The sequence below is a fragment of the Candidatus Thermoplasmatota archaeon genome, from assembly GCA_035540375.1.
Taxonomy (GTDB): domain Archaea; phylum Thermoplasmatota; class SW-10-69-26; order JACQPN01; family JAJPHT01; genus DATLGO01.
This window is the reverse complement of sequence record DATLGO010000102.1, coordinates 1-56427: the sequence shown is the minus strand read 5'-3', so window position 1 is coordinate 56427 and position 56427 is coordinate 1. Positions and strand designations below refer to the sequence as shown.

The following is a 56427-nucleotide window of genomic DNA, read 5'->3' as shown; positions in this document are numbered from 1 at the left end:
TTCCTCTGCGTTCCCGGGTCCGGATGCCAGGTGGACGTCGACCGCTACGCGGCGTCCGCGTCCGGCCCCGTGGGCGAACTCTACGCCGCGACCGCGGCGCCGTTCGTGAACGCGATGCCCGCGCCGAACCTCGGCCTCGCGCGCACCGTGCGCGCGCCCGACGCGCTCGCGCCCGCGACGGGTCCCGCGCGCGGCGCGCTCCAGCCGGGCTACGCGCTCGAGTACCTCGAGCCCGGGTCGAGCGCGCACGCGATCGGCCTCGACGCGTACCAGCGCGAATACCGCGCGTGGGTGGATCTCAAGGGGTCGTGGGCCGTGCCGTCCATCATCGCCTCGTTCCCCGGCGCGTTCGGCGCGGGCGCCGAGGCGTCGGCGTTCCCGGGCTTCTGGGGCTACACGCTCCACACGGGCATCTGGAAGGACCTGAACGAGGACGGCGTCATCGGCGTCGCGCGCGACGCGGCGGACCCGTACGACGGCGGCAACCTCCAGGATCCGAACGACTACGGCGACCCGACGGGCGAGTGGAAGGGCTGGCATCCCCCAGGCGACTGCACGGACGACGAGCGCCTGTGGGCGCGCGCCGTCGCGCGGCCCCTCGCGGCGGGCGGCTGGGGCGAGGCCGGCGTCCTCGTCACGGACTCGGCGCTCTTCCGCCCGCAGACGTGGACGCACGTCACGGGGACGCAGGCGATCGAGATCAAGGCGCGCTGCTACGCGCCCGACCCGAGCCTCGGCCTCTGGTTCTCGCGCTCCGTGCTCTTCTTCCCGCACGGGAACGTCGGCATTCCCTTCACGGTGGAACTCGTCCCGATCACGGTCTCGTTCGCGGCCGACGCCATCACGCTCGCGGAGGACGTGTACGATCGGGATGAGATCGCGCCCCTCGGGCCTCCGATCGAGTGAGACGACGCCGGGGCCGAACCCTTATGGGGTGCCGGCCTCCCTCCCGCTTGGAGAAATTCGCGATGCGCTGGGTCGCGTCCGCTCTCGTCTTGCTTCTCGTCGCCGGATCCGCGGCGGGCCAGATCGCCTTCGCGTCCGATTACGGCGTCGACGTCTCCTTCGAGGCGAGGGAGTCGGCGCCGGAGGCGATCCAGTTCAACTGCGTCGCGTCGGGCGCCGGCATCGAGGCCGATGCGCGATGTCCCTCGGTCGCGACCGGGGCGCCGATTCCGGTCGAGGGCGTCCGCGTCCTCGACGCGACCGTGGTCGGCGAAGGTCCCGCCGCGCCGGGCGAAGACCTGCAGGCGATGGCGCGGGATCCCGAACGCAACCAGGTCGCGCTCGCGGGCGCGCTCATGCGCGGATCGAATCACCACCGCGCCACGGGCGGCGCCGCCCCCGACGCGATCCTCCCGGGCCGCGCGCAGTTCATCGCGTGGCACGGCCATTGGGGCGACGCCAACGCCGACGCCGCGATCGAGATCCGATGGAAGGGCGGCGCCGCGACGCCGGTGCCGCAGCCCGGAAACGAGTGGTCGCCGGCGACGGGCGCGACCCTTGTCACCTACGTCGAGCCCGGCAGCCACCCCGCGTACCTGAGTTGGGATCGCCCCCACACGACGTCGCCCGACGTCCGCTACGCCTACTCGATGCTCGACCAAGCTTATCGGATGGCCGGGGAGGCGGACCCGCGCATCCTCTTCGTCGACGGCTCCCTCTTCCGATCGTTCGTCTCGACCACCGTGACCGACGCGATCCTCGCGCCGGACCCTGAAGGGGATCTCCCCTTCACGCCCGTCGCGTCGTCGCTCATCGACGTCGACCGATATCCCGCGATCGCGCCGGGCCCCGTCGCGACCGTCTACGGCTCCCTCCTCGGCCCCCCCCTCGAGAGCTTCGGCAGCCCGAGCGTCAGCGCCTGCCCCAATGCGTGTCGCGCAGGCCCCGCGCCCGCGGGAACGCCGTTTGCGTCCGAGGCGAACCGCGCGCTCTGGAGCGAATATCCGCGCGAGTGGGACGTCGATTCCCAGAGCACGAACGCGGGCCGGTGGAACGAGGGTTATCGCGCGGGTTACGAGGGCTGGATCGACCTCCTGCCGCTCAGCGCGCCGTGGGGCGGTCCTCCGGACGACCGCAGCGGTCCTCTTCTCGGCGCGAACGCGGACGGCTCCTTCACGATGGCGCCCGGCACCCTTTCATTCGAGGCGTGGACGGGCGTCTGGAAGGACCTCGACGGCGATGGCTACGTAGGCGCCGGCCCCGACGCCGCCGAGCGCGCCGCGCGATCGAGGCCCATGGGCGACGACTACTGGAACTCGCGCGGCGAATTTTTCGGTCGCTTCCCGGTCGAGCCCAATCCGTATCAGGGGTCGACCTGGATGTTCAAGGTCACGTTGACCCCGATCACCGACTGGGGGACCGGCGTCATCGTCCTCAGCGCGACCGGCGTGCCCAAATGCCCCCCGGGCGCCATCCGGCTTCCCGCCTGCCTCACCGAGCGACCGTGGCACGCCACCGGCGCGACGCCCATCGTCGTCGAACTCTGGCGAGACTCGCCTTCGGGCCGCTACGCGGCGGTCGAAGCCGTGTTCATGCCCGAGGGATCGCCCGGCTTCACCGCCTGCACCGAGACGCTGAAGATCCTCCACCACGCGGGCGGATTCGAGTCTATCGAGTCCCTGCGCGATTGCGACACGATCGAGCCCTATCGCCCCCTTTAGCGTCGCCGTGCCGCGCAAGCGACCACGACCGCCGCAAACGCGAGAAGCGCGAATCCGGGTCCGGGCGTGCTCGAGGCGGGAATGTCGACGCCGTACGCGAGCGCGGCTTCGCGCGAGACGGCCTCGATGTGGAGGGGCGGGCGGTCCTCGTGCTCGAGGCCGAGCGTCGCGGACGCGATCGTCATCTCGTACACGCCCTCGCGGCCGAAGCGCGTCTCGAGGACGAGGCGTCCCGCGCCGTCGCTCTTGAGCGGAACCTCCGCGTGGAAGGCGCGCTCGCCCGTCGCGGGGTCCCAGCGCACGAGGCGCGCGCGAGCGTCCTTCACCTCGGGCGCCGCGCCGCCCTGCCTCCAGTCGCGGATGTCGATCTTCTGGCGGCCCAGGTTGTCGGCGGCGACGAGGCCCGCGCCGCGGCCGGGCGCGATGTCGAACATCCAGCGCGCGGCGCCGTAAACGTCGACGGGGAACTCGAGGCTCGTGTTCTGGGGAAGGAGCGTGACGTTGAGATGCCAGCGGCCCCGGGCGGGGAAGTCCGCGTCGAGGACCCACGTGTCGCGCGCGGCGGGTTCCGCTTCGGCCGTCGCGGTCGCGTTTGCGGGCGAGCGCCACGAGACCCGGATGGCTTCGACGCCCGTCCCGGACGTCGCGAACGGGTCCCGGTTGTAGACCGTGACCTGGAAGCGGAGGTCCGTCTCCGCGGTGAGGATCGGGGGCGCGGGGGCGGGCGTCTGCACGAACACGTAATGCTCGCCCGCTTCGCGGCCCTGGCGGTAGCCGCCGTCGTGGCCGCCGTGCGCGACGACGCCCTGGGAAAGGGCGAGGAGCGCGATCAGGAAGGCGAGCGTGCCGGGGGCCCGTCCGGGGCGCATGGGGACGGAGCCGGCGTCTTTCGTATAGAGCCTTCCGGTGCAGGCGTCGCGCTCAAGGCCCTTCGCGCACGCGGAGGAGGTCGCGCACGCGCGCGAGCGCGTCGGGCGCGCCCGCGAACATGACGCGGTCGCCCGTGCCGAGCCGGATGTCCGGCGCGGGGTCGACGCGGCTGCCGTCCTTGCGGGACAGCCAGGCGACGCGGGCGCCCGTGCGCTCGCGCAGCTTGAGGTCCCCGAGCGCCGCGCCGATCGCGGGCGAGGATCCGGGGATCGCGATCTCCTGCGTCGAGAGCGGAATGCGCGTCGCGCCCTCGCGATGCTCTCCGCCCCGGGCCTGGAGGAGGTCGCGGGCGCGGTTCAGCTGCTCGCGCTTCCCCACAAGGATCACGCGGTCGCCCGGGAGGAGCGCGAGGTCGGGGTGCGGGTTCGGCACCGCGGAGGCCCCGCGCTGGATCGCGAGGACGGTCGCGCCCGACCGCTCGCGCAGGTGCAGGTCGCGCAGGCTCGTGTAGGCGCCCCACGACCATGCGTGGATGGGCACGTCCTCGACGTCGACGCCCCAGGGATACTTCTCGCGCAATCGTCGCACGTGCGGCGTCTCCCAGTCGCCGCCGAGGAGCGTGTCGAGCGTCTCCTCGGTCCAGACGTAGAGCTTCTCGGCGCGCTGCCAGAGGAGGAAGCCCGCGACGCCGACGACCGCGAGGCTCGCGGCGAGGACGATGGGGTTGCGCGGGAGCGGGAACGGGTGCACGGCCCAGGCGAGCCACGCGGAGAGCGCGAGCAGGAGGCCCGCGCCCACGAAGGCGGCGGCGCGCGCCGCGATGCGCGGGAATCGGCTTGCGAGGACGCCGCGCACGATGCGGCGCGGGTTGAACATCTGCGCCCGCGCGAGGTCGCGCGCGAGGGCTTCCGTCGCCTTCGCGAACGCGACGATGATGGGAAGCCCGAGGAGGCCGATGAGGATGATTCCGCCGGCGCGCCGCGCATCCTCGCCGAAGGTCACGGGGCCCGCGACGTCAGGAACGCCCTTGTCGAGCCAGAGCGAAGCGTACCCGCCCGCGATGAAGAGCCCGATGAACCACGCGCTGTAGACGAGCATCCTCGAGGCGCGACGGCTCACGACGCCCGGAAGGAGCTCCGTGCTCGTGGTGGCCCGCTGGGCGGCGCGCGTGTAGGCGTCCCCGGCGTCGGTCACGACGCGGGGCACCCTGGACGAGAGGAAGGAGACGACGCGCGGCGTGCTCGCGATGAGGTACGGCGAGAGGAGCGTCGTCAGGGCGCAGACCGCGACGGCGACCGGGTAGAGGAAGGGCGCCGTCACGCCGAGCGTCAGGCCGAGCGCGGCGATGATGAACGAGAATTCGCCGATCTGGGCCATCGAGAAGCCGACCTTGAGGCTCGTCTCGCCCGGGGAGCCCGCAAGGAAGCTGCCCACGCTGCACGCGATGACCTTTCCGACGATGGTCGCGACGCTGATGAGGAGGATCGGGACCGCGTATTCGACGAGGACGCGGGGATCGATGAGCATGCCCACGGCCACGAAGAAAACGGCCGTGAAAAGGTCCCGCATGGGCACGATCTTGTGCTCGACGCGACGCACGGCGTGGGATTCGGCGATGATCGCGCCGATGAGGAAGGCGCCGAGCGCGAGGCTGAAGCCGAGCTTGACGGCGAGGAGCGCCGCGCCGAAGGCGAGGCCCACGACCGTGATGACGAGGACCTCCTCGACCTGGAACCTTGAGACCCAATCGATGAGCCTCGGCACGAGGACGAGGCCGATCGCGGCCGTGATGAGGACGAAGAGGAGGACGCGGCCGCCGACGTAGCCGAGGGTCGTGATCTCGAGGTTCCCCTCGCCGAAGCCGGAAAGGAGGGCGATGAGGACGATCGCGAGCAGGTCCTCGACGATGAGGATGCCGAAGGCGAGCTCGGCGAACTCCTCGTTCATCTCGCCGCGCTCCATGAGGACCTTCACGATGATGGTCGTCGAGGAGATGCTGAGGATCGCGCCGAGGAAGACGGAGTTCATCATGCCCCAGCCGAGCCACATGCCGATCTGGTAGCCGACGGCGATCATGATGAAGATCTCGAGCGTCGCCGCGACGATCGCGGGGAGGCCGACCTTCTTGAGCTTCCTGAGGTTGAACTCCAACCCCAGCGCGAACATGAGGAAAATGATGCCCAGTTCCGCGAGGGCGTCCACGGACGCGCGGTCCGAGATGAGGGCCATGGGCGAGGCGAGCGGACCGATCACGAATCCCGCGAGGATGTACCCGAGGACGACCGGCTGCTTCAGCCGGTAGAACACGATCGTGGTCGCGGCGGCGACGACCATGACCACGACGAGATCCTGGAGGATCGCTGCACCCATCCGAACCGAAGCAGGGCCGGTCGGCCGATAAAAGCGCTCGCATTTTGATCCCGCGCGGCGGACGCCGCGGGCGAGGCCTTTTCGCCCCGGGACGCCTCCCGGGCGCGTGGCGACGGGACTCGTCCTCGCGGGCGGCGCGAGCCGGCGCATGGGCCGCGACAAGGCCACGCTCGACGCGGACGGCGCGCCGCTCCTCGTCCGCGTCGCGTCGGCCCTCGGCCGCGCGGGCGCGACCGAGGTCCGCGTCGCCCTCGGCGATGCCTCGCGCGAGGCCCGCTACCGCGCGCTCGTTCCCCACGCGCGCTTCGTCGCCGACGCCGTCGCCGACGGTGGACCCGTCGCCGGGCTCGTCGCGGGCCTCGCGGACGCGCCCGCGGGACCCGTCCTCATCGCGCCCGTCGATGCGCCCTTCCTCGCCCCCGCCGCGTATGGGCCGCTCCTTCGCGCCCTCGAGGGGCGCGATGCCGCCGCCTGGACGAGCGCGCGCGGGTCGCGCGGGGGCGTCGCGTGGCTTTTCGGCGTCTTCGACGCGCGCCGCGCCGGCGCCGTCCTTGCGGCGGCCCTCGCGGCCGGCGAGCGCGAGGTGGCGGGCGCCTGCCGCGGCCTTAACGCCGCGTTCCTTCCCGAGCAGGACCTCCTCGCGATCCCGGGCGGCAAGCGGCATCTCGACAACTGGAACGAGCCCGGCGACGTCGTCGCCCCCCGCTGACGTCGCGTGGCGTCAGATAGAAATGGACCGAGGCGTTTCGCGGCCCGGGATTCGACATGACCTACAAGCTCCCCGACCTTCCCTACGCCTTCGACGCGCTCGAGCCCGTCATCGACACGCAGACGATGCAGATCCACCATGGAAAGCACCACAACACGTACGTCACGAACCTGAACAAGGCCATCGAGGGCAAGAGCGACCTCGACGGCAAGAGCGTCGAGGCCCTCATCGCGGACCTGAGCAAGGTTCCGGCGGACATCCGCAACGTGGTCCGCAACAACGGCGGCGGCCACGCGAACCACAGCCTCTTCTGGGAGCTCATGGCCCCGAAGGGCAAGGGCGGCGAGCCCTCCCCCGACCTCAAGGCCGCGATCGACCGCGACCTCGGCGGCCTCGCGAAGCTCAAGGAGTCCTTCGCCGCCGCCGCGACGGGCCGCTTCGGCTCGGGCTGGGCCTGGGTCATCGTGGGCGCCGACGGCAAGCTCCAGATCACCTCGACGCCCAACCAGGACAGCCCGCTCATGGGCGGCGGCGTCGTCGAGAAGACGGGCACGCCGATCCTCGGCCTCGACGTCTGGGAGCACGCGTACTACCTGAAGTACCAGAACCGCCGCGCGGACTACGTCACCGCGTGGTGGGACGTCGTGAACTGGAAGAAGGTCAGCGAGCTCTACGCGAAGGCCAAGAAGTGAGGCCGCCGGGGGCCTTCCGCCCCCGCGCCTAGGCGTCCTCGCCCGCGCGTCCGACCTGGCCGCCCCGGAACGTGTAGGTCTGGCGGCGGCCGCGGCACGTGACGCAGCCGTGGAAGAGGAGGTTCTCCGCCTCGTCGACCCGCACCTGCTTGTACTCGGTGTGGCATCCGGGGCAGGAGACCGTGATCCGGCGCATCCGGGCGCCCATGTCGCCGTCCCCTTGTAAGCGTTTTGAAAGCCGCGCGGGAAGCGGCGAGAACCTTTGTCCGTCCTGCGGTCGCAAGCGGACGGCATGACGGTCTACAAGGTGGTCGAGGTGGTCGGGACGTCGAACACGAGCTTCAGCGACGCCGTGCGGGCGGCCGTGTCGCGCGCGACCGAAACGCTCGACGAGGTGCGCTGGTTCGAGGTGAAGGAGTTCCGCGGTTCGGTCGAAAACGACGGGATCTCGGAGTTCCAGGCCAAGGTCGACGTCGCGTTCCACGTCCGGCCCCACGAGGAACCTCGCGAGAAGGCCGCGGCCAAGGGCGGTCAGACCGGGCGCGATGCCCGCCTCCACGAGCGGGGGGCCTGAGCGGGGCTCCGCCTGCCCGGTTGGCGACAGGGTTATGCGGGCGGAGTCCCCCGCGAGCGAAGGGGAACTCCATGGACGCCGTGTCGCCCGAAATGGTGCTGGGAAAGGAAGTGCGCAACGTGGGCGGCGTCAAGGTCGGCGCCGTCGTGGACGTGGGGCTCCACGACATGCGGCGGGTGAAGTTCCTCGTCATCGAGGATGCCGTTCCGGAGCGCTTCGTGCGCGTCGACATCAAGGACGTCTCGTCGGTCTCGCCCACCACGGTGACCGTCCGGGTCATGGCGGAATAGCCGACGTCCTGGGGCCGCTTTCCAGGAAGCGGGCCACCTCCTCGAGCGTCGGGTGATCCCCGCTCATGCCGGAGACGTAGAGCCCCGCGACCGCGTTCGCGAGGACGAGCCGCTCGGCGGGGGCGAGGCCGAGCAGGTGTCCCGTCAGGTTGCCCGCGTTCCACGCGTCCCCCGCGCCCGTCACGCGCCGGCAGTGGACGTCGAACGTGGGGACGACCGCTTCGCCCGCGCGTCCGAAGCTCGCCGTGACGCTCGACGTATGGTAGTCGAGCGTGCCCGAAAGGGTCCCCGCGAACGCCCGGGCCTCGTCGACCCCGGCTTCGACGGCGCCCGTGAAGTGGCGCAGCTCGTTCTCGTTCACGCCCAGGACGTCCACGTCCTTCGAGCGCAGGAGATCCCCGACGAGCGTCGGGATCTCGGCCGCGCGCGGAGACGGATCGCCCGTGTCGATCGCCGTCCGGGTCCCCGCTTTGCGGGCGACGCGGAAGACCTCCTGCGCAAGTTCGGTGCCGCCTTCGCGGGTGAGCGTCCAGTTCGCGACGAGCACGAGGTCGGAGGCCTCGATGAGCGTCCAGTCGTTCTGGTCGAGGTCGTCCACGCCGAATGTCGCGACGGAGCCCGGCCAGTTCAGCATGACGTTGCGCCGGGCGGCGCCCGGCACGTCGAACTCGAGCGCCGTGGTGACCGCGAGATCGCCGGTGGGCTTCACGCGCGCGAGGTCGACGCCCGCGCGCCCGAGCGTCTCGGAGAGGACCGTCGCGCCGAAGGGCGAGGTCCTCGTGATGAGGTGGCTCTTCACGCCCAGGCGCGCGAGCGCGAGCGCGGTGTTCGCGGCGTTGCCGCCCGTCGAGAGACGCTGGGGAAAGCCGGGAAGGTTTCCGCCCCCCTGCCCGTGCACGCGCCCGATCTCGGGCATGATGTCCGCGTGGCGGGGGAGCGTGACGAAATGGTCGACGAAGAAATCGGGGAGCGCGACCACGTGCAGACGGCCGGGGTCGGCCTCGCGGAGCTTGCGCGCGAGCGCCGGGAGATCCATCATTCGCGGGCCCGAGGCGCGTCGATCATGAAAAAGCCTGTCCTCTCGTCCGTCGAACCGCCGCGCGAGGGTCGTCTCCGTGACACGTCCGGCGGGCGTTCCGGAAGACTATTTAGCCGGTCGGGAGTCTTGGCGTCCGTGATCACGCTCCTCACCGGAAACTCGCGCGTGCTGCTTGCCGTCGACGAGGCCGGAAACTGGTCCCAGCTCTACTATCCTTATGCCGGCCAGTACCAGCACGTCCGCGAGACGAAGCTCGGTCTGTACGACGCCGACAACGAGGAGTTCGCCTGGCTCGGCTCCCCCGGCAACGGCTGGCGCGTCGAGCAGGAGCCCGTCGCCCACTCGAACGGCGCGGTCACGCGCCACCTCGGCGACGGCCTGACGGTCGAGGTCACCGACATGGTGCACTCGAACCACGACCTCATCATCCGGCGCATCGCGCTCAAGAACGGCCGCGACACGACGCGCCGCCTGCGCGTCTTCTCGTACCACTCGCTCACCATCGCCGAGTCGATGTACCAGGACACGGCGTACTGGGACGACGAGCGCCGGACCCTCAACCATTACAAGCGCAACTACTACTTCCAGCTCCGGGGCGTCCCCGATTTCGACGCCTTCACCTGCGGCGAGCACACGCTCAAGGGCCTCCAGGGTTCCTACGTCGACGCCGAGGACGGCAAGCTCGAAGGCGGGCGCATCAGCCACGGCGCGGCGGACTCCGTCGCGCAGTGGAACGTCACGATCCCCCCTTCGGGCGAGGCGACGGTCTACCTCCAGGTGATGCTCGGCCACTCGCGGCAGGAGGTCAACCAGTTCTACGCGTACCTGAAGGGGCGCGAGGTGAACGGGCTCGCGCGCGAGGCCACGGACTTCTGGGCGCATTGGATCCGCAACAAGAATCTCCGGGTCCCGACCACGCTTAGCGAGGACGCGAAGCGCGTGTACGAGCGCAGCGTCTTCGTGCTGCGCAACTGCAGCGCCGGAAACGGTTCCATCATCGCCTCGCCCGACCCGCGCACGCTCAAGTCCGGCGGCGACACGTACAATTACAACTGGTGGCGCGACGGCGGCTACATCTCGAAAGCGATGGACGAGGTCGGCCTCTACGACAACGCCCACCGCTGGCTCAAGTTCGCGATGGCGTGCCAGGAGCAGGAGGGGTACTTCCTGCACCGCCACTTCCCCGACGGATCCGTGGGATCGACGTGGCACCCGCCGCCCTTCATCCAGATCGACCAGACGGCGACGGTCATCTCCGCCGCGTGGCACCACTTCAAGCGCCACGGCGACCTCGACGAGCTGCTCGGGCTCTGGCCGCTCATCAAGAAGGGCGCGAACTTCCTCGAGCGCTTCGTCGATCCCTCGATGGGGCTCCCGCTCCCGAGCTTCGATCTCTGGGAGGAGAAGAAGGCGAATTTCACGTACTCCACCGCCGCGGTGTACCACGGTCTCGAGCGCGCGGAGCGCATCAGCGAGCAGCTCGGGAAGAGCCTCGGACGCTGGCGCCTGAGCGCGGAGTCGATGCGCGAGAGCGCGCTGAAGCACATGTGGAACCCGGCCCGCAAGGCGTTCTACAAGAGCCTCGATCCGAAGGAGGACACGCTCGACGCCTCGACGCTCCTCACGATCAAGCTCGGGCTCCTCCCGACGACCGATCCCCGCGCCGAGGACCTCGTGCGGACCCTCGAGAACCGGCTCTGGGTCAAGGACACGGGCGGGCTCTGCCGCTACGAGAACGACCACTACTACGGCCACGAGAACCCGTGGCTCATCTGCACGCTCTGGCTCGCCGAGGCCCATCTCATGCTCGGTCGACCGGAACGATGCCGCGAGCTCATCGAGTGGACCGCCCGCACGGCAAGCTCGACCTACCTGCTGCCGGAGCAGCTCGACGCGCGCACCGGGCAGCACACGAGCGTGACGCCGCTCGTGTGGAGCCATTCGACCTTCATCGACGTCGTGAACAAGTACGCCCGGGCCATCGAGGGCAGCGAGGACGGCGAGTGAGCGTCGCGCGAGTCGCCTGCGCGGCCGGTAGCCGCAGACTTTAATTACGCTCCCCCGCCTGTCACGCCGTTTGGAATTGTTGGAGGGTTACGCCTGAAGATCGCGATGATCGGGTGGGAGTTTCCGCCCTTCATGGCCGGGGGGCTCGGCATCCACTGCCTCGAGCTCACGACCGAGCTCGCGAAGCAGGGCGTCGAGATCGATTTCTACATGCCGCGCATGGAGGGATCGGAGGGGTCCGAGCGCGTCGGCGCGCAGCATCGGCACCTCAACATCATCGAGGTCGAGGCCGAGGGCGGGCTCACCCCGTACGGCCCCGTGGGCCGGCGCGGCTACGACGAGGCCTTCAACGCGGCCGTCTGGCAGTACAACCAGCGCGTCAAGCAGGCCTTCTCGAGCCGCGGCGTCGACCTCGTCCACGGGCACGATTGGATCACCGCCGACGCGGCGGAGGCCGTTGCGCGCAAGATCGGGAAGCCTTTCGTGTGGACCTGCCATTCGACCGAGCACGATCGCAGCGCGGGATTCTTCCCGCAGCAGTGGATCATCGACGCCGAGCGCCGCGCGACGCGCGAGGCGGACCGCGTCATCGCCGTGTCCTCGTACACGCGCCAGCAGCTCATCGACCGCTACGGCGGCGATCCGTCGAAGATCGACGCCGTCCACAACGGGGTCGACTTCTCGAAGTTCGCGAACCACGTCCACCGCGACTACGCGCGCGGCTCGAAGAACGTGCTCTACCTCAGCCGCGTCTCGCGCCAGAAGGGTCCGCTCTTCTTCATGCAGGCCGCCCGGAAGGTGCTCGACGTCGACCCGTCGGCCCGTTTCGTCGTCGCGGGCAAGGGCGAGATGCTGCCCGAGTGCGTCGAATACGCCGTGAGGAACGGCATGGTCGACCGCGTGACCTTCACCGGCTTCGTCCCCGACGCCGAGGTGCAGCGGATGTACGAGGGGTGCGACGTGTACGTCCTCCCGTCCGTGTCCGAGCCGTTCGGCATCTCGGTCCTCGAGGCCATGACCTCGGGCCTGCCCACGATCGTGAGCAAGACGACCGGCGTCGGCGAGGCGCTGAGGCACGTCCTGCGCGCGGAATACTGGGACACGCACGAGATGGCGGACCAGATCATCCGCGTGCTCGACTCGAAGGCCCTCCGCGAGGAGCTGGGCCGGAACGGCGCGCTCGAAGTCCGCAAATTCACGTGGGCCGCCTGCGGCCGCCGCACGCTCGACACGTACCGCCGCGCCGCAGGCGCGGCGCCGAAGGAGGTCGCCGCTTGACGTCCGTCTGCTTCTACTTCCAGGTCCACCAGCCGATGCGCCTGCGCCGCCTGCACGTCTTCAACATGCCGCAGGGGTACGACTACTGGGACCACGCGAAGAACCGCGCCATCTTCGACCGCGTCTCCGACAAGTGCTACCTCCCCGCGAACAGGCTCCTTCTCGACCTCGTGAAGCGGCACGACGGGAAGTTCAAGATCGCCTACTCGCTCTCCGGCACCTTCGTCGAGCAGGCGCGTCAATTCCGCCCCGAGGTCCTGGAATCCTTCCGGGCCCTCGCCGACACGGGCCACGTCGAGTTCCTCGACGAGACCTATTACCACAGCCTCGCCGGCCTCTGGTCCGATCAGACGGAGTACGTCGAGCAGATCGCGGAGCACCGCGACCTCATGCAGAAGGAGTTCGGCGTGAAGCCGACGAGCTTCCGCAACACGGAGCTCATCTACGACAACCGCATCGCGGCGACGATCGAGAAGCTCGGCTACAAGGCCATCGTGACGGAGGGCACGGAGAAGATCCTGGACTGGCGTTCGCCGACCTTCGTCTACAAGCCGGCGCGCGGCGGGTCGAACCTCAAGGTGCTGCTCAAGCAGTACCGCCTTTCGGACGACGTCGCGTTCCGCTTCTCGAACCAAGGCTGGCCGGAATGGCCGCTCACGGCGCCGAAGTTCGCGGACTGGCTCGCGAAGACCGAGGGCCACTCGATCAACCTGTTCATGGACTACGAGACCTTCGGCGAGCACAACTGGCCCGAAACCGGCATTTTCCAGTTCCTCGAGCATCTCCCGAAGGAGGCGCTCGCGCGCGGCCTCGACTTCGCAACCCCGAGCGAGGTCGCGACGCGCCACGAGCCCGTGGGCACGCTCGAGGTCCCGTTCGCGATCTCGTGGGCGGACACGGAGCGCGACGTGAGCGCGTGGCTGCACAACGAGATGCAGCACCAGTGCTTCAACGAGCTCCAGGCGCTCGCGCCCGTCGTGCGCGAGTCGAAGAACGACGACCTCAAACACGCGTGGCGTCTCCTGCAGACGAGCGATCATCTCTACTACTGCTGCACGAAGTGGATGGCGGACGGGGACATCCACACATACTTCTCGCCGTACGATTCGCCGTACCAGGCGTTCATCAATTACATGAACGCCATCCAGGACCTCAAGGGGAAGGCGCTCGGCCTCGCGCGGCGGTGACCCGTTCCCGGTCCCAGTCCCGCACCCGGACCCGGTGCTGATGTTTCGTCCCGGCGCACGGTTCCCGATGCCCGGTTCCGGCCCCCGGCGCCCGGTTCCTTGCCCGGTCCCGGTCCCGGTCCCGACACCCGGCGCCCGGAGCCCCGTCGACATGCGGCGCCCGCCACCCGGTTGGACCGGTTTTTCGATGCGCGTGCGACATCGTGGCTTGCGGGGGACTCGCACGGAACCCTTGACCGGTCCATCGAGCGATCCTCTACCTCTGGAAACCCCGTCCCCGGTCGGGAAAACGGGGATGCCATGACAATGCTTGGCGTGTATCGGGAGGCCGAAATGTATTCCGAATCCGTCGTGGTGAGGCCCGTCGAGGCCATCTGGCTCGGACGCGAGCGCGTCGCGCACGCCATCTGGGTCGGTTGATGGCGTCGCTTCGCGTCAGCCTCCTTCTCGGCGCGGCGCTGCTTCTTGTGGGCTGCCTGACCGTCGAGACGGGGACGCGGTACCCGGCGCACTTCGAGATGGACGAGGCGGGGGCGGCCGAGCTCGCGCGCCTCGGACAACGGACCTGCCTCGTGGAGGCGGTCACCGCTCCGACGGCGGCCTGCCCCGAGGAAGCGACCGGGGCGGATCATCCCGCAACCGGCGTCCTCGTTCTGGAGTCCGTCGCGAAGACCGTGGGCCTCGCGCGCTGGCCGGACGCGGACGTCGAAAGCGGGGATGTCGTCGTCAACGATGGCGCGGGGACGGCGCGGATGTCGTGGCAGCACGCCTCGAACGGGCTCGTGGCGCCCCTCATCGCGCCGGGGTTCTCGGACTTCTACGCCCTCCTCGGCCACTACCGCGACGACGAAAGCGACCGCGAGATCCGGTTCAACGGATCGACGCCCGAGAACGAATGGGTCGGCCGCGAGGGCGCCGTCATCGTTGCCTATGTCGATCCCGGCCCGAGACCCGCATATTCGGATCGGGTGAGGCCGACGGAGAACGCGCCCGACTTCCGCTACGTGGACGAAGGGGGCGGCCTCTATCGTGGACAGGACCTTGTCGTCGTGCTCGACGGCTCGCTCCTCCAGACCCTGCGCGTCGTCACCGTTTCCGACGCTCGGCTCGCGCCCGACCGTCCCGAGGGCCCCCCCTTCGTGCCGGGGCCCGGGTCGCGCGTCGACATCGACGACTATGCGGCGCATGCGCCGGGGCCGATCGCGGCCGCGTATGCTCCGTTGGGTCCGGCGGTCGCGTCCGTCGCGAGCCCGAGCCTCGGGACGTGCCCCAACGCGTGCCAGGTGCACCCGGTCCCGCTCACGGGGACGCCGGTTGCGGAGCCCGCGGCCTCCGCGCAGGGGCAGCTCTTCGCGCCCTATCTTCCCGAGTGGCGCGAGGGCAGCGGCAACACGGCGGCCGGCCGTTACGACGCCTATGCCCAGGGCTACACGCCGTGGATCGATCTCCTGCTCCTCACGGGCTATCGCTACGACTTCAACGGCCCGCTCCTCGGCGGCGCGCGCGGCGACGACCCGACGATGGCCCCGGGTTATCTCGGATTCGAGGTCTGGACGGGATTCTGGAAGGACCAGAACGGCGACGGCCACGTGGGCGCCGCGCCCCAGCCCGACCCGTACGAGGGCGGCGCGCGGCCGATGCCGGACGACTACATCCACCACCGGAACGAGTTCGTCCACGCGGATCCGGTCGGGCTCGAGTTCGACACCTTCAACGTCACGTTCATCCCGGACACGGAATGGGGCGCGACGGGCGTTTTCGTCGTCTGGTATGTCTCGGGCGTCTGGTTCGTCCCTTACGCTTTCCCGAACCCGGAGTGCGCCCACATGCCCCTGCCGGGCGACGTCTGCGTCGCGAACTGGTATTCCGGGTCATCTCCCATCGTCATCGAGGCCTTGCGTCCGACATGGACGTCGGATACCACGCCGGGCCACTACAAGATGGCGGTCTACCTGTTCCTCCCCGCGGGGTCGCCCGGCTTCACCGCCTGCACGGACGCTCTGGAGCTTCGCCGCTTCATCGGCGACTCGGAAGTCGCGGACGTGGTGCGCGATTGCGATCGGGTGGCCCCTTTCACCACGTCGGCTTGACGACCATGAACCACACGAGCGCGAGCGCGAGCGCGAAGCTCACGTTCCAGGCGAGCGTATGGCGCTTGCGCGCCGCGTGCGCTTCGTCGGTCCTGCCGGCGATGAGCGCCTCGGCGTAGCGCTTCGCGGCGGGCCCGAGGAACACGCCGCCGAGGACGAAGAGCGCGGCGGAGGCGATGACGCCGCCAAGGATCCAGGACGTGCCGAAGAAGTCCCACACGCCCCACGGGCCGACGGACATGAGGACGCCCGTTGCGACGGTCGTGAGCGCGATGGGGATGTACACGGCCTCGCCGCCCGCGAGGAAGTGCCAGATCGAGGCCCGGGTCGCGACGTCCGCCTTCTCGGCGTGGCGCCGCAGCATGAACTCGACCGCGAAGCTGCCGACGAGGACCGTCGCGCCGAGCACGTGGACCCATTTCAGGACGAGGTAGGGCTCGACCATGAGACCGCCCCACGGCAGGCGTCGTCATCAAGGCATCGGACGGCGCCGCCGGGCGCGAGCGTGCCGCTCGGGTCCCGCTGCGTCGCGCGGCACCCTTGCCGGGCCGCGCCGAGCGCGAGAACGCGGGGCAAAGGGCTTTGCTCCGGATGCGCGCTCGCCGCCCCATGAGCCTTGACCTCCGGGGACGCGTCGCGGTCGTGACGGGCGCCTCGTCCGGCATCGGCCGCGCGATCGCCGAACGCTTCGCGGCGGAGGGCCTCGCCGTCGCGCTCGCGGCGCGTTCGCGGGACGCGCTCGAGGACGCGGCGGCGACGATCCGGAAGGCGAACCCGGAATCCGACGTCCTCGTCGTCCCCGTGGACGTCCGCCGCGAGACCGAGGTGCGCGCGCTTGCGACGCGCGTCTCGGAATGGAAGAACGCGGTGGACGTGCTCGTGAACGCCGCGGGCGTCGGCCTCGCGGGCCGCGTCGCCTCGATGTCCACGAATGACTGGGACGAGGTCATGGAGACGAACCTGCGCGGACCGTTCCTCGTCACCCGCGAACTCCTGCCGCTCCTGCGCGCGCCGGGCCCGCGACCGCGCGCCGTCGTGAACATCGCGAGCGTCTCGGGCCTCGACGGCCGGCCCGGACTCTCCGCGTACTGCGCAAGCAAGTTCGGCCTGCGCGGCTTCTCCCTCTCGCTTGCGTCGGAGGTGAGCGACGAAGGCATCCGCGTCACGGCCGTGAATCCCGGCTACGTGGACACGCCGATGGTCGAGGGCGCGTCGGCCCCCGCCTCCGACATGATGCGGCCCGCCGAGGTCGCCGAAGCCGTCCTCGGCCTCGTGCGGCTCCCCGCGGGCGCGCTCGTCGACGAGCTGACCCTCTGGCCCGCGCGCCTCTATTCGTCCTGACCATGCGATTCACGGTGGAGGCCCTCGCGCGCGTTCCGCCCGCCTACGCCTACGCCTGGTACACCGACTTCAAGGAGAGCGACATGCGGCTCGCGCGGACCCCGGGCCGCCGCAGGGTGATGCGCCTCCCGAACGGCGAGATCGACATCCTCGTCGCCGCGCCGTGGCCGCTCGGGGCCCTCGCGATCGAATACCTCGTGAAGCCCGACGACGCCGCTCTCGCCTACGACGTCGACGTGGGCGGATCGCTGCTCCACGGGCGCGCGCGCTACGCCTTCGAGGCCCACGCCGAAGGCACGCGAATCGTCGTCGCGTGGTCGGTCGAGCGCCGCGGTCTCGCGCTGCTCGCCTGGACGGGCCTCGCCCGGTGGCTCCTTGCGCGCGCGACGCGGCACTTCGTGCGGGCGATGGAACGCGACGCCAGAAGCGGGAAACCTCCCCGCGGTTGATGCCCCGCATGGACCGCCGGAGATCGAAAGGCGCCGACGCGGACGACCTCGAGACGCTCAAGGGCGCCGCGGCGCCGCAGCCGCGCGAGGAGGCGGGCGAGACGAGCGGGCGCACGCACCGCGAGGTGCGCCGGGCCGCGGAGGGCGAGGACCGCGCCAGGCGGGGCCCCACAGACAAGGAAGCCCGGCGCTGAGCGCCCGATGCGCGCCGCCCCCGGGTAACGAGGCCCGTCCCACCCCAATGGTTTTAAGACACCCTGCCTCGTAGGGGCCGCCCGTCGGGGTTCATTCCATGTCCACGCTCCTCAGCAAGCGGCTCCAGGGCCTCGTCGGCTCCCAGGTGATCGTCGTCATGAGCGACCACCGCGCCTTCCGCGGTCAGCTCATCGAGTTCGACGACCAGACGCTCGTCCTCCACGACGTCGTCGAAGGGTCCCCGACCTCGGCCGCGGGCTGGCAGGAGACCACCGTTTCGGCCGCGGTGAAGGAGACCCTCGTCACCTGGCGCGGCACGTTCACGCAGGAATCCTCGAAGCAGAGCGAGATCGTGCGCCTCAAGGACGCGATGATCCAGATCGCCCACGTCCTCCGCGTGTGGCACTGGGACCCGAAGAACATCGCGAAGCCCGAGCACGTCATCCTCGAGGACCGCCCTTCCGCCTCGGCGAAGCCCGCCGGCGCGAAGCCCGCGCCGCGCGAAAGCGGCCGCGGCGGATTCTAAAGGCCGCGACGCCGTCGGTAATCGACGATGAGGATCGCGCCCGCCGCGACGAGCGCGAGCATGCCGAACACGCGCCAGGGCGTCCACCGTCCGAGGTCGCCGAAGTCTTCGCCCGCGAACAGGAACCCGCCCGCGTCGCCGCCGACGGGACGCGGCAGCTCGCGCGGGCCGCCCTGACGCTGCTCGAGCACCACGACGTTGCCGGAGGCGACCCACGTCGCGTCGCCCACGGGACCCGAGGGCCGCGCGTCGATCGTCCAGACGCCGCTTTTCGGGAGCTTCGCGCGGATCGGGATCGCGCCCTCCTTCTCGGGCGTGAACGGGCCGAGGCGCGCGCCGCCCGGTCCGTCGAGGAACACGACGAACGCGCCGGGGCCCGACCAGTTGAACCACGCATCGACGCGGTCCGCGCCGGCCGGCGCGACGAGCGGCACGCGCAGGCTCGCGTCGGGCGTCGAGGGCGCGGCGGTCGTGAGGACGAGGCGCTCGGCGGCCGTGACCGCGCGGCCCTCGTCGTGGAAGGGGACGCGCCGCTCGACGACGACGCTGCCGGGGCTTCCCACGCCCGCGAGCGCATCGAGCGCCGCCGCGACGTCGAGGATGCCGTAGCCGTACTGCGGGTCCGGGCCGCGGCCGCCCGCGTCGCGGGCCGTCGCCTGGAGGAGCGCGCGGACCTCCGCGGGCTTGAGGGACGGGTCGCGCGAGAGCAGGAGCGCGGCGGCGCCGGCGGCCTGCGGGGCGGCCATGCTCGTGCCGTTCATCGCGACGTAGTAGAGGGACTCGCCGGACCGGCCGTTCGCGCCCGCCGTCTGCGACGAGCGCGCGGAGACGATGTGCGTGCCCGCCGCGACCACGTCGGGCTTCGTCCATTCGAGGGGCCGGCGGTCGGCGTCGACCGCGGGACCGCGGCTCGAATACCGCTCGATGCGGCCCTCCTTCGACACGGCCCCCACCGTGATGACGTTCGGGTTCGAGGCTTCCGTCGTGAGCGTCGAGGACCCGTCGGCGCCCTTGTTGCCCGCGCTGAACACGACGACGATGCCGCGGCGGACGAGCTCGTCGCTCGCGCGGATCACGGGGTCGTTGCGGTCGTAGTGCGCATCGGCCTTCTCGCGGCCCCACGAGTTGCTCACGACGCGGATGTTGTGGCGCTCGTGGTTCTCCGCGAGCCACTCGAAGGCGCGCACCGCGTTCGCGGTCGTGAACTCGTCCGAGATGTCGAGCGCGACGAGGCGCGCGCCCGGCGCGAAGCCGCGAAGGCGCTCGCCGCTCGAGCCCGCGCCGGACCCCGCGATGACGCCCGCGATGTGCGTGCCGTGCCCGTCGTCGTCCATGCGCGTCGACTCGATCGCGCCGTTCGGGCGGAAGCGCAGCGCCGCCTCGACGCGGTCCTTGAAGCCGGGGTGGTCGAGGTCGAGGCCCGAGTCCACGATCGCGACCGTGACGCCCGCGCCGTCGAGGCCCGCGGGCGGCGCGACGTCGGCCGCGGCGACGCGGCGCGCCTCGACGAGGTTCATCGCGATCGGTTCGACGGGGTACACGCCAAGAACGCCCGGCGCACCCTTCGCGGCGGCCGCGGCCGAAGGCGCGCCGCGGACGAGCGCGACGCCGACGCTCTCGAACCGCTCGACGACCGCGAGGCCCGGAAGCGCGGACGCGTCCGTCCAGGGCTCGAGCGTCACGAGGTAGCGCCCGTCCGCCCCCGGGTGGGCGGCGGCGAGAGGTCCGAGGAGAGCGAGCACGATGAGAAGCGTCGGGCCGGCACGACCGAGCATCGAGGCTTGGCTTGTTGCGTGGACTACTTAGTGGACGACGCGCGGCGCCCGGGAGACGAGTGGCGCCGGGCCTCGGGAGAAACGGGACGCCCGGGACTGGGGCCCAGGGGCCCAAGGGACACCCGCGCCGAATGGGACGGGGGGCCGGGCGTCGGGACCGGGCCTCGGGTCCGGGACCGGGCGTCGGGCGTCGGGAGCCGGGTGCTGGGACCGGGATTCGGGCTCGTGTCCGGGCGTCGGGTGCCGGGCGCCGGGAAGCGGGACCGGGCGTCAGGACCGGGTCCGGGTCCGGGACCGGGACCGTAGCCGGTGTTCGCGCTCGGGTTCAGAAGGTTGAACGGCGAGGGAGGCGCCCCACGCGCGCCCCCACAAGCCCGCTCGAGAAGGACCGTAGAACCGGAGCACCGTTCGAGAAGAAAACGCGGGTCTCGGCGGGGGTCCAGGGGCGGAGCCCCTGGCGCTGGGGGGTGAGCCGCAGCGTCACGCCGCTGCGGTGAGCACGAATCCGCAGATTCGTGCGGCGTCCAGAGGAGGGGCGCGCGCAGCGCCCCCTCTCTGGCACGGAGTGATCCGCGGCGGTCGCAACCGCCGCGGCGGCGACGTTCTGCGGAACGTCTTCGCCTTGCGTTCTGCGGAACGCTGCGGCGTGCCCGACCCGCAGGTCGGGCGGACATGCGCCGAGGCCTCGCCCGCAGGCGAGGCCGAGGTGTGAAACGCATGCCACGGAGTGCACCGCTGAAGGCCCCGAACCCCGAACCTTTCGTGGCACGAGCCCGCAGGCTCGTGCCACGAAGTGCCCTTCTCTCCGAATTGACGGACACCGGCCGCGCCAGGTGGACGCTCAGCAGCGCGGTAGAGTTGCCCCAGGATGTCCTCGACCCCGCGACCCCACGAACGTCCTGGGTTCACGGTGAGGCTGCTCACTTCCGTGCCTGACCCGGTTCCCGTGGCAAGCGTCGCCCGAGCGATCCTCCGATCGCACGGTCGACGGCCCCGAACCACGAGGGACGAGGTCTCATTGTCGATCCTGGGCTCATCCGCGCCCTGGGGACGCCGCCCCGGCGCTTCAGCCCCCGCGTGTAGGCGATTGCGGGTCACAGGGGACGCCTGGCCCCCCGGCCTATCCGATGCCTTTCGTCTCGGGACGGAGCGAACCGTCCTTGGCCCGCGGGGCGAGCCGCGGGCTGCTAGAGGGGGATCGGTATTAAAGCGTTCGGGACGGGGAGCTTCACGCCTGGGCCGGTGTGCGTTTCCGCCCTGTCGCGTCGGCGCGAGCTCGCTGTCCAGTCGCCACAAGCAGGGCCTTGGGCCGGTGCATCGGATTCGCCCGGAAGCGCAGCCCTCTGACCCCACGGCCCGGTCCTCCCGGGGTGGTCCACCTTCAACTCACGGGCTTCAGTCGCGGGAAATCCAATCTGGCATGATGATGAATCAGGTCTCCCCCGGGAACTTCGGATCCAGCACGAAGAGGATGGGGCGGCTGTTGCCGGGCCTCTCGATTTCGCAGACTTCGCCACGCTCTTCGAAGAGGGGCACAGGCTGGCATTTTTCAGATGGCTCGTTTCCCGCGGTGTAGTAGTCGATGCCCGCGTAATCAAACGTCCACACGCCTCGTTCGTTCTTTCCTTCGGTGCTTCCGAGGAAACCACAGCCCCTGGAGCCCTTGCAGGCGACCGTCTCGCCGGATGGCTTTTGGTAGGCGTAGGTGTGGAGCGGGACGGGGGGCGGGAACGTGGGGCAGAGGAAGGTCCAGGTTCCCGTGTACCCGATGCACCAGAGGCGAGTATAATAGGCCGAATCTTCGTAGATGCCGAACAGGCGGTGCTTCACGTCGATCGAGGTCGTGACGGGACCCGTGAAGCGCGCGCCGACGGCTTCGTTCTCGTGCGCGAGGCTCAAGGGACCTCGGAAATCGCGTTCGGTCAGGAATTGGATCTCGTGACCCTCGATTGTCTCGATGACGCGATCGTGGGTCCCGTTGAGGTAGAAGGTGACGTTCGTGAAGAGGCCGATGTGGTAGAAGACGAAGTGGAATCGGCCGGTAGGAAAGTCGCGGAATGAAACGCTGAACTGGGTGGGGGTTTCGTCGCCGCGGTACATGTCGTTCGTGCCGGGGAACGTGTCGGACTCGATGTTGTACGGCCCCACTTCAGATTGGATGAATGTGCCATTTCCGCGAAGGCCCGTGCTATACATGACGAGCCCGAAGAGGGTCTTTCCCTTCTCGTCATAGATGAGCATCCCCGTCGCTCCTTGGTCGTGGCGTGGTCCCATGGCCAGCGTTACGTTGAACTTGGGGTCGACGTGATCGACGGCGATCGTCTGATAGGAGCCCGATTCGACCGCCGTGGCGATGATGACGTTCGGCCAGGGGTTTTCACTCTCGGCCGCTCCCGCGGGTTGGCTGCTCGCGGTCGTTGCGAGGATCAAGAGCGTGATGAGGATGGGTTGTTTTTTCATTCGGGCAGCTCCTCGACGAAGATCGAGCGAGGTCCGACGACGACCACGCAGTATCCCGAGCAGACGCTGTCCCTCGTCGTCAGGTATTGACCCTGATAGAGCGTGATCTCGCACGTCGCCCAGAACTGCACAAGGGTTCCATCAAACGGCACCTCCAGCTTTGCAATCGCGTGCGACATGCACGGCACGCCGCCCTTCACGATGAGGCGGTGCCCGTCCTCGCCTGCTGAAGCCGTGGAGGCGGTGAACCATTCATAAGGTACCGCGTCGGCGAGGGGTTCCATCTGGCTTTCCGTGCCGCAGTGGGTCGTGAGGGGTCCGACCCAGGCAACGAACAGGACGCACGTGACGAAACCCTCATTGTACTCGGCCTGGAGCGGGGAGAAGCACCGATAATCAGTCGGCCATCCATTCTCTTTGGGCCACGTCGAGAGGCCCGTGCACTCGGGGAGCGCGCTGCCGCCGATCGCGTAGCACACCCCGGATCCGGTTCCCACGAAGACGCATTGTCCGAGGGCCATCGCGCTTCGTGTGTCCGAATACCCGCGACATTGCGGCCCCGTCGACGTGCACGAGGCCCACGCGCCGCCACAGTTGGCGGTGATCGTGCCGCCATTCCCGACGACTTCGAGTTCGCCGCCGTAGTAGCAGTTGAAGGTGCAGGTCCGTTCGGCGGCATCGACGCGGCACGTCTGGTATCCCACGGGGCCGTCCTCTTCGGGCTCGGACGAAAGCGCCGAGGGTAACGTCGCGAGAAACGCCAGGAGCCCCAACGCGATCGCCTGAACCTTCATAGCGGGTTGCCTCCCGGGAGGGTCACGTCGGCGACGAGCAGCCACGCCATGCCCGCGCCGGCGGTGCCCCGCGTGGTGCCGTCGATCCCGAACGCGTGTATCCCGCCTCCGAGGTCATCCTCGACGAGCGAGCACGGGCAAGCCCGGGTCTGCGTCGGACCCTCGTACGTCATCGCGTACTCGGCCGCCGATCCGGGTCCGATCGCCGCGGCTCGATCGAAATGCCCCACGAGGCGGCGGTGGGCCTCAACCTCGAGGCGAGCGCCGTGCACGTGCGCGAATCCGACGTTGCCCACCTGGGCGGAGACCTGCAGGTCGCCATTGAATTCATCCATCGTCGCGGCCACGACGGAATCTCCGCGGTCCTCGGCGAGAATCGTGAGGTTCTCTCCCGCGAGGCTCACGCGCAAGGTCTCAGGTTGCGCCCCCGCGGTCCAGGCCGCGACGATGAAGACGTTTCCAGTCTCAGAGCAGGGGGCACAGGTCGCAACGCGCGAGAGGGCGAGCGTCCGCTCGTGGCCGATACCCGGCGCGATGGCATTCTTTCCGAGGAGGTTCGCAGAAGCGGACCGGAAGTCGCGGAACTCCGCGCCGCTTGCGAGCGCGCGACCCGTGTGATCGAAGAGGGCGAGGCCGAGCCCCGCAAGATCATCCTCGGCTTCGACGAGGGCGTGGACGCTGATCTTGGCGTCGTCGACGGCGATCCGCCACGTTTTCCATTCCGCTGTTCCCCCGGCCGGGGGCGCGAGCGGGACGCCGATGGCGATGGGCTGGGCGACAAGGGCTGCGAGCGCGACCATCGTGACGAGCTTGGTCTTTTGGATTCGCATGAGGTCACCTTAGAGGTTGTCGGGCGTTGCTTCGATAAGCTCGGAGACGCACGTTTGTGGGTTCTCGTGACCGACGAACGCGGTCGTCAGAGCCGCGATGGGCCCGGGGAAGTGTGAGCCGGACACGATCATCCATGAGCATGTTCGGGCTTCGATCAGGGCGGAAGTCGCATCGCCGGAGAGCCAAAAGGTCGCCGTTGTACCGCATGGCTGCGGGTCAGCTTCGTTGTCAGGGCAGCATGCCTCTAGATCTGCCATCGTGTATCCGCTCACCACGAGGTAACTTCCGCAAGATCCTGGCGTGACGAGGAGGACGGCACTCCATTCCCAAGGACCCCCGGGCGAAACCGGCTTGTCCTCGACAGTGCCGTCGGCGCATCCGAGAATCATCCACTGCGGCGGGGCAGGGGGAACGTCGATGTAACGTGTGGAGCACGCGGTGGTGTGCTCGCTGGTTGCTGCTTCGGCCGGGATCATGCTGCCGAGGAAGGCTGCCGCGAGGCAGAGCGCGCCCACTGGCCATCGCACCATCTTCAGACCTCCCGGGGGCAGTAGTCGGTATAAGGAATTCCGAACAGGTCGGAGGTCGACGCCTGCGAACCGAGGACCATGTGGAACGTCTTCAAGTGGGCGCGCATGCCGCCCGGCGCACAGGTTGTCGGGACCTCGTGGAGTTGGGTCCCGAAGCAGAGACTCTGCGATGCGGTGTTGGGGCAGCACGTGAACGTGCTCCACTTGTTCTCGGAATCAAAACCTTCGGAATCCGAACCTGGATAGCCGATCGTCAGTGTCGCGCACATTCCGGGTTGGGCGATGACGGTCACGGTCCAGGGCCACGTGCAGTCCGGCGTGCAGACCAAGCCAGCCTCCGAGACGGTCCCGCTGGCGCAGCCGACGATGATTGTCCCGTGAATGGCGCACGCGGACAACGGCTTCGCTTCGGCTTCGACGGTTCCTACCAGGGCCAGACCGAGCACGGCGGCCGCGATTCCCAAGCCTGCAATTCGGTGCATCGGGAGAGAGAGAGAGAGAGAGTAAAAATGTATCGATAGGCCTTCCATATTCGGGTTGGTCGTTGGGCGCCTTTTACGCCGCCACGGGTTCCGTCGCAAGCGCGCGGCGCAGCTCCGGAAGCGCGGGCGCGCCGTCCGCGACGACGCCGTCGAGCTTCGCGAGCACGGGCCCGAAGGCCTCATTGAGGCGGGCGCGGTCCGCGAAGAGGCGGGCGCTGCGGCCCTCGCGGCGCTCGACGACGAGGCCCGCGTCCACGAGGCGCTTGAGGTGCCAGTTGATCGTCGTCGCGGTCACGCCGAGGCTCTCGGCGAGCGCGGCGCGGTACGTGCCCGGCGAGGCGAGGATGGCTTCGAGCACGCGCATCGCCTCCGCGTTCTTGAGGAGCGGGAGGACCTTGCGCTCGGACTCGGTGAACGCGCCGCCGTTCTTGTAGTAAGCGAGGCGGCCGGCCTCGTTCGCGAGCACGAGCATGCGCGCCTCGACGAGGCGGTCGAGGTGGTAGCTCGCGGTGGAGTAGGAGACCGACGCCACGCGCGCGAGGTCCTGGACACCGAGGCCCGGGTTCGCCGAGACCGCGTCGTAGATCGCCTTGCGCGTCGCGTTCGCGAGCGTCGCGGACTCGCGGATGCGGTGGTAGAGGATCCACGCCGCGAGGCCGAGGACGCCGGTCGCGGCCGTCGCGGCCGCGATCTTCACGGGGTCGTCGCCCGATCGCGCGGGCGCCGAGACGGACGCGGTGGAGGTGGAGGACGAGGCCTTCGGGGTCGAGACCGTCGCGGGGGCGTCGGACCGGTCGGGGACGACAAAGCGGATCGCAGGCGCGAGCACCGGGGCCGCGTCCGAGGCGAGCGCCGCCGGGGCCGAGAGGAGCGCGCCCGCGGCGATGTCGCCGGTTCGCGCGCCGAGGCTTCCGAAGGCCGGCGCTTCGGTGACGGTCACCTCGAAGCGCGCGGATCCGAGCCCGGAGCCGTCCTGGCGCTCGATCGCGAAGACGTCGCTTGCCGCGTGCGCGGCGTCCCCGATCGGCGAGTCTTCGGGGGTCGAGAGGGCGGGGGAAACGGCGTCCATCGCGGCGCCGAGGGCGGCGTCGACTTCGGGCGTGTCGAGCGCGGGGAAGTGGTCGCCGAGCGAGCGCAGCGCGGCGGGGACGGGCGCGAAGCGGCGCTCGGCCTCGCCGCCGAGGCCCGCGGGGGCGGGCGCGACGACGTAGGTCGGCTCGGACCCGAGAAGGCCGTTGGAGTCCACGACGAGAACCAAGGTCCCGTCCGACTCCTCGACGAGACGGAGCGACGGCATCGGGGGCGACTCGGCGGCCGCGGCGGCGGGCATCGCGGCGACGGCGAGCAGGGCGACGAGCGCAGGCGCCAGGCGCCTGAGCCCCTGGAAACGGAGCATGTGACGCATCGGTCTCATTCCTCCAGCAGGGAGGGCAACGACCGGACCGTTCCTCTGGGGGGTATTAAGGATTGCGTACCACGGGGCGCTCAACCGTAGCGGAACGCGACGTCGAACGAGCCCACGGTCGGCATATCGTAGGACACGGAAAAGAAATATCGACCGGCGGGGAAGGGTTCGGCGTGCCAGGTCCGGCATTCTGACGGACCTGGTGCGGACACCCAGATGCCGTGGGACGTGCAGCTCAACCGGGCAAGGACCTGGTCGGTCTCGGCGTGCGTCGCGATCGCGTGGAGGGTCCCGACGTAACCCCAGCGCCGCATCGTGATCTCGAGGCTCTTGAGCGGGTAAGGCCCCGCGAGGCAGCCGTCGAACGGGGCGTCGCCCCGGCACGTGTAGGTCTTCGTCGGCGGAGGGCCCGCGCCGAGCGCGATCGCGGCGGCGGGCGGCGTCGGTTCGAGCGCCTCGCCCATCGAGGGCTCGCGGGCCGTCGCCGGTGCGAGGGCGAGGGGCAAGGCGACGAGGAGGGCGAGGACGGGAAGGATGGACCGCGATCGCCGGGGCTCCACGCGCAACACCTTGCGCGGACCGTGCCCTCGGCGGATCATGAGGGTTTGGGCGTCCCGCGGGCGTGTGACAGCGCGCTACCGACTCCAAAAGGCCTATAAACGGAGAATGGGGCTTCGGGGGGTATGTCGACCTCCCGGAGCGGCGTTGTCCTCGCCGTTCTCCTTCTCGGCGCGATGGCCTTCGCGCCGCTCGTCGAAGCCGATCACGTGTACTCCCACCGGTACGTCATCACCGGCCGCGTCGTGGACGCGGAGGGCAAGCCCGTGAGCGGCGTGCAGGTGAACCTCACGCTCGTGCGGTTCGGGTCCCGCGAGGAAGGTCCCTGCCCGCAGGAAGGCGCCGTCGCGGGTCGCCGGGTCCGCGTCGACGAGCAGACGGGCGAGAACCATTACGTCCAGTTCACGCGCGCCGACGGCACGTACTTCGTGTGCAGCCACATGCACACCATGACGAACAAGCAGGCCGAAGTGAAGGTCGAGGTCCTGGGCGTCTCGAAGTCCGAGGTCGCGAACCTCGACCAGCGCCGCACGCAGATCAACCTCCAGCTCCCCGGAACGGGCTACCCCACGAACCCGGCCGAGGTCGAGAAGTTCGAGACGAGCTACGTCGTGACCGGCATCGTCTGGAAGCCTTGGCCGCGCCAGGGTCTCGAGGGCGTCTCCGTGAACGGCGAGGCGCAGAAGGACGCCAACGTCACGGTCGAGCTCACCTACAATGACGGAAAGACCGCGACCGGCAACGCATTCACGAACGGCTACGGCGCGTATGGCGTCGTGCTCCAGCTCGCCGAGCCGCTCGAAAGCGGCTCCGTCAAGATCGCGTCGCCCGGCGCGGCCACGGTCTCCCGCCCCGCGGACACGACGTTCCACATCACCGAAGCCAATCTCGTCCAGCCTGCGGACGCCGGGGGCGGGATCGACCTCGTGACGGTCGGCGGCGCCCTGCTCATCCTCGGCGCGGTCGCCTTCGGCGGGTGGTATCTCTATCGCGGCATGGCCGAGAAGCGCGCGCTCGCGCAGGCCCGGGAGACGACCACGCGCCGCCGCGCGAACAAGTAGGTGCGCCATGCGCTTCCTCTTGCCGCTCCTCGTCGTCGCCCTCGTCGCGCTCCCCCTCGCGAGCGCGCAGACCATCGTGCGCCCGCCGTCGGGCGCGTGGCACGACCTCTATTTCGTGAGCGGCCGCGTGGTCGACGCGCAGGGGCTCCCCGCCGTGAACCAGAAGGCGGTCATCTCGTTCGACGTCGCGGGCGCGACCGTCAAGCCGCTCACGACGACGATCACGTGCGCGGGCGACTTCACCGCGACCTTCCCGATCCGCGACGTGCGCCGCGGCGGCACCGTCACGCTCGAGATCGACGGCCAGAGGATCACGCAGAAGGTCGACACCCACCTGCGCCGCACCGACTTCGAGGTGGAGCTCGGGCGCCGCGTGGACAACCAGTGCTCGCAGATCTTCGACGTCTGGCACGCCCGCTTCACGGTGACGGGTCGCGTCATCGAATCCGTCGCGGGCCACGACGTGAACGGCACGCGCTACTTCGCGCGTCCGCTTCCGCAGCGGCTCATGGGCGTCGTGATCCTCTTCCCCGACGGCGTGAACCGGCCCGCGCCCGAGCCGATCGTGACGAACGAGTATGGCGATTACAAGTACTCCTTCACCTTCCACGACAACTTCACGATCGCGAAGGTGGTGATCACGATCGCCGACAAGAAGTACGAGTCCTTCATCGACAACCGGACGCGCATCGCGGTCGCCAACTTCGACCTCGGCGACCCGTCGCTCGACCGGAGCGCGATCCCGATGCCGGGCGCGGCGCTTGCGGGCCTCGCGCTCGCGCTCGCCGTCGGCCTGGGCGGGCGTCGCGCGCGCCGCGACTGAAGCCCGCGACGCTTAAGTGCGCGACGGCGGATGGCGGCGCATGTCCCTCGTGACGCTCGCGGACGTCGAGCGCGCCCGCGTCGCGATCCGCGGCGTCGTCCACCACACGCCGCTCACGCCCTCCGCCACGTTCTCCGACCTCTCGGGCGCGGAGGTCGCGCTCAAGCTCGAGAATCTCCAGCGCACGGGCTCCTTCAAGATCCGCGGCGCGTACAACAAGATCGCGACGCTCTCCCCCGGCGAGCGCGCGAAGGGCGTCGTCGCGGCGAGCGCCGGCAACCACGCCCAGGGCGTCGCGCTCGCGGCGCGCCTCGCGGGCATTCCCGCGACGATCGTCATGCCGAAGAACGCGCCCATCAGCAAGGCCGCCGCGGTGCGCGGCTACGGCGCGAAGCTCGTCCCGCACGGGGTCGATTACGCGGAAGCGGAGGAGAAGGCCTTCGAGATCCAGAAGGAGACGGGCGCGACGTTCGTGCACGCGTTCAACGACCCCGCGGTGATCGCCGGGCAGGGCACGCTCGGCCTCGAGATCCTCGACGACATGCCCGACGTCGAGACCGTCGTCGTGCCGATCGGCGGCGGGGGTCTCGCAAGCGGCGTCGGCGCCGCGATCAAGGCGAAGCGGCCCGACGTGCGCGTCGTCGGGGTCGTGCCCGAGGGCGCGGCGAGCCTCCCCGAGTCGCTCAAGAAGGGCGCGATCGTGACGCTCGACCGCGTCCAGACCATCGCGGACGGCCTCGCGACGCGCAAGGTCGGGTCGCTCACGTTCGACCACATCCGGAAGCACGTCGACGACGTCGCGGTCGTGGGCGACGACGAGACCGCGAAGGCCATCCTGCTCCTCCTCGAGCGCGCGAAGACGGTCGTCGAGGGCGCGGGCGCGGTCGGGCTCGCGGCGATCCTCTCGGGCCGCGTGAAGCTCGACGGCCGCAAGACGGTCGTCATCCTCTCGGGCGGCAACATCGACGTGACGCTCCTCGACACGATCATCCAGCGCGGCCTCGTGCGGACGGGCCGATCGCTCTCGCTCGCCACCGTCGTCGACGACAAGCCCGGAGCCCTCCGCGACCTCCTGGGCGTCCTCGCGGCGCTCGGCGCGAACGTCGAGGCGATCGAGCACGACCGCGCGCGCCTCGACGTCGGCGTCGGCCGCGCGCGCGTCCTCGTCCGGCTCGCGACGCGCGGCCCCGAGCACGTCGAGGAGATCCTCGCGGCGCTCGCGGCCAAGGGGTACGCGACGGACGCGGATCCCTGAGAGCGTCCTCCCTCAGGATTCCCGGCGCCTGCGCTTCGCGTCGTCGACGGGCTGGGCCGCGACGGCGATCGGCCCGCCCGAAACGCTCACCGACCGCGAGGGCTCCTCCGCGGACACCGCACCGGAGCGGAGCGATGCGGAGGCCGCGTCGACCTGCTCGTCGTCGAGCGCGATCGGACGCTTCGCCTCGGCGTCGTGGTCGCGGGCCTGGATCTTGAGTGCGCGGAGCGTGTCCTTCGCGTTCTCGATCACGATTCCGAGCTTCTTGACCCCGACCCCGATCTCCTTCTCGATCTTCTCGGCATCGCGGGTGATGTTGGTGGTCCATCCACGCATCTTCTCGAGCCGTTCCACCTCGGTCCCCAGGCGGCTGCCGATATCCGCGATCGCATCCACGTTCTCGTCAGTGACATCCTCGACCGCGCGCGAGGCGAGCCCGAGCGCGCAGAGAAGACCCGCCTGGAGGTAAGCGTCCGTTGTCGGATCCTCTTCGTCCCATGAGACGAGGATGTCGGTGCCGTACCGCGCGAACCGCGGGAACGAGGCCGGCGCGTGACGTCGGGACATGACGAAGAGTCCCACCTGGCATGCGCGGTTGGATTTGGCGGCCTCGAGCTCCTCGAGCGCCCGCGCCACGTTGTAGCTCCGATCGCGCTTTGCCTCGACGACGACCCGGGCGCCCTCGAAGGCGGTTTCCGACGTGAAACGGACCACCAGGTCTCCCTTCTTCGAACTCTTCACTGCGCCCGTCGTCGCGCCCGTGCGCTCCGCGACGTAGGGCGCGTTCGCGGTCGATTCCTCGACGAACGTGTAGACGGCCTCCTCGAAATCGAAGCCGCCGGTCGTCGTCTGCGCGGCCGACTGGCGCTTTGTCTCGATGCGCTGGATCGCGGCGAGGACCTCCTTTTCGAACTTGAGCTGTCGCTCCTGCGTCTTCTCCTGGAATTCCTTCTGCTCCTCGACATGCGCCTCGAGAAGCGCCGTGAGGCTCGTCTTGATGATCGCCATCGGCGAATCGGGCTTGTCAGGGTTGATCGCGGCCGCAAGCTGCGTCTGCGCATCGCGCGTCTGCTTCATGAGCTTCGAGAGCGCCGACGCCTCGTCGTTCGCGTCGAGCTCCTTCGTGAGCGCCTTCAGCTGCTTCTCGCGGTTGCCTTCCGCCTTTTCGATCTCGAGCTTGAGCTGCTCGAGGAATCGGGCGATCGGCGACTCCTTCACGAGCGGGTCCATGTCCGTTGCGATCGACTTGCGGCTCGCGTCGAGCGTCTCGGCGAGCTTCGCTTCGAGTTGCGCGACGAGGCCCTCGCTCTCCTCGGGGCTCAGGAGCTTGAAGAGCGGGCTCGTTTCCCCCAGATTCCGCGCGAGCGTCGAGGCGAGGACGCTGTTCTCCGGCGCGAGGTGCTGCTTGAGGACGGCCGCAAGGCGGCCGTCGTCGCGCACGAACTCGTCTAGGCGCTGCATGATGCGGCCGTCCTTGGGGTCGAAGTAGGACGCAAGCGTCGTCGCGACGACGGCGGCCTGAGCCTCGGAGTGGGCCTTGAGCTGCCTCTCGAGGTCCTGCATGAGCGCCGCGCCCACATCCTTGAGGCGCGCCTGTTCTGCCTGCGCGAGCGCGCTCTGCATCGCCGTGAGGCCGATCCGCCATGCTTCGACCGCGAGGCTTCCGCGTTCGGCCTCGGCGAGGGCCCGGAAACGCGCCACGTTCTCGGGCGTCGTGTCCTCGATCCGGATGGTCATCGCATCGTCGTTCAAGGACACCGTCGCTTGGAGGGCCTCCCGCAGCATCATGCCCCAAAGGATCGAATAGGTTCACGTAAACTTGGTGGCTTCGGGCATGGGTCCGGCAAGATCCGTCGAGCTCCCGGCCCGCTCTCCGGCGACTTCAGGACGCGGCTCATGAGCGGTCGACGCGTCTCGGGGTCGATGCCCCGCATCCCCATGCGCTACCAGGTCCTGCTCGAAGGCCACCCCCTCGGCGGCTACGTCGCCGAATGCGTCGAGATCCCCGGCGCGCTCGCGGAGGGCGCGACCGAGAAGGAGGTGCTCGAGAACCTCGGCGAGGCGCTCGCGCGCATCCTCGACGAGCGCCGCAGCGAAGCGCGCGAGACCGCGGCGCTCTCGGGCGCGGACATCCGCGCGGTCACGGTCCACGGGTGACGGGGTCCGCCATCGCGCTCCCCGCGACCCAGCCCGTGCTCCACGCGTTCTGCAGGTTGAACCCGCCCGTGAGCCCGTCCACGTCGAGGATTTCCCCCGCGAAGTGGAGGCCTGGCACGAGGCGCGATTCCATGCGCGTCCAGTCCACCTCGCGCCGCGCGACGCCGCCCGCGGTCACGATCTCCTCGCGGAAGTCGCCGCGGCCCGAGACGACGAAGCGCGCGCGCTTGAGCTGGCCCACGAGGTCGTGGAGCCCCTTCTTCGGGACCTCGCTCCAGCGCGTCGCCGGATCGATCCCGGCGGCCGCGACGAGGCGGTCCCACAAGCGGCGCGGGACCGTGTCGACGAACGCGTGCGCGCCGATCGTGCCGCGCGGATTCGCGGCGCGCGCGGCGTCCGCGGCCAGGCGGAGCGCGTCGTCCGTCGCATCGGGCGCGAAGTCGACCGCGACCTCGGCCGCGTAGCGCGTCGCGGCGAGCTCGCGTGCGGCGGCCGCGCTGAGGCGCAGCACCGCGTGCGCGGAGAGGCCCTGGTGCGTGACGAGGAGCGGACCCTCCTTCGTGACCGGCTTCTTGAGGCCATCGCACGCGAGCGTCGCGCGGACGCGCGGGACTGCGAGGCCCGCGAGGCCGTCGAGACGGGGGTCGCGCACGACGAAGCTGAAGAGCGCAGGAACGGGCGGGACGATGGTGTGCCCGAGCTTCGCGGCGAGAGCGTGCCCCGCGGGCGAGGAGCCCGTCGCGAGGAGGACGCGGTCGGCCCCGATCGTTCCGCCGCCCTTGAGGGCGATGCGGAAGCGCGCGCCGTCGCGCTCGACCGCCTCGGGCCGCGCGCGGGCGCGCACGTCGACGTCGAGCGCGCGAGCCTCGGCGAGGAGCGCGTCCACGATCGAGGCGGAGTCGTCGGAGACGGGGAAGACCCGCCTATCGGCCTCGACCTTGAGCGCGACGCCGCGCGCCTCGAACCAGGCCATCGTGTCCTTCGCGGCGAAGCGCGCGAGGACGCTCCGGAGCTCCTTCGCGCCGCGGGGGTAGTGCGCGACGAACGCGGCCGCGTCGTGGAGCGCGTGCGTCACGTTGCAGCGCCCGCCGCCGGAGATCGCGACCTTCGCGAGCGGCTCGGCGCCCGCTTCGAGGAGCGTCGCGCGGGCCCCGAGCCCGGCGGCGCGCAGGGCGCCGAAGAAGCCGGCGGCTCCGCCTCCGACCACGACGACGTCCATGCTCCGCGCGAGGGCGGGGCCGGTATTTGGGGGTTCTCGCGCGGGAGGCCCACCGAGGGGGTTAAAAACGCGGCCGCGCTACCCGGGGACGCCAGCGAGCCCCGTAGTGTAGTGGCCAATCATGCGGGACTTTGGATCCTGCGACTTCGGTTCGAATCCGAACGGGGCTATCGACGGAGTCGATAGACCCGTTCGGATGAGCACGAAGGCGCCGCAGCGCCTTCGTGCGGAATCCGAACGGGGCTGAGGCCCCGTACCCTCGGATCGTGCAATTGCACGCGATGCGCCGGATATGCGCGTGGGCGGTGCGCCTTCGTGCGAACGGGGCTGAGGCCGTACCCTCGGATCGTGCAAATGCACGCGTTACGGCGCGGATGCGCGCGAAGGCGGTGCGCCTTCGTGCGAAATCCGAACGGGGCTGAGGCCCCGGAACGTGAGATCCTGCAACGGCTGCGATGCGTGATCGAGGCGTGCGAAGCCCCGCCGCTGCAGCAGCGATGCGTGCGATGCGGGGCCCATCCGGGCATCTCCCGCGCGGCGCCGCGATATCGCGCGTCATCTGAGTGAGGCAAGCCCCCCTCCCCCGACTCATGCGGGCGGAGTCGAAACGCGGGACGCTTGCCACGTCCTGTGTCGAGGGGTTCGCGCGTGGCGTGGTTGATTTCTCAATGCGCCTCTTGGGGATGGGCTCGTGGTTATGAGATGTCAAGCGTAACTTTGATAAATCTCCCATGTCATGCCAAGGCCATGCGCCTCGGTGTGGCCGTCCTGGTGATATTCCTTCTCAGCACAGGGTCCGTCGCTGCCTTTCCAGCGGGCGACGTTCGCGGCCTTGTCACGTGGGATGGAGCCCCGGGCTCAGGGTCGGGCACCGGCGTCACCGCGGGCGTTGCCCCACCTGCGTTGCCGGACATTGGGGCAGTGGGCCTCGGCATCGTCCAGGCGGATTGCGGTGGCCTCGGCGACGCGGGCGATTCGCAGTCGGCGGCTCGCGGAATCGCGGCGCCTGCGGCCTGCGTCGGCGATTTCGGTCTTCGCGATTCCGCCGATTACTACCGAATGGCGGTCCGTGAGGGGGAGGTCGTGCTCGTCGAGAGGACGGCCGGTTTGACGTCGTCGTCCTCGTTCTGCCTCCACCGGCCCGACGGTTCGAAGGTCGGTTGCGGGTCGAGTAGAATCCGGTGGACGGCCGAAGCGGCGGGGGACTGGAGCCTGGCGATTCTCGCAACCGATGAAAACGCGTGGAAACGATATGGATTCGAGCTGACGGTCACGATGGTACCCACGGAGAATGATTGTGGCACCGGACGTGATGCGGGCGGCGACCGGCGAAACGCCTCGTCGGCAACCCCCATCTCGACCATTTCTTCCTGCCTCGGGGGAATTCATCATACCTTCGACCCGATCGATGTCTTGGCGATCGACTTCGCCGAGGGCGAAGCCGTCACAATCACGTTGTCGAAGGGCCCCGGATCCGTGGTCCGAGCGTGCCTTTTCGACTATGTGACCCAGTTTGCTGTCGAGTGTTTCAATGAGTATTCGGACTCGGGCCGCCGATACTGGATGGCTTCCGCGCCTCGCCTTTACGTGTTGGTGGTCGAGGCGTTATCGTCGAGCGGTTCCACGGATTATCGCATCGACGTGCGCTCGGTCGAGCCGCACGACGATTGCGGCGGAGGTCGGGACGCATCGTCCGGGCAACCCGTTGTCTTGTCGTCATCCCTTGTCGAGTGTGCTGGTGAACTCGATTACGCCAACGGGGACGAGAAGGACATTTTCGAGTTCCCGGAGGCGAGGGCGCTTCGACTGGATCTCGAATTCCACGGCAAGGGGGCGGTTTATTTCTGCGCTCATGTCGTGAGCGTCCTCTCGTCTTGCGCAACGGTCGCCTCGGGGGAGCGTGTATCCTTCCCCGTCCAGGCGCCCGCAACCCACTCGTGGCGGCTGAGCATATGGGGATTTGCCCCTGGGTCGGGCGCCTACGCCCTTCGCGTCGAGGCCTTCGAACCTCGCGGTCAGAGCGACTGCGGATCCGGGCGCGATGCGGCTCCGAACCAATACCTCGTCGCGTTGCCGGAAGGGGGCCTATGCGAAGCTGAACTCGTGATGTCGGAGGGGGACTATTCCGATTGGTACTCGATCGCCTCGCGTGCCCAAGGCGAAGTCGAAATCGAAATCCGCTTGCCAGAGGGCGCCTCGGCGAGAGTCTGCTACAGGAACGGCGCTGAGTCATGTATCGAGGTTCACGGCGAAGCGACTTGGCGCCGCCCGATCGGACTGGAACGTGTCGCTCAACTCAACGTCGCCTACCTTGATCGATCTTGGGACGGCCCTTATGTCATCGTCGCGCGCCTGCCCTCGGAATCCGGCTGACCTCACGCTCGGCCCCCTTTTCACGGAACGTGGATTGCGCGCCATGCGGATTCGATGGGCCGCCGTCGCCGAGCACCCGAGCACTTGGACGGGGTCAGGGCCCCGTACCCTCGGATCGTTCCGTTGAACGGGATGGCGCCCCAACGAATCCGAACCGGCGACAGGCCCCGCTCGGATCCGTCCTCGGCGTTCAGGCCGGCCCCGATCGGCTCCGCGCTCGACGCACGGGCGGTGCCTTCATGGAAGGCGGCCTGGCTGTCGATCCTTGTTTCCCATGCTCCGCCTCCTCGCGCTCGGCTTCGTCCTCCTCCTCGGCGTGCCCCTCTCCGCCCTCGCGACCGAGACCCCGGCGGCCCCGGCGCGGATCACGATCACGGTCGATCGCGACGGATACCATCAGATCGGGCCGAACGGCTGGCCGGAGCCCGTGATCATGACGGTCCGCAACGAGGGGCCGGGCGCGATCACGCTCATGTCCTCCGATCCGTGGACCGTTCGCGACGCGTTCGGACATCGGGTGTTCCGGCCGGGGGCCCTGCACGCCACCTTCACGATCGAACCGGGCGAAACCTACAAGGCGCGGTGGGACCAGCAAAGCACCGAAAACCTCGCGGAGGCCGTCGCCCACCTCTCGGCGTCGCACGTCGGCTTCCGACTCGCCGAGCGGGCCGGCGAGGGGACCCACACGATCGCGTGGGACTACTGGGATGAATCGATGGGGGCCTTCGGCTCGGCCGCCGTCGCGGTCGCGATCCTCGAGGGACTTCGCGAACGGCCCGGGGTTTCCTGAAGCCGTCGGGTCGACGAAGGCGACCGAATCGGTCGGGATCGGGCGTCGGGCGCCCCGGTTTCGAACGCAGCAACCGCCGCGCGTCGCTCGCGGATTCCCATGCGCGCCGGAAAGCTAGATGAAGCCCTTCGCGCCTGGCTCCCGCATGCGCACGGTCGCGCTCCTGCTTGTGGTCCTTGTCCTCGCGCTTCCCCCAGCCTCCGCCCAGGCGCCCGCGCTCGCCCCGCTCGTCCCGGAGGGGGTCCACGTCGCGTACGGCTCGGACCCGGCCCGGACGATGACGGTGATGTGGCACATCCGGACGTCGGGGGCCGGGCAGTGGACCACGTCGGGCCTGAACCTGCACGTGGAATACGGCACGACCGCCGCCTACGGCCTGAGCGCGCACGCGATGCCGCGCCCCTCGCCGAGCCTTTTCTCGGTCGCTTTCGTCGCCTTCCTCCACGGGCTTGAACCCGCGACCGAGTACCATTACCGCGTCGGATCCGAGAACACCGGCTGGACGAAGTCCATGACCTTCCGCACGGCGCCCTTGAACGCGACGTCGTTCGTGGTGACGGCGTACGGCGACCAGGGCGTGGGCCGCACGGCGACGCGCGAGCCCGACGCGGCGTCGCCCCCCGCGCGCGCCGTGAAGGCCGCGCTCGACGCCGACCCCGTGCTCCATCTCCACCCGGGCGATCTCTCGTACGGGGACTGGGAGACCTGGGCGCGCCATGTGGAACCGCTCGCCTCGCGCGTTCCCTACATGTCGGCGCTCGGGAACCACGACGGCGACGAGGAACGCGACCTCAAGGAGTACATCGCGCGCATGGTGATGCCGTCCGCGCCCGGGGCCCACTACTACGCGTTCACGTATGGCCATGCCCGCTTCGTGTCCCTCGACACGGAGGCGTGGTGCGTCCAATCCATCTCGCGGGGCTCGGGCGACCACTACGGTTGCACGGACCAGGTGAACCCCGCGCAGCTCGCGTTCATCGAGCGGGAGTTCGCGGCCGCGCGCGCGGATCCCGATATTCGGTTCCTGATCCCCTTCTTCCACAAGCCCATGGTGAGCGACGGCCGCCACGGGGGGCAGGCCCGGATCGTCGAGGCTTGGGGCGCGCTCTTCGAGAAGTATCGCCCCGAGATCGTGATCCAGGCCCACGACCACCTCTACGAGCGGTCGAAGCCGATGGTCGCCGGCAAGGGCGTCGACCCCCACGGGAGCGTGTACGTCGTGACGGGCGGGGGCGGCCGCAGCCTCTACGACTTCCGCAACGCGACGGCGCCCGACTGGGAGGCCGCGCGGGCGAAGGAGCACCACGTGGTCGCGATGCGGTTCGACGGCGACGTCGTGAACGTGACGGCGATCGGACTCGACGGGAAGATCCTCGACGCCTTCACGGTCCCGTCCCTCGCCGATCACGTGAGCGCGGGCGCCGGGTCGCCGACGCGCGCGACGCCGGACATCGGATTCGCGTGGGCCGCGCTCGTGGCGGCGCTCGCGGTGGCGCTCAGGGCCCGTCCCCGTGCCCGATAGGCACCGCGGGATGTACCACAAGGGCCGAACAGCCCCCACCGGCGTGCGGGGCCCATGGTGTCCCGCATCGCGGCGCTCGTCGCCGTCGGCCTCGTCCTCCCGGCCGTCGTCACGCTCGCCGTCGACGACGGGGACCGCCCCCTCCTCACGTTCGTCCGCCTGATCGACTCGCGAAGCGCGGGCGCCGACGTTCCTTTCCAGGCGTTCGACACGCACGCGGCGAACCTCTTCGATCTCAATCGCGACGGGCGGATGGAGATCATCGCCCAGAGCGACAACCACCGCGTCTACGTCATCGATCCCGTCAGCGGCCGCATCCTCGCGGAGCTCTACAACAACCTCCCGCGCAGCTGGGCGGCGCGCGACGAGAACGGCGTGGCGATCGGGGACGTGAACGGCAACGGGCGCGCGGATCTCGTGGTCGTGAACAGCGCGGGCGAGATCACCGTGTTCGAGGTCGATCCCGCGGGGAGCGCGAACGGGACGCTCGCGTTCAAGGAGCTCTGGCGGGCCCTTCCCGATCCCCGGTGGATGAAACCCGATTTCCGATACAACGACGGCCGCGCCTACGGAGGATGGCCCTCCGCGGACGGCGCCGCGTTCCTCGCGGACGTCGAGGGCAACGGCAAGCAGTGGGTGTTCCTCCAGACGGACGGCACGCCGGGACAGTACGCCTTCGACCCCACGGGCAAGTTCGTGTGGGGCGGCCTGCGCGGCGACGGGAATGGCGGCCCCGTCGTGGACGACCTCGACGGCGACGGAAGGCTCGAGGTCGTGTTCGCGACCGATGGAGGCCAGGTCATCGTGCAGGACGCGAAGACGGGCGACCTCAAGTGGCGCTACCGGCTGCCGAACTGGCCGGGCTCGATCCCGGTCCATCCGCTCGTCGCGGATCTCGACGGCGACGGGACGAAGGAGATCGTCGTGGGCGGAAGGGGCGTCGCGGGCGGGCCCTACTCCTCGAGCGAGGAGAGCGACATCACGCCGGAGAACCGCGCGGCTTCCCACGTTCAGCTCGCCGCGCTCGACCACCGCGGGAAGGTGTTGTGGTACAAGCAGCCTGAGTGGGCGAACCCGCTCATCTACATGGCGCCGGTCCCGCACGACGTGGACGGCGACGGCGACCTCGATCTCGTGTTCCTCGATTGGAACACCATCGGCCACAAGCCCGGACGATGGGAGAGGACGGGCAAGGCCAACCTCTTCGCGCTCGAGGCGACGACGGGCGAGACGCTCTGGCGCACGAGCGTCGATTCGACGTGGTCGAACAAGGCCATCGCGCTCATCGACCTCGACGGCGACGGCGTCGCGGAGGTTCTCGCGGAGGAGCAGCAAGGCCGGGACGGCCTCTCGTTCTACTCCGCGCGGGACGGGAAGAAGAAAGGCTGGGTCGGCTTCCCCGACGGCGGTTGGGTCGCGTCGCGCGGTCCCTTCGCGGCGGACGTCGACGCGGACGGCCACGTCGAGGTCGTGGTGCCGGTCATGAGGAAGGCTCCCTCCGAGCACTGCGAGCGCGCGAAGGTGAACATCGGCTGCCGCGAGGGCGCCCTCGTGATCTTCAAGACGCAGAAGGGCGCGCGCGTGCACGACGGCAACGTGCCGCTCTTTTCCCTCGAGTACCAGGGTTTCCCGAGCCTGCCCGGGGCTCCGGGATTCGAGATCCCGCCGCCCGTTCCGGTCTCGAACGAAACCTCGAACGGGACGACCAACGGCACGGCCGGCAACGCGACGCGTCCGCCGCCGAACGGGACCGGCGGCCCCGGCGGAGGCGAACCAGGCGGCCCCGACGAAGCGCTGCCGGAACGTCCGGTGCCCGCGCTCGCTCCCGCGGTCTTCGCGGCCGTGGCATTCACGGTCGCGCGGGCGCTGCGCCGCCGCTCCTGATCTCGCGCGCGGCCGCCTCGAGCTTCACGACGAGCGTCTCGAAGGCCTCGCGCTCGGCCTTGAGGTGACGCAGCATGCGCCACCGGTCCGCGTCCATGCCCTCGGCCTCCTCGAGGTTGCGGATCATGCGGTCGACCTCGGCGGCGCGCGAGGACGCGAAGCCGAGCAGGAGATGCGCTTCCTTGAGATCGATTTCCACGGTCGCGAGGGGCGGGTTCATGACGGTCCTCCGGAGGCTCGGCGCGCGAGCGCGGGCGCGGGCGTTTCGCGCGCCCTCCAACGCTCCCATCGGACGTCGCGGCACGCGTCGAGATAGAGATCGAGGAGGGCCGTCGTGAAGCGCGTCACGTCGTCGAAGCCGAGCGCGCGGGCCTCGGCCTCGCCCCGGCGGATCCGCGCGAGGCCCTCGGCCATCTGCCGCTTGAAGCCCCGTTCCCGACCCCGCGCGCGATTCTCGAACGCGGCGCTTACGAGGATGAAGCCCTGGAGCACGTCGGCCTCGCGCGTCCGTCCGGCCGCCTTGAGCGCGAGCCAGGCCTCCTCCCACGCCTCGTGCGCGTCCCAGAATCGGCCCGCATTGTAGCGACGGGCGCCTTCCGCGAGCGCGCCCTCGATCTCCACGCCCGGTGAACGGCCGGGCGGGCGATGAAGCTGCCGGGCGCCGCAACCGTTTTGCATGACGGTCGACGAAGGTTCCGGAGTGACCGACGAGGAAGCGTCGAACGGGGACCGTTCGCCCGCCCGCCGCGTGCCCGTGGACAGGCCGACGCCGGCCTTGTCGCCGAAAGCGGTGATCAAGCGCATCGTCGGCGTCGAGCGGAGACACCTCGTGGCGCTCGCCGCGCTCTTCGCCCTCGCCGCCCTCCTCACGAGCGTTCCCGCGCTCGCCCTCGCCCCCGCGGGCGCGCCCGCGGCGGATCCGGGGAGCGTCCTCGAGCGCGCGATCGCGAACTTCGCCGGGGGCGTGGTCATCCTCGTCGTCTCGGTCGTCGTGAACGGGGTCGCGTACGTCGCGGGCGCGGTCCTCGCCTGGCGCGCCCTGCGCGGCGTGCCGCCCACGGATCTCGGCACGGAGGTCGCCACCGCGCTCGGGCAGGGGATGCGGCGCGCGGGCGACGCGATCGTCGCCCTCTTCCTCGTGGGCGTCGCGGTCGCGCTCGGCCTCGTGCTCCTCGTCGTCCCCGGGATCATCCTCGCCGTGGCCTTCTCCGTCGTGTTTCCCGTGCTCGCGCTCGAGGGGCTCGGGGCGGTGGAGTCCATCCGGAGGAGCCTCGATCTCACGCGGGGGAACCGCATGAAGCTCTTCCTCGTCTTCCTCGCCCTCGCGGTCGCGCATGCGGGCGTGGCGCTTCTTGCGGGCATCGTCTCGCTCGCGGCGGGCCCGGCCGCGGAGTTCTTCGCGACGGTGATCACCGCCGCGGTCATGATGCCGTTCTGGGTCCTCGCCGCGACGCTCGTGTACGGCCGCCTCGCGGGGGTCGCGCGCGGGACCGGCTTCGAGCCGACGCCGGGCGTCGTACCCGTGTGATCAGAAGCTCATCCGCGGCCACGCGGCGCCCGCGGCGCGGGCCGCTTCCGCGCGCCCGAGCTCGACGACCACGCGGTCGAAGATGTCCGCCGTCACCTTCGGCGTGACGTTTGCGTCGGCCGCGGCCGCGGGGTCCCTGGGGAAGCTCACGGGGGGCCCGACGGCGACGTAGACGGTTTCGCCGAAACGGGGCGTCGCGCGACCCCGACCCCAGAACCGGTCGCTCAGCACCGCGACGGGAAGAACGGGCGCGCCCGTCGCGAGCGCGAGGCGCGCGACGCCCGTGCGCGGCGGCAGCGTGCGACCCGGCGCGGCGCGCGTGCCCTCCGGGAAGATGCCGACGACGCCGCCCGTTTCGATGACGCGGACGGCGGCCGCGAGGGCCTCGATGTTGCCGCCCTTCTGGCGGTCGACCGGGATCGCGCCCGCGCTCGAGAAGAACCAGTTCGTGAACGGCCCGCGGAAGACCTCCTTCTTCGCGAGGAAATGGATGGGCCGCGGAAGGACGGTGCCGAGGATGACCGGGTCCCACCAGCTGAGGTGGTTCGACGCGACGATGAGACCACCCTCCTCGGGGATGTGGTGGAGCCCGTCCACCCGGAGGCGGGTCACGGCCGCGTTCGGCCGCCGCGCGGCGCGATAGATCGCGCGATAGAGACGGACGGGGTCCTCGCCCTCGCGCGCCGGCCTCATGGCCCGAGCGATCGGGGAAGCCCGGCATAAACCGTTCGCCCAGGGGGGCGGGTTTATGACGCTCGACCGGGTTCGGCGCGCGTGACCCCCGCGACGCCGCCCCGCCGCGCCCGCTCGCCCCTCGGCGCCTTCCGCGTCGTCCAGGGTCCCTCGGAGACGCGTCTCGACCCCGTCCGCCTCGCGCGGCGCCGCGTCGTCGGGCCCTACGTCCCGTGGACGCGCATCCAGACGCTCGACGAGGTGCTCTTCGCGCTCGAGTCCGCGGAGGTCGCCGCGACGGGTCCCGCAACGGGCGTCTACTACGACCTTCCGAGGAGCGCCCGCGCGGAGGCGCTCTGGGAGGCCGACCTCGGCTACCCGGTCGCGCCCGACGCGCGGCTCCCCGACGGCCTCGAACCGCTCGATCTCCCGGCGACGCCGGGCGTGGCGCTGCGCTACGAAGGCGACCTCGCGAGCTTCCCGCAGGCGCTCGCGTTCCTCCTCGCGTGGGCCGAGGAGCGCGGGACGCCCGCGCGCGGCCACCTCGTCGAGCGCTTCCACGTGAGCGACCCCGTGACGCTCGCGGAGACGCGGGACGTGTTCGTGGGCTTCGCGCGGTAGGCCGGAAGCGTTTTCTTCCGCCCGCGCGCTCGGCGCGCGTGGAGTCCTGGAGCACGCTCGTGGACGTGGACGGGCTCGCGCAAAGGCTCGGCGACGACGACCTCGTCGTTCTCGACTGCCGACACATCCTCACGGATCCGAAGGCCGGCGAGGCGATGCACGCCGCGGGCCACATCCCGGGCGCGTTCCACGCGCACGTCGACCGCGACCTTTCGGGCCCCGTCGGCCGGACGACGGGCCGTCACCCGCTCCCGGACGCGGACGCCTTCCGCGCGACGGCGTCGCGATGGGGCGTCGACGCGGCGACGCAGGTCGTCGCGTACGACGACAAGGGAGGGATCTGGGCGGCGCGCGCCTGGTGGCTCTTCCGCGACTTCGGCCACCGCGCGGTCGCGGTCCTCGACGGCGGGCTTCCCGCGTGGGTCGCGGCGGGCCATCCGCTCTCGACCGAAGCGCCGCGCCGCGCGCCGCGCCGCTTCGAGGGGCGGCCGCTGCACATGCCGACGGTCACGACGTGGGACATGACGACGCGCGCGCCCCGGCGGCTCTTCGACGCGCGGGCCCCCGAGCGCTACCGCGGCGACACGGAGCCGATCGATCCCGTGGGCGGCCACATCCGCGGCGCGGTCAACATGCCGACGGGAGGCAATCTCGGCGAGGACGGACGATTCCTTTCCCGGGTCGCGCTCCGGGCCAAGTACGAGAAGGTGCTCGCCGGCCTCCCCGCGCGCGAGGCCGCGGTCTACTGCGGTTCCGGCGTCACCGCGCCCCACGACATCCTCGCGATGGAGCACGCGGGGCTTCCGGGCGCCGCGCTCTACCCGGGGTCCTGGAGCGAGTGGATAAGGAATCCCCTGCGTCCGGTGGCCCGGGGCGACGAATAGCCCTCGGGCGTCCAAAAGGGTCTTAAGCGAGGCTCGACTCAGGGAGCCTGATGGCTTCCCGGGACGAGATCATCAACGCGCTCAAGGGCGTCTACGATCCCGAGATCCCGATCAACATCGTGGACCTCGGCCTCGTCTACCGCGTGGAACCGCACGAGAACGGCGTCGTCCAGGTGGACATGACGCTCACCGCCATGGGCTGCCCCGTGGGCCCCGCGATCATGGAGGTTGTGAAGGGGACCGTCCTCACGCTCGAGGGCGTCAAGGACGTGCAGGTCAACCTGACCTACGATCCCCCGTGGAGCCCGGAACGCGCGACGGACGACGGCAAGGTCATGCTCGCGGCGATGGGCATCCCGATCTGAGCCCCTCCGCCCTCAGCGAAGGGGCCGGAGCGCATCGTACGCGCTCAGAGGACGAGGTCGCGCTCGCGCGTCGCGGGCGCGTCCGTCGTGACCATGACTGTGGGCGCGGCGGGGATCGCCGCGTCGGCCATGCGCATCTCCTGGAAGTAGTGGGCCAGCGCGGCCTTCACGGTCTCGCTGATGTTCTGACCCTTGATGACCTTGACCGTGTGGAGCTTGATGTGGTAGTCCAAGGGGATCTTGACCTTGATCTCCTTGTCGTCGTTCAGCATTTCCTGCTTCTTGCGCGCCTGCCATTCGTCGATCATCATGGTTTGTGCCTCTCCCGATTTGACCCGCGGGCCGACTTGCCCGCAAGGTGAAGATGCACCGTGGGTGAGATGTCCCTTCGGGGAACGGGACTCCGGCCCGTCGCCCAATCGGGAAAACCGCGAGGCTTATCCCCCTCCCCTGGCGACCGCGGCCGCGCCCGCGCGGGACGCTTGCGGGACACGTTGACCCGGAAAGGCCGCTCCCGGGCGCCTCCCGGCGGCGCCGTCAGCGCTCCCACGGCTTGAGGCGCGTGACGTGCCGCGTGACGAGCGCCGCCGTGTCCTCGCGCACGACCTTCGGCCCGGCCTCCACCTTCGCGCGCGGCGCAAGCGGCGTGAGGTGCTTGCCGAGGTCCACCTCGCGCATCTTCGCCCTGAGGAGGTCGGCGGCGTCGCGATACTCGCGGCGACGCAGCACCTTCAGGCGCCCGTCCTGCTCGTACACCGCGCTCAGGGCGTCGGGGTGGTCGCCCCACGTCTCGCGGAAGCGCGACGCGTGGACGCCCGCGGTCAGCGGCGGGCCCACGTGCTCGACCGATTCGGGCAGGCGACCCTGCGGCACCTCGACGAGGACGCGGGCGTCGAGGCCGAGGTCGGTCGTCGCGCGGCGGACTTGGAAATCGTGCCGCGCGAGCAGGGCGGAGAGCGCGTTCGCGGCCTTGCGGAGCTGGTCGTGGAGGTGGTCCTCCAGCACGTCGGGCGGGCGCTCGAAGGTCACGAGCACGAGCGTCGCGCGCCGTCGGCGCACCTCGAGCGCGAGGGCGTCGGGCGTGAGGGGCACGAGGCGTTTCGGGAAGAAGTGCGTCAGGCCCGGACGGTCGAGGTACGCGCGGCAAGCCTCGGCGAAGAGCTCGAGCGTCTCGTCGCTCACGGCGCTCGCGGCGTTGCGCTTGAGGTCCACGGGGTCGAGGAACACGAGCGGGTCAGGGAAGCGCGGATTTCCCTCGAGCGTCTCGAGCGTGAGGAACGTGCCGGGCCGCCACGACGAGGCCGCCTTCGCGACGCCCTGGAACGTGTGGTACTTGAGGACGAGCAGCTCGCAGAGGTAGCCCGAGAACCCGCGCACGCGGGCCTCGGCGCCGTAGACGCCCACCGCGCGGCAGAACTGCTTGAGGAGGCGCACCTGGTCGCGCTGCTCGCGCTCCATGCGCTCGAGCACGAAGCGCGTGTGGAACGGCGTGCGGTCCACTGCGGAAAGACGCTTCGAAGGGTCGTCCACGGCGAAGCACGGGACGACGTCCGCGTGGCGGCCGCGCCACGTTCCGTGGACGTAGGGGTGCTCGGCGTACTTCTCGATCCCGTCCGGAAGCGCGCGATGACCGAGCGCGAGGCCGCTCTTCTCGAGCGTCTCCCGTGGGGTCGAGGGCGGGAAGAGCACGAAGACGTCGAAGTCCACCTTGTCCTTGAGATACGTGTCCTTCGCGACGCTCCCGACGAGCATCGGTCGCGCGTCGAGGCCGAGGTCGCGCGCGACGGAGGTCACGTGCTCCACGATCGCCTCGCCGTCGGCGGCGATCGCGTGGGCCTCCTCCGGATCGGGCCTCAGGCGCTGGAGGGCCACGCGCTCGAGCGAGAGGACCCGTCCCGTGAGCCCCGCGACGACGACCGCGAGCACGAGGCCGCCCGCGACGTCGGTCGCCCAGTGGATCGCGAGGTACATCGTCCCCGCGACGACGCTCGCCGCGTAGAGCCACGCGAACACGCGGAACGGCCGGTTTCGCGAATAGCGCGTCGCGTTCGCGATGAGGACCGCCATCGCGACGTGCAGGCTTGGGAAGGTGTTGTCGGGCGTCGTCGCCTGGTAGTAGATGGACGAGAATTCGGGGAAGAGGTCGAAAAGCGGCGTGGGGATGCCGTAGAACTGGTAGACGTTGGTTGCCGGCCAGAAGAGATAGAACGGGAGCGCGAGGCCGTAGGCGAGCGGGTACGAGAGCAGGACGGCCTTCGCGGCGCGCTCCTCGTCGCTCACGACGAAGAGGATCGCGCCGAACGCGATCATGAACGGATGGAGCACGATGTAGACGAAGCTGAAGAAGAGGTTGCCGAGAGGGGACCAGTACTGGGAGAGCGAGAGGACGAATCCGTTCTCGAACCGCTCGATCGCGGGCGCGAGGTCCGTCAGCCCGAGCGCGGAGCGGAAAGGCTCGTCGAGCGCGACGAGGGTGAGGTGGAGCGCGAGGACGAAGAGCGCGACGAGGAGGTATCGGCCGTACTTCGAGAGGAGCCGGCGCGCGTCGCGCGGCGTCGTCGGGTAGCCGCGCGCCGGCAGGAATAGGACGAGGCCGCCCGCAAGCAGCACGAGGTTCACGAGGACGAGCGCCGTCCCGACGTCGAGCGCCACGTCACGCCTCCAGCGCGGCCGCGCCGAGCGGCGTGTAGGTTGGACCTTCGCGGGCGAGCTCGGAACGCATGAGGACGATGCGCTCGACGGGGACTTCGTCGCCTTGCCAGTCGCGGTGGCGCGCGACGAACGCGGGCACCTTCGCGGCGCCCTTCGGCGTCTTCGCGCGGGCGAGCGTCACGTGCGCCGCGAAAGGCTTGTCCGGGGCGCCGAGGCGACGCGAGAGCCCGTCGGCGACGCGCGCGAGCGGGTCTGCCCCTTCGAGGCCCGCCCAGAGGACGCGGGCCCGGGCCGGGCTCGGGAACGCGCCCACGCCGCGAAGCCGCATCGTGAAGGGCGCGACGCCGGCGCACGCCTCGCGCAGCGCCTCGAGGATCGCCAAGACCTCGCTCGCGTCGACGTCCCCGAGGAACCGGAGCGTCACGTGGAGGTTCTCGGGCGCGACGGCCTTGAGGTCGCGGTCGAGGGCCGCCGCTTCGTCCCTCAGGCGGGCGAGGGCGGGGCGCGGCCCCACCTCCACCGCCACGAAGCTCCGGAGGCTCACGCGCGCGGAAGGCGGGCGCCCGAGAAAGACATTTCCTTGCGCGGCGGGCGAGGGATTGATGGGCGCGGCGCGCCCATCGCCCCCGCGTGCACGTCGCGACCGACGAACCCGTCCTCCTCGCGCCCACGCTCCTCGGCGGGCAGTCCTTCCGCTTCCGCGCGATCGGCGATGCGTTCGCGGGCGTCGTCGAGGGCGACCTCTGGACGCTCGCGACCGCGCCCGGCGGCCTCGCGTGGACGAGCGCGCGACGCCGCGGCCGGGCGCGTCTCGCGCGCTACCTGGGCCTCGACGGATCGTACCCGGCCGCGCTCGAGCGGCTCTCGCAAGACCCCGTCCTTGCGCCGGTGGTCGCGCGGCACGCGGGCCTCCGCGTGCTGCGGCAGGAGCCGTGGGAGACGCTCGTGGCCTTCGTCACGAGCGCGAACAACCACGTGCCGCGCATCGAAGGGATCCTCGCGCGCCTCGCCGAGGCCGCGGGCGAGCCACGCGACGACGGCGAGGTCCCCTACCACGCGTTCCCGGACGCCGATGCGGTCGCGCGGCTCGGGGAGCGCCGGCTCGTCTCGCTCGGTTTCGGGTACCGCGCGCCCTACGTGCGCGCGACGGCCCGCGCCGTCGCCCGCGGCGACTGCGACCTCGAGGCGCTTCGGGAGGCGTCCTGCGGGGAGGCGCGCGAAGCCCTTCTCGCGCTTCCGGGCGTGGGTCCCAAGGTCGCGGACTGCGTCGCGCTCTTCGGGCTCGGGCATGGCGAGGCGTTCCCGGTCGACCGGTGGATCGCGCGCGCCGTCGCGGACCGCTTCTTCGAGGCCGGCGAGGCGCCGCGGGACCTCAAGGCCTTCGCCCTTGCGCGGTGGGGCTCGGACGCGGGCCTCGCGCAGCAGTTCCTCTTCCACGCGGCGCGCGTCGAGGGCGCCCACGGGCGTCGCGCCCCGGGAGCCTCCCGCCTCGCCTCATCCGCGGCGCCCTAGCGGAACGAGCGGGCGCTCGACCGGATCGAGGATCGCGAGGAGGCCCGTGGCCGTGAGCGCGGCGGTCGCGACCACGCCGAGCGCACCGCCGACCACGGCCCGGTCCTCGCCGCCCGAGAGCGCGAAGGCGAAGAACCACGCGCCCGCGAGCGTCGCGGCGACGAGGACGGCGGCCCCGAGCGCGCGGCGGCGCGGCCTCGCGTCGGCCCCGCGCGCGAGGATCCCGGCCACGAGCGCGAGGTCGGCGAGGAGCGCGAAGAGCACCCACGTCGTCCACGGCCACGGCTGTTCCGCGAGCGCGAGACCGAGGCTCAGCGCGAGGACGGCGCCGAGAACGATGGCCGCAAGGCGGCTCCACCGCTCGAGACGCGCGGGGGCGACGGAGGCGGCGGCGCGGGGCACGGGCGGTCGAGACCCGGCCGGGACCGTGAAGGTTCCCTTCAAGGCCTTTCGAGTGCTTGACGCATCGTGGAGATTCCGGACGTCGTCGTGTACCTCCTCGTCGCCGCGGTCGTCGCGGGATGGCTTCTCGCGTGGATCCTCGTCGCGCGGACGCGCGCCGCGGTCGCGCGCGCCGATCGCCTCGAGACCGATCGTCGGTCGCAAGCGACGCGCTACGGGAACCTGAGCGAGCAGTTCGCGCCGTGGATGGCGGGCTGGCCCTTCGATCCGCAGAACTTCCGCTTCATCGGCAAGCCCATCGATGGGGTGCAGTTCGAGGACGACGCGGTGTACTTCGTGGAGATCAAGGCCGCGTCGTCGCGTCTGTCGACCGATCAGCTCGCGATCCGGAAGGCGGTCCTCGAGGGCCGCGTGGGCTGGATCGCCTTCCACGTCGCCGAGGCGAAGCCCGTCGAGGTCCTCGAGCCTTGGAAAAGGGTATTTGACCGGCGTGGGCGTTGACGCGCGCATGCCCGCTGAAAACCGCCTCAAGGTCCTGGGGATCGCCCTCCCCGAAGCGCCCAAGCCCGTCGCCGCCTACGTGCCGTCGGTCCTGAGCGGTCCGCACCTCTACGTGGCGGGACAGATCCCCTTCCAGCACGGCAAGCTCCTTCGCACGGGGAAGCTCGGCGCGGAGGTCACGATCGAGCAGGGCCAGGAGTGCGCCCGCCAGTGCGTCCTGAACGCGCTCGCTGTGGCGCGCGAGGCGATCGGTTCGCTCGACCGCGTGACGCGGGTGGTCCGCGTCGGCGTGTTCGTCGCGTCGGTGGACACGTTCACGGACCAGCCGAAGGTCGCGAACGGCGCGAGCGACCTGCTCCTCGAGGTCTTCGGCGAGCAGGGTCGACACGCCCGCGCCGCGGTCGGCGTCAACGTGCTCCCCCTGGACGCGCCCGTCGAGGTGGAGCTTCTCCTCGAGGTCGCGCCCCGCTGATCAGGCCACCGGCGTCCTCGTGGGGGAAGCCGAGGCCTCCGTGCCGCCGTGGAGCACCGCGAGCGCGAGGTTCGCGCCGTCCGGGACCTTCTTCGCGATGTACTCGTCGGTCTTCGCGGCCTCCTCGCGCGTCGTCGGCTCGCGGTAGTTCATGGTGAGCCAGACGTCCGCGAAGCGGTCGACGACGTCCGAGTTGAAGCTCTCGCGGTGCATGATGAGCACCTTCGCGGTGAGCTTCTCGTCGGTGAGCCAGTAATACGATTCGCGGCCGCGGTTCTCGCGGCCCACGACGCCCACCTCCACCATCTTGCTCAGGTGGAACGAGAGCGTGGAGGGCGAGATCTCGACGTATTGCAGGATCTCCTTGTGCGTGAGGCGAGGCTGGAAGAGCAGGAGGATCGAGACGCGGCGCGGGACGTCGTGCCGGAGCACGCTGATGATGTCCTTCTCCTTGCGGCCGATGAGGTGCTTCACGAAATAGCGGTTGAACTTGCCGTCCTTCTTCACGACGATGAGCTCGTTGCGCTCCATGTAGTTCAGGTGGTAGAGGACCTGGCCGAAGGGAAGGCCCACGGCGCGGTGGACCTTCCGGAGGTGGGCGCCCGGCGTTGTCTTGATGTAATCGTAGATGGCGCGCCGGGTGTCGAGCTGCAGCGCTTCTTCCTTGTTCTTCACTCTGCGTTTTCCCCCGTGCGACGCGGACCCAGCCGCGTGGACCGACGGCCCCCATGCGCACGCTAAGGGTTTCTCCGACGGTCGCCGGAAGAACCTCGGCGGTCGGGCGGGCATCGCGGCATCCGCGTCGTCGCCGCGACGGCTCCGGGCCGCCCGGGTCGCCTCCGGAGCGGCCTGCGGCCACGCGGCGTCGGAAAGGCCGCGGCGAAAAGCGAGGCGGAAGGGGCGACCTCGCAGGCCGCCGAGCGCGGCGACGGGCGGTCGCGCGGCCTCGCGGGAGCCGCGGCGGACCGCGCGCGCCGACCTCTGTAAGCTTTTTAACGGACCCCGGGCTACAAGGCCTCCGTGGGTGTCGACGAGCAGATCCTTTCCATCGAGGAGGAGCTGAAGAAGACCCTCTACAACAAGGCGACGTCGCACCACATCGGGAAGCTCAAGGCGAAGCTCGCGAAGCTCAAGGAGGAGAAGGAGAAGCGGGCCTCGGGCGGGGGCGGCGGCGGGCCCGCCTACGCCGTGAAGAAGAGCGGCAACGCCTCGGTCGCGCTCGTCGGCTTCCCGAGCGTCGGCAAGTCGACGCTCCTCAACAAGCTCACGGGGACGGAGAGCGAGGTCGCGGCGTACGAGTTCACGACCCTCACGTGCATTCCCGGGATGCTCACCTACAAGCACGCCGAGATCCAGATCCTCGATCTTCCGGGGCTCATCCGGGGCGCCTCCGGCGGCAAGGGGCGCGGGCGGGAGGTCATCGCGGTCGCGCGATCCTCGGATCTCATCCTCCTCGTCGCCGACGCGTTCAACCCCGAGCAGATCTTCGTCATCGTGGACGAGCTCTACCAGGCCGGCATCCGCCTCAACCGCGCGCCGGCCGACATCAAGCTCTACGTGTCGCGCCAGCGCGGCGGCATCAACGTGAACTTCACCGTCCCCCAATCGAAGGGGCTCGACGAAGAGGTCGTCAAGGACATGGTGAAGGAGTACGGCATCGTGAACGCGGACGTCGTGATCCGCCAGGACGCGACGCAGGACGACCTCGTCGACGTCCTCGCCGGAAACCGCGTCTACATCCCCGCCCTCGTCGCGCTCAACAAGGTCGACACGCAGGACCCGGACTACGTCAAGCAGTCCATCCGCATGTTCAACGAGCGCCAGTGGCCCGTGGTGCCGATCGCGGCCGCGAAGGAGTTCAACCTCGAGGCCTTGAAGGACAAGATCTACGAGGAGCTGAAGTTCATCCGCGTCTTCATGAAGCCGCAGGGCGGCGAGGCCGACATGGAGGAGCCGCTCGTCATCAAGAGCGGGTCCACGGTCGGAGACGTGTGCGACAAGCTCCACCGCGAGTTCCGCGGCAAGTTCCGCTACGCGCTCGTCTCGGGCCCGAGCGCGAAGTTCGAGAACCAATCCGTCGGCATCGACCACGCGCTCGCGGACAAGGACGTCCTCACGCTCATCCTGCGCCGCTGAGCCTCAGAAATCGAAGAGGTTCCGCTGCCGCTTCGCGTCGTCCTTCGCGTCGGCCTTCTTCGGCGTCTCCTTCGAAGCGGCGTCGGGCTTCTCCTTCGAGGCGGCCTTCGCGGGGGTCTTCGCGGTCTTCGCGGGGACCTCCTCCTCGTCGTCCTCGTCGGTGGCGACGGGCGCGATCGCCTCGTCCTCCTCGTCCCCCGCATCCTCCGCTTCGTCGGATTCGTAGCCCGCGAAGGCGCGGGCCGTTTCCCGCGGTTTCGCCTCGAGCCGCTTCGAGGCGGCCTCGTGGATGGCCTTCACGCGCGCCGTCGTTTCCCGGGCTTCGAGCAGGAACGCGATCTCGTCCTTCTCGAGCTCGAACTCGGCCGCGACCCATCCGGCGAATTCGTCGTCCTTCTCCATGAGGGCGCGCAGGAACGGGAACATGCTCTCGCGCGCCTGCCGGGGCGACGTGTGCACGCCCATCGCGACCTTCCCCGCGACGCGCTTGCGCAGCTCGCGCATGCCTTTCGAGGCAGACTGCTTGCGAAGCCAGCCGGGGAACTGGAAGCGCGCCGAGGCGGGTTTCGCGACCTTGGCGACGGCGACGCCGGCGGTCATGAGCTCGCCCGCGTAGGACCAGAGGCCATAGTGCTGCCGGCGCGACACGCGGCCGAGGAAGATGTCCGCGCGCGCGAGGATCGCGAACGCGTCGAGCCGGTCCGCCGGGTCGAGGTAGAGAACGGGGATGTTTTCGTCGATCCAGAGCGAAACGGACTCGGGCGTCTCGTCGAGCGTCCAAAGCGTCTTGCGCGCCTCGTCGAGGTTGCGGCCGAGGAACACCTTGCCGAGGAGGCCCCAGACGTCGCCCGTCGTGTCCCGGCGGCCGAGGGCCTCGACGTCCGCGACGAGGAGCCTGGTGCGCCCCATCGCGAGCGCCTGGAGATCGTTCACCGCGCTCCGCATGTCGCCGCCCGAGCGCTCGGCGATGAGCTTCAGCGCCTCGGGCTCGACCGCGACGTTCTCGGCATCGGCGATCCGCTTGAGCGCGGCCGGGATCGAGGGCCGGTACACGCGGGTGAACTTGATCGTGCGCGCGAGCGTCTTGAGCGCGCCCGCCTTCCGCGTGAGTTCGTAGAGATCGTTCGCGATGAGGACGATCGGCTGCTTCGTGACGCGCAGCGTGTCGAGGATGGCCTTCATGCCGCCGCGGTCCTCGCGGCCGAACAGGTTGTCGGCCTCGTCGAGGAGCACGAGCTGGCGTCCCTGCTTCGCGTCGCCCGTCGAAAGGATGCTTGCGTTCACCGCGCCGGAGGTCGCGATGCGTCGGATGACCTCCTCGTTGCGCTGGTCGGAGGCATTGAGCTCCACGACGCTCCATCCGCGCTCGGCGGCAAGCGCGTGGGCGGCCGTCGTCTTCCCGACGCCGGGCTCGCCGGCGAGGATGACGCCCCGCTCGGCGGGCGGCGTGCCGGAGGCCCACGCGTCCGCCCACGCGTTGAGCTCCTCGAGGGCCGACTTGTTGCCGACGATGTCGGCGAGGCGGCGGGGCCGGTGCTTCTCGGCCCAGTCGAGCGCGGCGGTCGCGGCGGCCACGCGGCGCGAACCGCCTCGCCGCCCATAGCCCTTTGGGGCCCCTCAGGCCGCGGCGGCGTCGAGGCGTTTCACCGCGCGCCTCACGAGGACCCAGGCGCCCGCGGCGAGCGCGATCGCGAGCGCGAGCGAGGCGAGGGTCGAGGCCACGGCGAGGGCGTTGAATACGCCGTGGGCGAGGACCGCGGCGGCATACCACGGCACGATGAGGATCGCCGGGGCCTTCTCGTAGCGCCACGCCCAGATCGCGCGGCCGACGAGGCTCGTCGCGGAGGCGTGGAGGAGCGCGGTCGCGACGGAACGGAGCGCGACGGTCGCGACGAAGGCGCCTAAGGAGCCCGTCGCGAGGACCGCGCCCTCGACGAGCACGTTCTCCACGGCCGAGAATCCGAGGCCCGCGGCGGCGCCGTAGATGTAGCCGTTCTCGGGCTCGGGATCGGCGTCGCGGAAGAGGAGGAGGCCGAGCGGTTTCGTGGCCTCCTCGACGAGGGGCGCGGCGACGACGGTCACGAAGAGGAGGCTCTCGGCCGCGGGCATGGGGCGCGCGAACCACAAGGCGCCTTGGAGGAGGACAAGCGCGGCGCCGACGCCGAGGAGGCCCCCCGACACGAACGCGCGGGCGACCCTGCTCCACGGCTCGCGCCGACGGCCCTCGACCTGGCGGATGGTGATCGTCCAGAGGATCGCGGGCAGGAAGGCCGCGAGGAGAAGCCCTGCGAGGTAGACGGGCTCGAGCGTCATCGGGTCCCGGCCGGCGGGGCACGGGCCGTCCAGAGGCCGACGGCGCCGAAGCCGATGAGCGTCACCGCGATGGTGTACGAGCCGATGTCGGTCCACGAGCCGTGGACGAGCCCGACCCACAGGTAGAAGGCGACGCCCAGCAGGATGAGGAGGCCGCTCAGGACGGACCAGGCTTGGTGGCTCATGGGGATCAGGGCCACGAGAGCGGCACGGGCCATATATGGGTTTCGAGCCGGGCGCAGGCTCTTGAGGCGGCCGTCGTTTCGGGCCCGCGTGACGTGGACGCCGATCCTCGCCCTCGTCGTCTTCGGCGGGACGCTCGCGGCCCTCACGTTCCCGTCCCTCCCGCGCCTCGGTCGCCGGGCGGCCGAGCGCGCCTTCGGTCCGGCCCGCGTCGCGCGCGTGACCTTCCTCTTCGCGCGCCCCGGCCTCGCGGTCGCGGGCGCCGGGCTCATGCTCCTGGCGGGCGCCGTCGCGCCCGGGGCCGCCGTCGCGGCCGTCGACCGACCCACGCTCGCGCTCCTCTTCGGCATGATGGCGCTCGTGGCGGGCCTCGAGGTCGCGGGTTTCTTCGGCTGGACCGCCGCCGCGATCGTGCGCCGCGTGCGCACCGCGCGCGGCTTCCTCCTCGCGACCATGGCGCTTGCGGCGGGCCTCTCCGCGCTCGCGCTCAACGACGCGGTCGTCCTCCTCCTCACCCCGGTCCTCGTGCGCGCCTGCCGCGCGATGGACCTCCCGTGCTTCCCGTTCCTCGCGGCCGAGGCCGTCGCCGCGAACATCGGCAGCCTCGCGACGCCCGTCGGCAATCCGCAGAACGCCGCGATCGCCCTCGCAAGCGGGATGTCCTTCGCGCGCTTCGTCGCCGTCCTTGCGCCCGCCGCGCTCGTCGCCCTCGTCCTCGCCGCGCTCGTCGCGCTCGTCTGGTTCCGCCGCGTCCTCGCGCGGCCCGTCCGGCGGGTCGAGCCCGCCTTCGAGCCGCTCGATCGACCGCTCCTCGCGCTCGCGCTCGGCGTCCTCGCGCTCGTCCTCGCGGGCTTCGTCGTCGCGCCCGCGGGGTTCACGCTCGGCGACGTCGCGCTCGCGGGCGGCCTCCTGCTCCTCGTCGCCGCGTGGGCCGGGGCCCGCGTCCCGCCCGCGCGTCTCCTCGCGCGCGTCGACTGGGGCATCCTCGCCCTCTTCATCGGGCTCTTCGTCCTCATGGCGGGCTTCCGCGACGCGGGCCTCCTTGCGGGCTTCGAGGGCGCGCTCGCCGCGATGCGGCCCGACACCGTCCCCGGCCTCGCCGTCGTGACGGCCGTCCTCTCGAACCTCGTCTCGAACGTCCCCGCCGTGCTCCTCCTCGCCCCCACCGCCGCGGCGCAGGGGGGCGACCTCCCGTGGCTCGTCCTCGCGACGGCCTCAACGCTCGCCGGCAACGCGACGCTCGTCGGCGCCGCCGCGAACCTCATCGTGGCGGAAGCCGCGCGCGGCCGCGGCGAGGACGTGGACGCGCTGCGCTTCCTCGCGTTCGGCCTTCCCGTGACGCTCGTCACCCTTGCGGCCGCGCTCGCGGTCGTCCTCGCGCTCGCGTGACCGGAGCGAAAACCCCAAGACGCCGGGGCGGCCTCGACGGAGCGTGCGCGACGCTCCCCGGTTCCTGATTCTTCTCGTCCCCGTCCTCCTCCTCGCGGGCTGCGCTTCGCCGCCCGCGGCGGATTGCACCGACGTGATGGTGCGCGCGAACGTCGAGGACGCGTGGGACTTCGACCGCGCCGCCGCCGAGCGCGCCTTCAACGCGACGGACCTCGCCGCGAACTGGACGGGCTTCTCGTACCTCGTGACCTTCGGGCCCTCGTGGAACGCGACCGCGCGCGACCACGAAGCCATCGTCGGACCCATCGCGGACGGCGACGCGACCGCGATCCAGGTCAACCGCGTGCGCGGCCTCCTCCCGCAGTACACGCCCGAGGTCGAGACCCAGACCGAAGCCGCCGCCGCCACCCTCGCCGCCCTCCGCGGCGCGCTCGTGGCGCAGGGCATCCCCCTCGACACCGAGCGGCCCGTCTCCACGAACTACAAGCAGGAATGCGACTGAGCGCGCCGAGCCTCGGGTCTCGGGCCCGGGTTTCGGGTGCCGGGTGTCGGGACCGGGAGCCGGGGTCCGGGCCCGGGTTTCGGGTGCCGGGAC

General features: G+C 70.4%; 57 protein-coding genes, 1 tRNA gene and 1 other RNA gene (1 of these 59 only partly in view). 33 read left to right on the top strand and 26 right to left on the bottom strand.

The window, feature by feature from the left end; translation table 11 throughout:
* Positions 1-906, top strand: partial view of a hypothetical protein gene (locus tag VM889_12960; protein HVL49462.1) — the 3' portion only. The gene continues 633 nt to the left of window position 1, outside the view; 906 of the gene's 1539 nt are visible here — the last part of the coding sequence; its start codon lies beyond the left edge, outside the window; its stop codon occupies positions 904-906.
* Positions 907-953: 47 nt separating this feature from the next.
* Positions 954-2666, top strand: coding sequence for a hypothetical protein (locus VM889_12955; protein HVL49461.1), 1713 nt, complete (start codon positions 954-956; stop codon positions 2664-2666).
* Here the strand turns inward: VM889_12955 and VM889_12950 are convergent.
* Together VM889_12950 and VM889_12945 are read right to left on the bottom strand one after the other, a co-directional pair.
* The gene (locus tag VM889_12950; GenBank protein HVL49460.1) at positions 2663-3535 is read right to left on the bottom strand and encodes a hypothetical protein; all 873 of its coding nucleotides are present in this window, start codon (positions 3533-3535) and stop codon (positions 2663-2665) included. The genes VM889_12955 and VM889_12950 overlap by 4 nt on opposite strands.
* Before the next feature lie 52 nt (positions 3536-3587).
* Entirely contained in the window at positions 3588-5906 is a 2319-nt protein-coding gene (locus tag VM889_12945) for a cation:proton antiporter (protein HVL49459.1), read from the bottom strand.
* A gap of 106 nt (positions 5907-6012) precedes the next feature.
* Between VM889_12945 and VM889_12940 the strand changes: the two genes are divergently transcribed.
* The gene (locus VM889_12940) at positions 6013-6615 is read left to right on the top strand and encodes an NTP transferase domain-containing protein (protein ID HVL49458.1); all 603 of its coding nucleotides are present in this window, start codon (positions 6013-6015) and stop codon (positions 6613-6615) included.
* Positions 6616-6671: 56 nt separating this feature from the next.
* Complete coding sequence (locus VM889_12935; GenBank protein ID HVL49457.1) at positions 6672-7307, top strand: superoxide dismutase; 636 nt, start codon at positions 6672-6674, stop codon at positions 7305-7307.
* A gap of 28 nt (positions 7308-7335) precedes the next feature.
* Here the strand turns inward: VM889_12935 and VM889_12930 are convergent, their stop codons facing one another.
* Positions 7336-7503 carry a hypothetical protein gene (locus VM889_12930; GenBank protein HVL49456.1) on the bottom strand — a complete coding sequence of 56 codons (168 nt, stop codon included), beginning with the start codon at positions 7501-7503 and terminating at the stop codon, positions 7336-7338.
* 96 nt (positions 7504-7599) lie between these two features.
* Between VM889_12930 and VM889_12925 the strand changes: the two genes are divergently transcribed.
* Both VM889_12925 and VM889_12920 read left to right on the top strand, forming a co-directional pair.
* On the top strand, positions 7600-7881 hold the full coding sequence (locus VM889_12925) for a dodecin (protein HVL49455.1): 282 nt from the start codon (positions 7600-7602) through the stop codon (positions 7879-7881).
* Positions 7882-7952: 71 nt separating this feature from the next.
* Positions 7953-8171: a hypothetical protein gene (locus VM889_12920; protein HVL49454.1), complete on the top strand. Its 219-nt coding sequence runs from the start codon at positions 7953-7955 to the stop codon at positions 8169-8171.
* Here VM889_12920 and VM889_12915 read toward each other — a convergent pair.
* Positions 8158-9207 carry a carbohydrate kinase family protein gene (locus VM889_12915; protein HVL49453.1) on the bottom strand — a complete coding sequence of 350 codons (1050 nt, stop codon included), beginning with the start codon at positions 9205-9207 and terminating at the stop codon, positions 8158-8160. The two genes, VM889_12920 and VM889_12915, sit on opposite strands and share 14 nt — an antisense overlap.
* A 138-nt stretch (positions 9208-9345) precedes the next feature.
* Here VM889_12915 and VM889_12910 point away from each other — a divergent pair, with 138 nt between their 5' ends.
* The 4 genes from VM889_12910 to VM889_12895 all read left to right on the top strand — a co-directional run bounded on the left by VM889_12910 (position 9346) and on the right by VM889_12895 (position 15772).
* Positions 9346-11217: a glycoside hydrolase family 15 protein gene (locus tag VM889_12910; protein ID HVL49452.1), complete on the top strand. Its 1872-nt coding sequence runs from the start codon at positions 9346-9348 to the stop codon at positions 11215-11217.
* Positions 11218-11322: 105 nt separating this feature from the next.
* Positions 11323-12495 (top strand): glycosyltransferase family 4 protein, encoded by a 1173-nt coding sequence (locus VM889_12905; GenBank protein ID HVL49451.1) that lies wholly within the window; start codon positions 11323-11325, stop codon positions 12493-12495.
* Positions 12492-13682 carry a glycoside hydrolase family 57 protein gene (locus VM889_12900; GenBank protein ID HVL49450.1) on the top strand — a complete coding sequence of 397 codons (1191 nt, stop codon included), beginning with the start codon at positions 12492-12494 and terminating at the stop codon, positions 13680-13682. The genes VM889_12905 and VM889_12900 overlap by 4 nt, the downstream gene beginning before the upstream one ends.
* A 419-nt stretch (positions 13683-14101) precedes the next feature.
* Complete coding sequence (locus VM889_12895) at positions 14102-15772, top strand: hypothetical protein (protein HVL49449.1); 1671 nt, start codon at positions 14102-14104, stop codon at positions 15770-15772.
* Here VM889_12895 and VM889_12890 read toward each other — a convergent pair.
* Positions 15756-16217 carry a DUF2269 family protein gene (locus VM889_12890; protein ID HVL49448.1) on the bottom strand — a complete coding sequence of 154 codons (462 nt, stop codon included), beginning with the start codon at positions 16215-16217 and terminating at the stop codon, positions 15756-15758. The two genes, VM889_12895 and VM889_12890, sit on opposite strands and share 17 nt — an antisense overlap.
* A 164-nt stretch (positions 16218-16381) precedes the next feature.
* Between VM889_12890 and VM889_12885 the strand changes: the two genes are divergently transcribed.
* From VM889_12885 to VM889_12870, 4 genes are all read left to right on the top strand, one after another.
* Positions 16382-17113: an SDR family oxidoreductase gene (locus VM889_12885; GenBank protein HVL49447.1), complete on the top strand. Its 732-nt coding sequence runs from the start codon at positions 16382-16384 to the stop codon at positions 17111-17113.
* 2 nt (positions 17114-17115) lie between these two features.
* On the top strand, positions 17116-17562 hold the full coding sequence (locus VM889_12880; protein HVL49446.1) for a hypothetical protein: 447 nt from the start codon (positions 17116-17118) through the stop codon (positions 17560-17562).
* A gap of 8 nt (positions 17563-17570) precedes the next feature.
* On the top strand, positions 17571-17756 hold the full coding sequence (locus VM889_12875; protein ID HVL49445.1) for a hypothetical protein: 186 nt from the start codon (positions 17571-17573) through the stop codon (positions 17754-17756).
* Between the two features lie 98 nt (positions 17757-17854).
* Positions 17855-18283, top strand: a complete 429-nt coding sequence (locus VM889_12870; protein ID HVL49444.1) for an LSM domain-containing protein — start codon at positions 17855-17857, stop codon at positions 18281-18283.
* Here the strand turns inward: VM889_12870 and VM889_12865 are convergent.
* From VM889_12865 to VM889_12830, 8 genes are all read right to left on the bottom strand, one after another.
* Positions 18280-20058: a S8 family serine peptidase gene (locus VM889_12865; GenBank protein HVL49443.1), complete on the bottom strand. Its 1779-nt coding sequence runs from the start codon at positions 20056-20058 to the stop codon at positions 18280-18282. The two genes, VM889_12870 and VM889_12865, sit on opposite strands and share 4 nt — an antisense overlap.
* 817 nt (positions 20059-20875) lie before the next feature.
* Positions 20876-21189, bottom strand: an RNA gene (ffs, locus tag VM889_12860) — signal recognition particle sRNA.
* 300 nt (positions 21190-21489) lie between these two features.
* A complete protein-coding gene (locus VM889_12855; GenBank protein ID HVL49442.1) occupies positions 21490-22518 on the bottom strand; it encodes a hypothetical protein in 1029 nt (342 codons plus the stop codon).
* Complete coding sequence (locus VM889_12850) at positions 22515-23222, bottom strand: hypothetical protein (protein ID HVL49441.1); 708 nt, start codon at positions 23220-23222, stop codon at positions 22515-22517. Before VM889_12850 ends, VM889_12855 begins: the two co-directional genes overlap by 4 nt.
* Before the next feature lie 86 nt (positions 23223-23308).
* Entirely contained in the window at positions 23309-24142 is an 834-nt protein-coding gene (locus VM889_12845) for a hypothetical protein (GenBank protein HVL49440.1), read from the bottom strand.
* Positions 24143-24675: 533 nt separating this feature from the next.
* Positions 24676-25155, bottom strand: a complete 480-nt coding sequence (locus VM889_12840; protein ID HVL49439.1) for a hypothetical protein — start codon at positions 25153-25155, stop codon at positions 24676-24678.
* A 73-nt stretch (positions 25156-25228) separates the two neighbouring features.
* A complete protein-coding gene (locus VM889_12835; protein HVL49438.1) occupies positions 25229-26560 on the bottom strand; it encodes a helix-turn-helix domain-containing protein in 1332 nt (443 codons plus the stop codon).
* A gap of 80 nt (positions 26561-26640) precedes the next feature.
* Positions 26641-27129 carry a hypothetical protein gene (locus VM889_12830; GenBank protein ID HVL49437.1) on the bottom strand — a complete coding sequence of 163 codons (489 nt, stop codon included), beginning with the start codon at positions 27127-27129 and terminating at the stop codon, positions 26641-26643.
* 114 nt (positions 27130-27243) lie between these two features.
* Between VM889_12830 and VM889_12825 the strand changes: the two genes are divergently transcribed.
* Genes VM889_12825 through ilvA form a run of 3 tightly spaced genes read left to right on the top strand, consistent with a single transcriptional unit; the run spans position 27244 to position 30257 of the window.
* Complete coding sequence (locus VM889_12825) at positions 27244-28179, top strand: hypothetical protein (protein HVL49436.1); 936 nt, start codon at positions 27244-27246, stop codon at positions 28177-28179.
* A gap of 7 nt (positions 28180-28186) precedes the next feature.
* Positions 28187-29002 (top strand): hypothetical protein, encoded by an 816-nt coding sequence (locus VM889_12820; protein HVL49435.1) that lies wholly within the window; start codon positions 28187-28189, stop codon positions 29000-29002.
* 40 nt (positions 29003-29042) lie between these two features.
* The gene (ilvA, locus tag VM889_12815) at positions 29043-30257 is read left to right on the top strand and encodes a threonine ammonia-lyase (GenBank protein HVL49434.1); all 1215 of its coding nucleotides are present in this window, start codon (positions 29043-29045) and stop codon (positions 30255-30257) included.
* Between the two features lie 12 nt (positions 30258-30269).
* On the opposite strand, the gene VM889_12810 is transcribed toward ilvA, so the two are convergent.
* Positions 30270-32045 (bottom strand): hypothetical protein, encoded by a 1776-nt coding sequence (locus VM889_12810; protein HVL49433.1) that lies wholly within the window; start codon positions 32043-32045, stop codon positions 30270-30272.
* Positions 32046-32180: 135 nt separating this feature from the next.
* Between VM889_12810 and VM889_12805 the strand changes: the two genes are divergently transcribed.
* Positions 32181-32414, top strand: coding sequence for a type II toxin-antitoxin system HicB family antitoxin (locus tag VM889_12805; protein ID HVL49432.1), 234 nt, complete (start codon positions 32181-32183; stop codon positions 32412-32414).
* Here the strand turns inward: VM889_12805 and VM889_12800 are convergent.
* A complete protein-coding gene (locus VM889_12800) occupies positions 32398-33633 on the bottom strand; it encodes an NAD(P)/FAD-dependent oxidoreductase (protein ID HVL49431.1) in 1236 nt (411 codons plus the stop codon). The two genes, VM889_12805 and VM889_12800, sit on opposite strands and share 17 nt — an antisense overlap.
* Positions 33634-33730: 97 nt before the next feature.
* On the opposite strand from VM889_12800, the gene VM889_12795 reads away from it, so the two are divergent.
* The 5 genes from VM889_12795 (at position 33731) to VM889_12775 (ending at position 40202) form a co-directional block, all read left to right on the top strand.
* Positions 33731-33803, top strand: a tRNA-Gln gene (locus tag VM889_12795).
* Between the two features lie 577 nt (positions 33804-34380).
* Positions 34381-36006 carry a hypothetical protein gene (locus tag VM889_12790; protein ID HVL49430.1) on the top strand — a complete coding sequence of 542 codons (1626 nt, stop codon included), beginning with the start codon at positions 34381-34383 and terminating at the stop codon, positions 36004-36006.
* Between the two features lie 265 nt (positions 36007-36271).
* Positions 36272-36796, top strand: coding sequence for a hypothetical protein (locus VM889_12785; GenBank protein HVL49429.1), 525 nt, complete (start codon positions 36272-36274; stop codon positions 36794-36796).
* Between the two features lie 145 nt (positions 36797-36941).
* The gene (locus VM889_12780) at positions 36942-38318 is read left to right on the top strand and encodes a metallophosphoesterase family protein (protein HVL49428.1); all 1377 of its coding nucleotides are present in this window, start codon (positions 36942-36944) and stop codon (positions 38316-38318) included.
* 54 nt (positions 38319-38372) lie between these two features.
* Positions 38373-40202 carry a VCBS repeat-containing protein gene (locus tag VM889_12775; GenBank protein HVL49427.1) on the top strand — a complete coding sequence of 610 codons (1830 nt, stop codon included), beginning with the start codon at positions 38373-38375 and terminating at the stop codon, positions 40200-40202.
* On the opposite strand, the gene VM889_12770 is transcribed toward VM889_12775, so the two are convergent.
* Complete coding sequence (locus VM889_12770) at positions 40168-40422, bottom strand: hypothetical protein (GenBank protein HVL49426.1); 255 nt, start codon at positions 40420-40422, stop codon at positions 40168-40170. The genes VM889_12775 and VM889_12770 overlap by 35 nt on opposite strands.
* Complete coding sequence (locus VM889_12765; GenBank protein HVL49425.1) at positions 40419-40823, bottom strand: DUF309 domain-containing protein; 405 nt, start codon at positions 40821-40823, stop codon at positions 40419-40421. The genes VM889_12770 and VM889_12765 overlap by 4 nt, the downstream gene beginning before the upstream one ends.
* Before the next feature lie 79 nt (positions 40824-40902).
* Between VM889_12765 and VM889_12760 the strand changes: the two genes are divergently transcribed.
* Complete coding sequence (locus VM889_12760; protein HVL49424.1) at positions 40903-41730, top strand: hypothetical protein; 828 nt, start codon at positions 40903-40905, stop codon at positions 41728-41730.
* On the opposite strand, the gene VM889_12755 is transcribed toward VM889_12760, so the two are convergent.
* Positions 41731-42423, bottom strand: coding sequence for a lysophospholipid acyltransferase family protein (locus VM889_12755; GenBank protein ID HVL49423.1), 693 nt, complete (start codon positions 42421-42423; stop codon positions 41731-41733).
* Positions 42424-42504: 81 nt separating this feature from the next.
* Between VM889_12755 and VM889_12750 the strand changes: the two genes are divergently transcribed.
* The 3 genes from VM889_12750 to VM889_12740 are packed head-to-tail and all read left to right on the top strand — an operon-like array spanning position 42505 to position 44272.
* Positions 42505-43023, top strand: coding sequence for a GyrI-like domain-containing protein (locus VM889_12750; protein HVL49422.1), 519 nt, complete (start codon positions 42505-42507; stop codon positions 43021-43023).
* Between the two features lie 38 nt (positions 43024-43061).
* Positions 43062-43907, top strand: a complete 846-nt coding sequence (locus VM889_12745) for a sulfurtransferase (protein ID HVL49421.1) — start codon at positions 43062-43064, stop codon at positions 43905-43907.
* 50 nt (positions 43908-43957) lie between these two features.
* Positions 43958-44272 carry an iron-sulfur cluster assembly protein gene (locus tag VM889_12740; GenBank protein ID HVL49420.1) on the top strand — a complete coding sequence of 105 codons (315 nt, stop codon included), beginning with the start codon at positions 43958-43960 and terminating at the stop codon, positions 44270-44272.
* Positions 44273-44316: 44 nt separating this feature from the next.
* Here the strand turns inward: VM889_12740 and VM889_12735 are convergent, their stop codons facing one another.
* The 3 genes from VM889_12735 to thpR form a co-directional block, all read right to left on the bottom strand.
* Positions 44317-44583: a hypothetical protein gene (locus tag VM889_12735; GenBank protein ID HVL49419.1), complete on the bottom strand. Its 267-nt coding sequence runs from the start codon at positions 44581-44583 to the stop codon at positions 44317-44319.
* 226 nt (positions 44584-44809) lie between these two features.
* Positions 44810-46924 (bottom strand): CCA tRNA nucleotidyltransferase, encoded by a 2115-nt coding sequence (gene cca / locus VM889_12730; protein ID HVL49418.1) that lies wholly within the window; start codon positions 46922-46924, stop codon positions 44810-44812.
* 1 nt (position 46925) lies between these two features.
* Entirely contained in the window at positions 46926-47468 is a 543-nt protein-coding gene (thpR, locus tag VM889_12725; GenBank protein HVL49417.1) for an RNA 2',3'-cyclic phosphodiesterase, read from the bottom strand.
* Positions 47469-47554: 86 nt separating this feature from the next.
* Here thpR and VM889_12720 point away from each other — a divergent pair, with 86 nt between their 5' ends.
* Positions 47555-48436: a DNA glycosylase gene (locus VM889_12720; GenBank protein HVL49416.1), complete on the top strand. Its 882-nt coding sequence runs from the start codon at positions 47555-47557 to the stop codon at positions 48434-48436.
* Here VM889_12720 and VM889_12715 read toward each other — a convergent pair.
* Positions 48419-48838, bottom strand: coding sequence for a hypothetical protein (locus VM889_12715; protein ID HVL49415.1), 420 nt, complete (start codon positions 48836-48838; stop codon positions 48419-48421). The genes VM889_12720 and VM889_12715 overlap by 18 nt on opposite strands.
* Before the next feature lie 66 nt (positions 48839-48904).
* Between VM889_12715 and VM889_12710 the strand changes: the two genes are divergently transcribed.
* Both VM889_12710 and VM889_12705 read left to right on the top strand, forming a co-directional pair.
* Positions 48905-49339, top strand: coding sequence for a Holliday junction resolvase-like protein (locus VM889_12710; protein ID HVL49414.1), 435 nt, complete (start codon positions 48905-48907; stop codon positions 49337-49339).
* A 7-nt stretch (positions 49340-49346) separates the two neighbouring features.
* The gene (locus VM889_12705) at positions 49347-49811 is read left to right on the top strand and encodes a RidA family protein (protein ID HVL49413.1); all 465 of its coding nucleotides are present in this window, start codon (positions 49347-49349) and stop codon (positions 49809-49811) included.
* On the opposite strand, the gene VM889_12700 is transcribed toward VM889_12705, so the two are convergent.
* Entirely contained in the window at positions 49812-50486 is a 675-nt protein-coding gene (locus VM889_12700; protein HVL49412.1) for an ArsR family transcriptional regulator, read from the bottom strand. It abuts the gene before it with no gap.
* A 345-nt stretch (positions 50487-50831) separates the two neighbouring features.
* On the opposite strand from VM889_12700, the gene VM889_12695 reads away from it, so the two are divergent.
* On the top strand, positions 50832-51947 hold the full coding sequence (locus VM889_12695; protein HVL49411.1) for a GTP-binding protein: 1116 nt from the start codon (positions 50832-50834) through the stop codon (positions 51945-51947).
* Positions 51948-51950: 3 nt separating this feature from the next.
* Here the strand turns inward: VM889_12695 and VM889_12690 are convergent, their stop codons facing one another.
* From VM889_12690 to VM889_12680, 3 genes are read right to left on the bottom strand one after another with little or no spacing between them, the layout of a single operon-like run.
* Positions 51951-53522 (bottom strand): replication factor C large subunit, encoded by a 1572-nt coding sequence (locus VM889_12690; GenBank protein HVL49410.1) that lies wholly within the window; start codon positions 53520-53522, stop codon positions 51951-51953.
* A 42-nt stretch (positions 53523-53564) separates the two neighbouring features.
* Entirely contained in the window at positions 53565-54260 is a 696-nt protein-coding gene (locus VM889_12685; GenBank protein HVL49409.1) for a PrsW family glutamic-type intramembrane protease, read from the bottom strand.
* Positions 54257-54460, bottom strand: a complete 204-nt coding sequence (locus VM889_12680; protein HVL49408.1) for a hypothetical protein — start codon at positions 54458-54460, stop codon at positions 54257-54259. The genes VM889_12685 and VM889_12680 overlap by 4 nt, the downstream gene beginning before the upstream one ends.
* Positions 54461-54533: 73 nt before the next feature.
* Here VM889_12680 and VM889_12675 point away from each other — a divergent pair, with 73 nt between their 5' ends.
* A complete protein-coding gene (locus VM889_12675; GenBank protein HVL49407.1) occupies positions 54534-55832 on the top strand; it encodes an SLC13 family permease in 1299 nt (432 codons plus the stop codon).
* Positions 55833-55875: 43 nt separating this feature from the next.
* Entirely contained in the window at positions 55876-56334 is a 459-nt protein-coding gene (locus VM889_12670; protein HVL49406.1) for a hypothetical protein, read from the top strand.
* Positions 56335-56427: the final 93 nt, after the last annotated feature.

What these genes read in the sequence shown, in the direction of transcription:
- VM889_12950 (HVL49460.1), bottom strand. Translation starts at nt 3,535, where the DNA reads ATGCGCCCCGGACGGGCCCCCGGCACGCTCGCCTTCCTGATCGCGCTC.
- VM889_12945 (HVL49459.1), bottom strand. Translation starts at nt 5,906, where the DNA reads ATGGGTGCAGCGATCCTCCAGGATCTCGTCGTGGTCATGGTCGTCGCC.
- VM889_12935 (HVL49457.1), top strand. Translation starts at nt 6,672, where the DNA reads ATGACCTACAAGCTCCCCGACCTTCCCTACGCCTTCGACGCGCTCGAG.
- VM889_12930 (HVL49456.1), bottom strand. Translation starts at nt 7,503, where the DNA reads ATGCGCCGGATCACGGTCTCCTGCCCCGGATGCCACACCGAGTACAAG.
- VM889_12925 (HVL49455.1), top strand. Translation starts at nt 7,600, where the DNA reads ATGACGGTCTACAAGGTGGTCGAGGTGGTCGGGACGTCGAACACGAGC.
- VM889_12920 (HVL49454.1), top strand. Translation starts at nt 7,953, where the DNA reads ATGGACGCCGTGTCGCCCGAAATGGTGCTGGGAAAGGAAGTGCGCAAC.
- VM889_12915 (HVL49453.1), bottom strand. Translation starts at nt 9,207, where the DNA reads ATGGATCTCCCGGCGCTCGCGCGCAAGCTCCGCGAGGCCGACCCCGGC.
- VM889_12905 (HVL49451.1), top strand. Translation starts at nt 11,323, where the DNA reads ATGATCGGGTGGGAGTTTCCGCCCTTCATGGCCGGGGGGCTCGGCATC.
- VM889_12895 (HVL49449.1), top strand. Translation starts at nt 14,102, where the DNA reads ATGGCGTCGCTTCGCGTCAGCCTCCTTCTCGGCGCGGCGCTGCTTCTT.
- VM889_12890 (HVL49448.1), bottom strand. Translation starts at nt 16,217, where the DNA reads ATGGTCGAGCCCTACCTCGTCCTGAAATGGGTCCACGTGCTCGGCGCG.
- VM889_12885 (HVL49447.1), top strand. Translation starts at nt 16,382, where the DNA reads ATGAGCCTTGACCTCCGGGGACGCGTCGCGGTCGTGACGGGCGCCTCG.
- VM889_12880 (HVL49446.1), top strand. Translation starts at nt 17,116, where the DNA reads ATGCGATTCACGGTGGAGGCCCTCGCGCGCGTTCCGCCCGCCTACGCC.
- VM889_12875 (HVL49445.1), top strand. Translation starts at nt 17,571, where the DNA reads ATGGACCGCCGGAGATCGAAAGGCGCCGACGCGGACGACCTCGAGACG.
- VM889_12870 (HVL49444.1), top strand. Translation starts at nt 17,855, where the DNA reads ATGTCCACGCTCCTCAGCAAGCGGCTCCAGGGCCTCGTCGGCTCCCAG.
- VM889_12865 (HVL49443.1), bottom strand. Translation starts at nt 20,058, where the DNA reads ATGCTCGGTCGTGCCGGCCCGACGCTTCTCATCGTGCTCGCTCTCCTC.
- VM889_12855 (HVL49442.1), bottom strand. Translation starts at nt 22,518, where the DNA reads ATGAAAAAACAACCCATCCTCATCACGCTCTTGATCCTCGCAACGACC.
- VM889_12845 (HVL49440.1), bottom strand. Translation starts at nt 24,142, where the DNA reads ATGCGAATCCAAAAGACCAAGCTCGTCACGATGGTCGCGCTCGCAGCC.
- VM889_12840 (HVL49439.1), bottom strand. Translation starts at nt 25,155, where the DNA reads ATGCACCGAATTGCAGGCTTGGGAATCGCGGCCGCCGTGCTCGGTCTG.
- VM889_12835 (HVL49438.1), bottom strand. Translation starts at nt 26,560, where the DNA reads ATGCGTCACATGCTCCGTTTCCAGGGGCTCAGGCGCCTGGCGCCTGCG.
- VM889_12825 (HVL49436.1), top strand. Translation starts at nt 27,244, where the DNA reads ATGTCGACCTCCCGGAGCGGCGTTGTCCTCGCCGTTCTCCTTCTCGGC.
- VM889_12820 (HVL49435.1), top strand. Translation starts at nt 28,187, where the DNA reads ATGCGCTTCCTCTTGCCGCTCCTCGTCGTCGCCCTCGTCGCGCTCCCC.
- ilvA (HVL49434.1), top strand. Translation starts at nt 29,043, where the DNA reads ATGTCCCTCGTGACGCTCGCGGACGTCGAGCGCGCCCGCGTCGCGATC.
- VM889_12810 (HVL49433.1), bottom strand. Translation starts at nt 32,045, where the DNA reads ATGATGCTGCGGGAGGCCCTCCAAGCGACGGTGTCCTTGAACGACGAT.
- VM889_12805 (HVL49432.1), top strand. Translation starts at nt 32,181, where the DNA reads ATGCCCCGCATCCCCATGCGCTACCAGGTCCTGCTCGAAGGCCACCCC.
- VM889_12800 (HVL49431.1), bottom strand. Translation starts at nt 33,633, where the DNA reads ATGGACGTCGTCGTGGTCGGAGGCGGAGCCGCCGGCTTCTTCGGCGCC.
- VM889_12790 (HVL49430.1), top strand. Translation starts at nt 34,381, where the DNA reads ATGCGCCTCGGTGTGGCCGTCCTGGTGATATTCCTTCTCAGCACAGGG.
- VM889_12780 (HVL49428.1), top strand. Translation starts at nt 36,942, where the DNA reads ATGCGCACGGTCGCGCTCCTGCTTGTGGTCCTTGTCCTCGCGCTTCCC.
- VM889_12775 (HVL49427.1), top strand. Translation starts at nt 38,373, where the DNA reads ATGGTGTCCCGCATCGCGGCGCTCGTCGCCGTCGGCCTCGTCCTCCCG.
- VM889_12770 (HVL49426.1), bottom strand. Translation starts at nt 40,422, where the DNA reads ATGAACCCGCCCCTCGCGACCGTGGAAATCGATCTCAAGGAAGCGCAT.
- VM889_12755 (HVL49423.1), bottom strand. Translation starts at nt 42,423, where the DNA reads ATGAGGCCGGCGCGCGAGGGCGAGGACCCCGTCCGTCTCTATCGCGCG.
- VM889_12740 (HVL49420.1), top strand. Translation starts at nt 43,958, where the DNA reads ATGGCTTCCCGGGACGAGATCATCAACGCGCTCAAGGGCGTCTACGAT.
- VM889_12735 (HVL49419.1), bottom strand. Translation starts at nt 44,583, where the DNA reads ATGATGATCGACGAATGGCAGGCGCGCAAGAAGCAGGAAATGCTGAAC.
- VM889_12705 (HVL49413.1), top strand. Translation starts at nt 49,347, where the DNA reads ATGCCCGCTGAAAACCGCCTCAAGGTCCTGGGGATCGCCCTCCCCGAA.
- VM889_12685 (HVL49409.1), bottom strand. Translation starts at nt 54,260, where the DNA reads ATGACGCTCGAGCCCGTCTACCTCGCAGGGCTTCTCCTCGCGGCCTTC.